At 69.2% G+C, this 40,977-nt stretch carries 38 protein-coding genes and 3 pseudogenes; 18 read left to right on the top strand and 23 right to left on the bottom strand.

Annotation, left to right across the window (positions count from 1 at the left end; translation table 11 throughout):
• The 13 genes from ACZ6B1_RS31355 to gap all read right to left on the bottom strand — a co-directional run.
• A partial coding sequence (locus ACZ6B1_RS31355) for a flavodoxin-dependent (E)-4-hydroxy-3-methylbut-2-enyl-diphosphate synthase (protein ID WP_468783901.1) occupies window positions 1-200 on the bottom strand: 200 nt, incomplete at its 3' end.
• Between the two features lie 149 nt (window positions 201-349).
• Window positions 350-2,137, bottom strand: a complete 1,788-nt coding sequence (locus ACZ6B1_RS31350) for a 1-deoxy-D-xylulose-5-phosphate synthase (protein ID WP_468783899.1) — start codon at window positions 2,135-2,137, stop codon at window positions 350-352.
• 29 nt (window positions 2,138-2,166) lie between these two features.
• Window positions 2,167-3,165 carry a 4-hydroxy-3-methylbut-2-enyl diphosphate reductase gene (ispH, locus tag ACZ6B1_RS31345; protein WP_468783897.1) on the bottom strand — a complete coding sequence of 333 codons (999 nt, stop codon included), beginning with the start codon at window positions 3,163-3,165 and terminating at the stop codon, window positions 2,167-2,169.
• Window positions 3,162-4,556, bottom strand: coding sequence for a pentalenene oxygenase (gene ptlI / locus ACZ6B1_RS31340; RefSeq protein WP_468783895.1), 1,395 nt, complete (start codon window positions 4,554-4,556; stop codon window positions 3,162-3,164). The genes ispH and ptlI overlap by 4 nt, the downstream gene beginning before the upstream one ends.
• Window positions 4,557-4,668: 112 nt before the next feature.
• The gene (gene ptlA / locus ACZ6B1_RS31335; protein WP_468783893.1) at window positions 4,669-5,682 is read right to left on the bottom strand and encodes a pentalenene synthase; all 1,014 of its coding nucleotides are present in this window, start codon (window positions 5,680-5,682) and stop codon (window positions 4,669-4,671) included.
• Between the two features lie 118 nt (window positions 5,683-5,800).
• Window positions 5,801-6,814, bottom strand: a complete 1,014-nt coding sequence (locus ACZ6B1_RS31330) for a polyprenyl synthetase family protein (RefSeq protein ID WP_468783891.1) — start codon at window positions 6,812-6,814, stop codon at window positions 5,801-5,803.
• Complete coding sequence (gene ptlD, locus ACZ6B1_RS31325; RefSeq protein WP_468783889.1) at window positions 6,811-7,710, bottom strand: neopentalenolactone/pentalenolactone F synthase; 900 nt, start codon at window positions 7,708-7,710, stop codon at window positions 6,811-6,813. The genes ACZ6B1_RS31330 and ptlD overlap by 4 nt, the downstream gene beginning before the upstream one ends.
• A 35-nt stretch (window positions 7,711-7,745) precedes the next feature.
• Complete coding sequence (gene ptlE / locus ACZ6B1_RS31320) at window positions 7,746-9,500, bottom strand: neopentalenolactone/pentalenolactone D synthase (RefSeq protein ID WP_468783887.1); 1,755 nt, start codon at window positions 9,498-9,500, stop codon at window positions 7,746-7,748.
• 17 nt (window positions 9,501-9,517) lie between these two features.
• Complete coding sequence (ptlF, locus tag ACZ6B1_RS31315) at window positions 9,518-10,345, bottom strand: 1-deoxy-11-beta-hydroxypentalenate dehydrogenase (protein WP_468783885.1); 828 nt, start codon at window positions 10,343-10,345, stop codon at window positions 9,518-9,520.
• A 100-nt stretch (window positions 10,346-10,445) separates the two neighbouring features.
• Window positions 10,446-11,900 (bottom strand): MFS transporter, encoded by a 1,455-nt coding sequence (locus ACZ6B1_RS31310; protein ID WP_468783883.1) that lies wholly within the window; start codon window positions 11,898-11,900, stop codon window positions 10,446-10,448.
• A 58-nt stretch (window positions 11,901-11,958) separates the two neighbouring features.
• A complete protein-coding gene (ptlH, locus tag ACZ6B1_RS31305; protein ID WP_468783881.1) occupies window positions 11,959-12,810 on the bottom strand; it encodes a 1-deoxypentalenic acid 11-beta-hydroxylase in 852 nt (283 codons plus the stop codon).
• Between the two features lie 139 nt (window positions 12,811-12,949).
• Window positions 12,950-14,146 (bottom strand): pentalenolactone synthase, encoded by a 1,197-nt coding sequence (gene penM / locus ACZ6B1_RS31300; RefSeq protein ID WP_468783879.1) that lies wholly within the window; start codon window positions 14,144-14,146, stop codon window positions 12,950-12,952.
• Window positions 14,147-14,324: 178 nt separating this feature from the next.
• Window positions 14,325-15,329 (bottom strand): type I glyceraldehyde-3-phosphate dehydrogenase, encoded by a 1,005-nt coding sequence (gap, locus tag ACZ6B1_RS31295; protein ID WP_468783877.1) that lies wholly within the window; start codon window positions 15,327-15,329, stop codon window positions 14,325-14,327.
• A gap of 138 nt (window positions 15,330-15,467) precedes the next feature.
• On the opposite strand from gap, the gene ACZ6B1_RS31290 reads away from it, so the two are divergent.
• Complete coding sequence (locus ACZ6B1_RS31290) at window positions 15,468-15,929, top strand: MarR family transcriptional regulator (protein ID WP_468783875.1); 462 nt, start codon at window positions 15,468-15,470, stop codon at window positions 15,927-15,929.
• A gap of 64 nt (window positions 15,930-15,993) precedes the next feature.
• Window positions 15,994-17,055, top strand: a complete 1,062-nt coding sequence (locus ACZ6B1_RS31285) for a serine hydrolase domain-containing protein (RefSeq protein ID WP_468783873.1) — start codon at window positions 15,994-15,996, stop codon at window positions 17,053-17,055.
• A 448-nt stretch (window positions 17,056-17,503) separates the two neighbouring features.
• Here ACZ6B1_RS31285 and ACZ6B1_RS31280 read toward each other — a convergent pair whose 3' ends face one another.
• Window positions 17,504-18,166, bottom strand: coding sequence for a Type 1 glutamine amidotransferase-like domain-containing protein (locus ACZ6B1_RS31280; protein WP_468783871.1), 663 nt, complete (start codon window positions 18,164-18,166; stop codon window positions 17,504-17,506).
• Between the two features lie 474 nt (window positions 18,167-18,640).
• On the opposite strand from ACZ6B1_RS31280, the gene ACZ6B1_RS31275 reads away from it, so the two are divergent.
• The 12 genes and pseudogenes from ACZ6B1_RS31275 to ACZ6B1_RS31220 all read left to right on the top strand — a co-directional run bounded on the left by ACZ6B1_RS31275 (window position 18,641) and on the right by ACZ6B1_RS31220 (window position 24,454).
• Window positions 18,641-19,021, top strand: coding sequence for a hypothetical protein (locus ACZ6B1_RS31275; RefSeq protein ID WP_468783868.1), 381 nt, complete (start codon window positions 18,641-18,643; stop codon window positions 19,019-19,021).
• Window positions 19,022-19,314: 293 nt separating this feature from the next.
• Window positions 19,315-19,479 (top strand): 50S ribosomal protein L33, encoded by a 165-nt coding sequence (rpmG, locus tag ACZ6B1_RS31270; protein ID WP_199213295.1) that lies wholly within the window; start codon window positions 19,315-19,317, stop codon window positions 19,477-19,479.
• 263 nt (window positions 19,480-19,742) lie between these two features.
• Complete coding sequence (gene ykgO, locus ACZ6B1_RS31265) at window positions 19,743-19,865, top strand: type B 50S ribosomal protein L36 (RefSeq protein ID WP_210926655.1); 123 nt, start codon at window positions 19,743-19,745, stop codon at window positions 19,863-19,865.
• Window positions 19,866-20,075: 210 nt separating this feature from the next.
• Window positions 20,076-20,321, top strand: a complete 246-nt coding sequence (locus tag ACZ6B1_RS31260; protein ID WP_468783865.1) for an amidohydrolase family protein — start codon at window positions 20,076-20,078, stop codon at window positions 20,319-20,321.
• Window positions 20,314-20,796 carry an amidohydrolase family protein gene (locus ACZ6B1_RS31255; protein ID WP_468783913.1) on the top strand — a complete coding sequence of 161 codons (483 nt, stop codon included), beginning with the start codon at window positions 20,314-20,316 and terminating at the stop codon, window positions 20,794-20,796. Before ACZ6B1_RS31260 ends, ACZ6B1_RS31255 begins: the two co-directional genes overlap by 8 nt.
• A gap of 128 nt (window positions 20,797-20,924) precedes the next feature.
• Window positions 20,925-21,554 carry a metal-sulfur cluster biosynthetic enzyme gene (locus ACZ6B1_RS31250; RefSeq protein ID WP_468783863.1) on the top strand — a complete coding sequence of 210 codons (630 nt, stop codon included), beginning with the start codon at window positions 20,925-20,927 and terminating at the stop codon, window positions 21,552-21,554.
• The gene (locus ACZ6B1_RS31245) at window positions 21,551-22,576 is read left to right on the top strand and encodes an NAD(P)-dependent alcohol dehydrogenase (protein WP_468783861.1); all 1,026 of its coding nucleotides are present in this window, start codon (window positions 21,551-21,553) and stop codon (window positions 22,574-22,576) included. Before ACZ6B1_RS31250 ends, ACZ6B1_RS31245 begins: the two co-directional genes overlap by 4 nt.
• Before the next feature lie 59 nt (window positions 22,577-22,635).
• Window positions 22,636-22,968, top strand: a complete 333-nt coding sequence (locus tag ACZ6B1_RS31240; RefSeq protein ID WP_468783859.1) for a putative quinol monooxygenase — start codon at window positions 22,636-22,638, stop codon at window positions 22,966-22,968.
• Between the two features lie 126 nt (window positions 22,969-23,094).
• Window positions 23,095-23,540 (top strand): annotated as a pseudogene (locus ACZ6B1_RS31235) (AMP-binding enzyme); the annotation flags it as partial.
• A gap of 8 nt (window positions 23,541-23,548) precedes the next feature.
• Window positions 23,549-23,686: pseudogene (locus tag ACZ6B1_RS31230) on the top strand (DoxX family protein); the annotation flags it as partial.
• Window positions 23,687-23,714: 28 nt separating this feature from the next.
• Window positions 23,715-23,867, top strand: a pseudogene (locus ACZ6B1_RS31225) (DoxX family protein); the annotation flags it as partial.
• Window positions 23,868-24,247: 380 nt separating this feature from the next.
• A complete protein-coding gene (locus ACZ6B1_RS31220; protein WP_468783857.1) occupies window positions 24,248-24,454 on the top strand; it encodes a cold-shock protein in 207 nt (68 codons plus the stop codon).
• Window positions 24,455-24,644: 190 nt separating this feature from the next.
• On the opposite strand, the gene ACZ6B1_RS31215 is transcribed toward ACZ6B1_RS31220, so the two are convergent.
• From ACZ6B1_RS31215 to ACZ6B1_RS31205, 3 genes are all read right to left on the bottom strand, one after another.
• Entirely contained in the window at window positions 24,645-25,994 is a 1,350-nt protein-coding gene (locus ACZ6B1_RS31215) for an outer membrane protein assembly factor BamB family protein (RefSeq protein ID WP_468783856.1), read from the bottom strand.
• Window positions 25,991-26,542, bottom strand: coding sequence for a SigE family RNA polymerase sigma factor (locus ACZ6B1_RS31210; RefSeq protein ID WP_468783854.1), 552 nt, complete (start codon window positions 26,540-26,542; stop codon window positions 25,991-25,993). The genes ACZ6B1_RS31215 and ACZ6B1_RS31210 overlap by 4 nt, the downstream gene beginning before the upstream one ends.
• A gap of 223 nt (window positions 26,543-26,765) precedes the next feature.
• Window positions 26,766-27,788 carry an NADP-dependent oxidoreductase gene (locus ACZ6B1_RS31205; RefSeq protein WP_468783852.1) on the bottom strand — a complete coding sequence of 341 codons (1,023 nt, stop codon included), beginning with the start codon at window positions 27,786-27,788 and terminating at the stop codon, window positions 26,766-26,768.
• A 100-nt stretch (window positions 27,789-27,888) separates the two neighbouring features.
• On the opposite strand from ACZ6B1_RS31205, the gene ACZ6B1_RS31200 reads away from it, so the two are divergent.
• Window positions 27,889-28,854: a LysR family transcriptional regulator gene (locus ACZ6B1_RS31200; protein WP_468783850.1), complete on the top strand. Its 966-nt coding sequence runs from the start codon at window positions 27,889-27,891 to the stop codon at window positions 28,852-28,854.
• A 58-nt stretch (window positions 28,855-28,912) separates the two neighbouring features.
• Here the strand turns inward: ACZ6B1_RS31200 and ACZ6B1_RS31195 are convergent, their stop codons facing one another.
• The gene (locus ACZ6B1_RS31195) at window positions 28,913-29,725 is read right to left on the bottom strand and encodes an alpha/beta fold hydrolase (protein ID WP_468783848.1); all 813 of its coding nucleotides are present in this window, start codon (window positions 29,723-29,725) and stop codon (window positions 28,913-28,915) included.
• 350 nt (window positions 29,726-30,075) lie between these two features.
• Between ACZ6B1_RS31195 and ACZ6B1_RS31190 the strand changes: the two genes are divergently transcribed.
• Entirely contained in the window at window positions 30,076-31,032 is a 957-nt protein-coding gene (locus tag ACZ6B1_RS31190) for a redoxin family protein (protein WP_468783846.1), read from the top strand.
• Between the two features lie 226 nt (window positions 31,033-31,258).
• Here ACZ6B1_RS31190 and ACZ6B1_RS31185 read toward each other — a convergent pair whose 3' ends face one another.
• Together ACZ6B1_RS31185 and ACZ6B1_RS31180 are read right to left on the bottom strand one after the other, a co-directional pair.
• Window positions 31,259-32,524, bottom strand: coding sequence for an FAD-dependent monooxygenase (locus ACZ6B1_RS31185; protein ID WP_468783844.1), 1,266 nt, complete (start codon window positions 32,522-32,524; stop codon window positions 31,259-31,261).
• An 18-nt stretch (window positions 32,525-32,542) separates the two neighbouring features.
• Window positions 32,543-33,400: an alpha/beta fold hydrolase gene (locus ACZ6B1_RS31180; RefSeq protein ID WP_468783842.1), complete on the bottom strand. Its 858-nt coding sequence runs from the start codon at window positions 33,398-33,400 to the stop codon at window positions 32,543-32,545.
• A gap of 76 nt (window positions 33,401-33,476) precedes the next feature.
• Here ACZ6B1_RS31180 and ACZ6B1_RS31175 point away from each other — a divergent pair, with 76 nt between their 5' ends.
• On the top strand, window positions 33,477-34,358 hold the full coding sequence (locus ACZ6B1_RS31175; protein ID WP_468783840.1) for a helix-turn-helix domain-containing protein: 882 nt from the start codon (window positions 33,477-33,479) through the stop codon (window positions 34,356-34,358).
• Between the two features lie 327 nt (window positions 34,359-34,685).
• On the opposite strand, the gene ACZ6B1_RS31170 is transcribed toward ACZ6B1_RS31175, so the two are convergent.
• Together ACZ6B1_RS31170 and ACZ6B1_RS31165 are read right to left on the bottom strand one after the other, a co-directional pair.
• Window positions 34,686-36,068 carry an erythromycin esterase family protein gene (locus ACZ6B1_RS31170; protein WP_468783838.1) on the bottom strand — a complete coding sequence of 461 codons (1,383 nt, stop codon included), beginning with the start codon at window positions 36,066-36,068 and terminating at the stop codon, window positions 34,686-34,688.
• Window positions 36,069-36,172: 104 nt separating this feature from the next.
• The gene (locus tag ACZ6B1_RS31165; protein WP_468783836.1) at window positions 36,173-37,012 is read right to left on the bottom strand and encodes a hypothetical protein; all 840 of its coding nucleotides are present in this window, start codon (window positions 37,010-37,012) and stop codon (window positions 36,173-36,175) included.
• Window positions 37,013-37,700: 688 nt separating this feature from the next.
• On the opposite strand from ACZ6B1_RS31165, the gene ACZ6B1_RS31160 reads away from it, so the two are divergent.
• A complete protein-coding gene (locus ACZ6B1_RS31160; protein ID WP_390057666.1) occupies window positions 37,701-37,943 on the top strand; it encodes a DUF6411 family protein in 243 nt (80 codons plus the stop codon).
• 179 nt (window positions 37,944-38,122) lie between these two features.
• On the opposite strand, the gene ACZ6B1_RS31155 is transcribed toward ACZ6B1_RS31160, so the two are convergent.
• The gene (locus tag ACZ6B1_RS31155) at window positions 38,123-40,597 is read right to left on the bottom strand and encodes a DUF6185 family protein (RefSeq protein ID WP_468783833.1); all 2,475 of its coding nucleotides are present in this window, start codon (window positions 40,595-40,597) and stop codon (window positions 38,123-38,125) included.
• Window positions 40,598-40,977 lie beyond the last annotated feature (380 nt).

Genomic DNA, 40,977 nt, shown 5'->3' with positions numbered 1-40,977 from the left:
ACGATCTGGCAGCCGGACGCGGTCAGCTCGGCGATCTGCTGGAGGGTCGCGCCCACGTCGGACGTACGGGTCGTGGTCATCGACTGGACCGAGACCGGGGCGTCCCCGCCCACGGCTACGGACCCTACGTGGATCTGACGGCTGGTACGTCGTGAGGCCAGCCTCGGCGGCACCGTCGGCACTCCGAGAGCGACAGGCATGACAGTTCCCCAAGATGGTCGGCCGGTCCAAGCGGACCGGGTTGTGGCTGATGACTGTGGGCCGTTGACGGCTTGGAGGCTGGAGAAGGACGCGGCGGCGAGGTCGCCAGGGTGCGATGGGCGCCGGCCACCCGCCGGGGTGGCCGGTGTCAGCCGACGGCGAGGGACGCGGTGGCTCCCCGCCGGCCCTGCCATCCCGGCGGCAGGGCCTCCAGCAGCGCGAGGGTGAGATGGCGAGGGGTGAGGCCGGAGGCCTCCAGGATCTCGGCCCGTGAGCCGTGGTCGAGGAAGCGCTGCGGGATACCGAAGACGTGCACCGCCAGGCCCGGCCTGGCGTCGCTCAGCGCCTGGGCGACGCGTGCCCCGACGCCGCCGACCCGGCCGCTGTCCTCGACCGTGGCGACCAGCAGGTGATCGAGGGCGAGCCCGGTCAGCCCGGGCGGCACAGGCTTGATCCAGCGCGGGTCCACGACGGTGACGCCGACGCCCCGCTCGGCCAGGCGTTCGGCGACCTCGACGCAGGTCGCGGCCATGGCGCCGACGGAGACCAGGAGAATGTCGGGACGCTCGCCGCGGTGCAGGACGTCCAGCTCGGCGCAGACGTCCACGGCCGGGATGTCCGCCCCGCTGGAGCCCTTGGGGAAGCGCAGGGCGGTTGGGCCGTCGTCGCAGGCCACGGCCTCCCGCAGGGCGCGGCGCAGGGTGGCGGCGTCGCGTGGGGCGGCCAGCCGGAGGCCGGGCACCAGATTCAGCAGCGACAGGTCCCACATGCCGTTGTGCGAGGGGCCGTCGTCACCGGTCACCCCGGCGCGGTCCAGGACGAAGGTGACCGGGGCGCGGTGCAGGGCCACGTCCATCAGGAGCTGGTCGAAGGCCCGGTTGAGGAAGGTGGAGTACAGCGCGACGACCGGGTGCAGCCCGCCCAGGGCCAGCCCCGCGGCTGCGGTCACGGCGTGCTGTTCGGCGATGCCGACGTCGATGACCCGCTCGGGGTGACGGCGGGCGAACTCGCCGAGCCCGGTCGGGTCGAGCATGGCCGCGGTGACGGCGACCACGTCCTGCCGTTCCGCGGCGAGGTCGGCCAGCTCGCTGCCGAACACGGACGTCCAGCTGGGTGCGCCCTCCGGGTTCCGGGCGGAGGCGGCGCGCACGGCGTGGAAGCGGTCCGTGTCGTCCTGTTCGGCGGGGAGGTGGCCGCGGCCCTTCTCGGTGACGCAGTGCACCACCACGGGCCTCCGCAGGTCGACGGCCTCGCGCAGCGCCGTCTCCACGGCCTCGATGTCATGGCCGTCGACCGGGCCGACGTAGGCGAGCCCCAGGTTCTCGAACAGGGCTTGCGGGGCATCGCCCGCGCGCAGGTCGGCGAGGTGCCCGGCGACGGCGCCGGCGGTGGGGGCGTAGGAGCGCCCGTTGTCGTTGAGGACCACGACGACGGGGCGTTCGGGGGCCGCCCCGATGTTGTTGAGCGCCTCCCAGGCCATGCCCCCGGTGAGCGCGCCGTCACCGAGCACGGCGACCACGGCGCGGTCGCTCCGCCCGAGCAGGGCGTTGGCGCGGGCGAGGCCGTCCGCCCAGGACAGGGAGGTCGAGGCGTGCGAGTTCTCGATGACGTCGTGCTCGGACTCGGTGCGGCAGGGGTAGCCCGACATGCCGCCGGTGCGGCGCAGCGTGGCGAGCGCTTCCGCGCGGCCGGTGAGGATCTTGTGCACGTAGGCCTGGTGGCCGGTGTCCCAGAGGATCTTGTCGCGGGGGGAGTCGAACACGCGGTGCAGGGCGATGGACAGTTCGACGACCCCGAGGTTGGGGCCGAGGTGGCCGCCGTTGGCGGTGCAGGTGTCCACCAGGAGCCGCCTGATCCGCGGTGCCAGTTCGCGGGCCGCCTGCGGGGACAGCGCGCGCAGGTCCTCCGGCCCCCGGATCCCCTCCAGGTCTGGCATGGCGCAACTCTCCTTCTCCGGGGGCGGATTCATCGCACCCCACCCGGCGTGGGCGAGACCTCGCCGGCCAGGGGTGTCCTCGGGACGCGGCCGGTGACCGGGTCGGCCAGCCGGCCGGGCATGGAGAACACGACGTCCTCGGCGATGCCCCGCTGGAGCTCGACCTCGTCGAAGCCGAGTTCGGCGAGCCGGGCGACGAGCCCGTCGACGAGGATCTCCGGGGCACTGGCCCCGGCACTGATCCCGACCGACGACACGTCCTTCAGCCAGGCCGCTTCGAGGTGCCGTTCGTCGGGCACCAGATGGGCCACGGCGCCGTGGTCGCGGGCCACCTCGACCATGCGCAGCGAGTTGCTGGAGTTGTCCGAGCCGACGATCAGGACCAGGTCGTTGTCGCGTGCGAGGTCCTTGACGGCGTTCTGCCGGTTCTGGCTGGCGTAGCAGATGTCGTCGCCGGGGGTGATCAGATCGGTGAAGCGGGCGCGCAGGGCCTCGACGACGCGCTCGGTCTCGTCGAACGAGAGGGTGGTCTGGGTGAGGACGGCGACCGGGGTGTCGTCGGGCAGGCCGAGGCGCGGTACGTCGTCCTCGGTCTCGATGACGACGATCCGGTCGGGTGCCTCGCCGAGGACCCCCTCGACCTCCTCGTGGCCCTCGTGCCCGACCAGGAGGATGGTGCGCCCGTCGCGGGCGAAGCGCACCGCTTCGCTGTGGACCTTGGAGACCAGCGGGCAGGTGGCGTCGATGACTTCGAGCTGCCGGCCGGCGGCGGCGGAGCGCACGCCGGGGGAGACGCCGTGAGCGGAGAACACGCAGACCGCCCCCTTCGGGACCTCCTCCTCGCTGTCCACGAAGACCGCGCCGCGCTTTTCCAGCTCCGAGACGATGTAGTGGTTGTGCACGATCTCCTTGCGCACGTACACCGGCGCCCCGTGCAGGTCCAGCGCCCGCTCGACGATGCCGATGGCGCGCCGTACGCCCGCGCAGAAGCCGCGCGGCTGGGCCAGGAGGACGTTCCCTTCGCTCATGCCGCGTCGCCCCCGGCCGGTGCGGGGACTGCGGAGGTCGTCCGGCGCGGGGTGCGCGCGTCCAGCCTCAGGCGCAACCGGCGCGGGTGGTAGACGGTGGCCAGCGGGACCGGGCGGATGTCCATGCCGGGCTCGCACGTGACCCGCCAGCGGCCGAGGATGGTGGCGAGCCCCAGGGTGGCCTCGGTGCGTGCGTAGAGGTCGCCGATGCACTTGCGGGCGCCGGTGCCGAACGGCACGTAGGCGTGGCGGGAGGCCGGCGCGACACGGTCCGGGAGCCAGCGGTCGGGATCGAACTTCTTGGGGTTGTCGAAGGCGTCCTCGTACTGGGCGACCGCGGCGGGGCTGAAGACGACGGTCGAGCCGGAGGGCAGCCGGCGGCCGGCGAGTTCGGCCGGGGCGGTGGTGAGACGGGTGAACAGCCAGGCCGGCGGGTGCAGTCGCAGCGTCTCGGAGATGATCCGGTCGGTCAGGGAGAGGTTCGGCAGGTCGTCCCACTCGGGGGCGCGGCCGTCGAGGACGGTGTCGATCTCGTCGTAGAGCGCGGCCTCGATCTCCGGGTGCTGGGAGAGGAGGTAGAAGACCCAGGTGAGAGTGCCGGCGACGGTCTCGGTGCCGGCCGCCATGACGGTGATGACCTGATCGTGGATCTCCGTGTCGCCGAGCCGGCCGCCGTCGTCGTCGCGGGAGGCGATCAGGGCGGCGAGCAGGTCGTCGTGCTCGGTGTCGGAGCTGCGGTAGTCGTCGATGAGCTGCTGGGTGGTCTCGTGCAGGAAGTCCAGGTTGCTCCGGTACCGGCGCTGGGAGGGCAGCGGCAGCCGGCGGATCGAGGCCGGCAGGAACATCTGCCGGAACAGACCGTTGAGCACGACGTCGAAGGAACGTTCCACCTGGGCCGCCAGCTCGGGACTGACGGGTGTGGAGTACAGGGTGCGGCCGACCGTGCGCAGGGCCATGCCGTACATCTCCTGGAAGGCGTCGACGACCATGCCGTCCTGCCAGCGCGACGCCGTGTCCTCGATCTCGGCGTGCATGGCCTCGGCGTACCGCTTGAGCTGACCGCGGGTGAACGCCGACTGCATCAGCCGGCGCTGGCGGCGGTGGTCGGCGAACGGGCAGGTGACCAGGCCGTTGCCGGCGATGTCACGGGCGCGGTCGTAGAAGACGCCGCCCTTGTCGAAGACGCGGTCGTTGGTCAGGACGTGCCGCAGCAGTTCCGGGTGGGTCGGGACGTAGGCCTTGGTGGGGCCGATCCTGATCTCGACCAGGTCGCCGTGGGCGGACAGCGAGGTCATGAAGTTCACGGGGTGACGCATCATCTGGAGGGCGTGTCCCACGACGGGGAGCGCCCCGGGCGCCGCACCCGCCGAGAAGGTGGTCTGCTCGCTCATTCGATTCTCAACTTCCCGTCTCTACTGATCTGTTGACAGCCGTTCCGGACCGCCCAGAGCCGTGCCGCCGCGACAGCCGGGCGCGGGCGCACGTTGCTGGTGGGCGGTGCTGCTAGCGGGCGGTGCTGCCGAGCTCCTCCAGGTAGCCCTGGGCGCCGGCGGCGAGCGCGAACTCGGCGTCGTAGCGGCCCGAGGAACGGTGCCAGTCGTAGGAACCGCGGATCACGGTGCGCACGGCGTTGTCGCGGTAGCGCTCCAGGGCCTCGCGCTCGGCGGCGTCGAGCCCGTATATGTCGCCGACCTGCGGCAGGCAGGACTCCAGCAGGAGGTACTGCTCCAGGCGGACCCGCACCTCGCTCTGGATGTGGGCGACGCTGCGGTCCTTGGACCAGCCGTGCTCCCGGCGCAGGATCATGACCATGTTGTTCTGCTCGCCGCGGGCCTCTTCCTTCTCCAGCGAGGCGATGTCGTTGAGCAGCAGATTGACGTCGACGGCGATCTGGAGCATCGCGGAGAGCACGGCGCTGTCGAAGACCCGGTGCGGCACCTCGAAGCGGCCCGCGCGCTCGGCGAGGTCGACCGTCGGCTGCACCCCGATGGTCTGCCGGCGCACGGCCAGGTACTGGGCGGCGGAGTCGTACGGCGTGTCCCAGAAGCGGCTCTCCGCCTCGTCGACGTAGCCGTCGAAGTAGCTGCGCCAGTGCCGGGCGCTGCGCGCGCACCAGGCGGGTGTCATGCCCTCGCTGGTACGCCGCCAGATGTCGGCGAAGCCGTGGGCGATGGGGGGCGCGGTGTCGGGGAGGGGACCGTCCAGCGCCGCCGCGACCGCGTCGGTGAGCTGTTTGGTCTCCTCCGGGTTCTCGCCGCGCGGTCCGTCGAAGAGGTCGTCGAAGAGGAAGAACCACGACATCAGGTCGACCCCCAGGTCCAGGTCGGCACCGGTGGCGTGGGGGTAGAAGCGGGAGGCCAGGTCGGCGTAGCCGCCGCGCAGATGGCGCTCGGCCGCCGCCTCGGACTTGATCAGCCCGAGCGAGCGCGGCCACTCGAGCTGTTCGGCGTCGGCGCGGGCGTGATCCGGGCTCTGCCGGCCCGGCAGGGGTATGTGGAAGTCGACGTCCTGGGGCATGGGGGGAATCCTTAGGAGTGGGTTCGGAGCAGCAGCGGGCGTGGTGGCGCCCTGGCGGGAGTTCTGCGCTGATCAGAAGGTCGGTCGGGGGGATGGAGGCACAGGGGCCGGCCCGGTCTCAGACCTCGCGGTCGACGACGAACCGCCCGAGCGCGAGGAGTTCGTCCCGCGCGCCGGCGTCCAGCTCGACACCGCGCAGCGCGTCCTCGGCCAGCGCCATCCGCCGGGCGGCCTCGGCCAGCGCCCAGTCCCGGCCGCCGGCGCCCTCGATCAGGCCCGCCACGCGCCGCAGTTCCTCCTCGTCCAGTTCGCCGGAGGTCGTGAGCCAGGCGGCCAGCTCGCCGCTGAGCGGGCCGTCCTGGTTCAGTGCGTGGCTCACCGGCAGGGACTTCTTGCGGGAGCGCAGATCGGAGTGGACCGGCTTGCCGGTGACGGCCGGGTCGCCCCAGATGCCGAGAACGTCGTCGACGAGCTGGAAGGCGATGCCGACCTGGTCGCCGTAGAGCGCCAGCGCCTCCACCGTCGCCTCCGGCGCCCCGGCGAGGACGGCGCCGATCGCGGCGCTCGCCGACAGCAGCGCGCCGGTCTTGCCGGCGGCCATGTCGACGCACTCCTCGACCGTGACGTGCGAGCGCTGTTCGAAGGACAGGTCCTGGACCTGGCCGCGGATCAGGTGCCGGGTGGTGCGCGCCAGCAGCCGGGCGGCGGGCGCCGCCGTCGGCAGCCCGGTGTCCAGCAGCACCTCCTGGGCGAGCGCCAGCATCGCGTCACCGGTCAGGATGGCGCTGGAGGGACCCCACAGCTTCCACACCGTGCGCCGGTGGCGGCGCTCCTCGTCGCCGTCCATCAGATCGTCGTGCACCAGGGAGAAGTTGTGCACGAGCTCCACGGCGACCGCGCCGGGCAGGGCGACCTCCGGCGGTGCGCCGACCGCCTCGGCCGACAGCAGCGCGAGCGCCGGCCGTACGGCCTTGCCGGCGTCGGCCGTGGTGGGCGCGCCGCCGGCGGTGGTCCAGCCGAAGTGGTAGGCCGCCTGGTGACGTGAACGGTGGTCGAGCCGGTCGACGGCGGCGCGCAGCGCCGGGGTGATCGTGACCCGGCTGTGGCTGAGGCAGGCGGGGGCGGTGCTCATGCGGCGACCTCCGCCCGCCAGGGCGCGGTCGGGTCGTCGAAGATACTGACGACCTGGCGCATGATGCGCCGTTCGGCCGGGGCGAAGGCCTGCTTGGCGTGGACGGTGCCGAGCTGGTCCCACATGACGATGTCCCCGGGCCGCCAGGTGTGGGCGTAGGTGTACTGGGGCTTGCCCGCGTGCGCCAGCAACTCGTCTAGCAGCTTGCGGCTGTCGTCGGGGGAGAGGTCCACGATCCGCTTGGTGTTCAGGGTGCTGATGTAGACCGACTGGCGGCCGGTGCGCGGATTGCGGGCGATGAGGGGGTGGATGGTGGAGGTGCCGTCCTCGGGCTGGATCTGTTCGGTGCCCTCGCCGAGGGACACCTCGCCCTGGAGCTCTTCCTCGATGGTCTCCTCGTACCCGGTGCGCAGGGCGTGGCGGACCCGGTAGGAGTGCAGGAGCCGGCGCTCCTCGGGCGGCAGCGACTCGTACAGGGCGTACATGTCGGTGAAGAGGGTCTCCCCGCCGCCGGAGGACGGCACTTCCACGGCCTCCAGGAACCCGATCTGGGAGACGCGGGGGCGGAAGGAGTAGTCGGTGTGCCAGCCCATCCAGTCGGCGTCGCCGACGCCGATCTTGCGGCCGTCCTCCACCAGGTTGGAGACGATCAGGATCTCGTTGTGGTCGGGGTGGGCGCCGCTGGTCAGACCGGTCTTCGGGATGTACCCGAAGCGGCGGCCGAAGGCCAGGAACTCCTCGTAGGAGGGGGTCTCGTGGCCGCGGAAGGCGAGGACGAGATGCGCGTCGAGCGCCGCCCAGATCTCCTCCACCTGGGTGTCGTCCATGTCGCCGCCGACCTGGGCGCCGTGCACGACGGCGCCCAGAGCGGCGCCGGGTATCGGCGTTATGTCCATGGGCGTTGCCTCCTTTCGCAGAAGGGTGGGGTTGGTCAGCGCAGTTCGAGGCCGGCGAGGTCGCCCGCCTCCCGCCAGCGCCTGAGGATGTTCACGAACTCCACCGAGCCGCCGCCGTAGCTGGAGTTGAGCAGGGGCAGTCCGCTCGGGTCGCCCTCGTTGTTGTAGAGACCGGGCGTGCAGTTCTCCAGGAAGTCGAGGTCGTTGCTGGCGAGCCGGAGGATCTCCTCGACCCATTCCTTCTCGCCGGCCTCGGAGGCCTCCACGACCCGGTGGCCGCGCTCCTCGACGCACTTGACGATGTGTGCGAGATGCCGGGTCTGCTCGCCCAGCATGTAGGCGATGTTGACGTGCCTGCCGGCCTGGACCTTCGACAGGATGAAGCAGTTGGGGAAACCGTTCACCTGGAGTCCGTGCAGGGTGTGCGCCCCGTCGGCCCACTTCTCCGACAGCTTCACACCGTCCCGGCCGACGATGTCGTACCCGGCGCGGTCCGTGTACGGGACGGCGAACTCGTGCTCGTAGCCGGTGGCGAAGACCAGGCAGTCGACCGGGTACTCCCGGCCGTTCGCGACCACACCGGCCGGGGTGAGCCGCTCCACGCCCTGCCCCTGGGTGTCGACCAGGGTCACGTTGGGCCGGTTGAAGGTCTGGAGGTAGCCGTCGTGGAAGCAGGGCCGCTTGCAGTACACGCGGTAGTACGGCTTGAGGGCGGCGGCGGTCGCGGGGTCCATGACGACGCTGTCGATGCGGGCGCGCAGCTCCTCCATCTTGAGGAAGTCCGCCCGCTCGGCCGCGAGCGCCCGCTCCTTCGGGTCGCCCCCGGTGTCGCCGGTGGGCAGGATCGCGGCGGCCAGCTTGGCCGTGGTCTGCGTCCAGCGGTCCTGGACCAGGTCCTCGTCCTGCGGGACACCGGAGGTCAGCGCGTGGAAGTTCTCCATCCGGCGCTGCTGCCAGCCCGCCTCGAGGCTGTCCGCCCAGTCGGCCGGGGTGGGCCGGTTGCCGCGCACGTCGACCGCGGCCGGGGTGCGCTGGAAGACGACGAGCTGCTCGGCCCACTCGGCGAGGTGCGGGGCGAGCTGGATGGTCGTCGAGCCGGTGCCGATGACGCCGACCTTCTTGTCCTTCAGCCTGGTCAGGCCGCCGGTGCTGTCACCGCCGGTGTAGTCGAAGTCCCAGCGGCTGGTGTGGAAGGAGTGCCCGGCGAACGTCTCCAGACCCGGCAGCCCGGGGAGTTTGGGGCGGTGCATCAGACCGATCGACATGGCCACGTACCGGGCCCGGATCAGATCGCCGCGGTCGGTGCTCACCAGCCACCTCCCGGCGGCCTCGTCCCAGCGCAGCTCGGTGACGGTGGTCTGGAAGAGGGCGTCGCGGTAGAGGTCGTACTTGTGGGCGATCTGCTGGAGGTGGGCGAAGATCTCGGGGCCGGTGGCGTACTTCTCGGTGGGTATCGTGCCGATCTCTTCGAGCAGCGGCATGTAGATGTAGCTCTCGACGTCGCACCGGACGCCGGGGAAGCGGTTCCAGTACCAGGTGCCGCCGACGTCGCCGGCCTCGTCGATCAGCCGGATGCGCTCCAGGCCGGTCTCCTTGCGTAAATGGGCGCCGGTGAGCAGGCCGCCGATGCCGGCGCCGACGACGGCTATGTCCACCTCGTCGGAGAGCGGTTCGCGCTCCCGCCGCTCGGTGTAGGGGTCCCGCGCGTAGCGGCTGAAGTCACCGCGCGCGAACTGGTAGGTGCGACCGACGCCGCGCTTGTCGCGTTCCTGCCGGTATTTCTCCCTCACCGCTTCCAGGTCGATGCTCAGTGATCCATCGCTACGGTCATCGCTTTCGGCGCGGGCCACAGCTCCTCCTCGGGGGAAGGGGGCGGAAGGGAAACATGACGCCATACGTCGTCGAACTGATCGCGCAGCCGCGACGGGGCGTCGGAGTTGCTGAACAGATAGAAGCGGTCGGAGCCGAGGGCCTCCCACACGACTGAGGCGACGTCCTCGGCGCTCACCGAGGTGTCACCGCCCGCGCCGCGCGGGGCTGTCAGGCCCTGGACCATGGGGGTGTCGACCCGGCCGGGACACAGCACCGACACCCGGATCCCGGTGCCCCGCAGATCGGCGCGCAGACTGCGGGCGACGGCGAGATCGGCGTGCTTGGAGGCGGCGTAGGCGGCGCTGCCCGCGCCCACGACGAAGGCGGACATCGAGGCGGTGTGGACGAGATGGGCGGGCCGGCCGCGCTCCAGCAGCCGGGGGACGAAGGCGCGGGCCACCAGGACGTGCGCCCAGTGGTTCGCCTCGAACACCTGCCGCATCCGCTCCAACGGCACCTCCCACAGAGGCTGTCCCACGGGGCCGAGGACCCCGGAGTTGTTGCACACCACGTCGACGTCGCCGAGCACGTCGAACGCCGTTTCCGCGAGCCGTTCGACGGCGTCCGGATCGGTCAGGTCCGCGGTCACGGCGGTGACCCGAGCGCCCTGTGCGGTGAGTTCGGCGGCCCTGCGGTGCAGCGCGTCGCCTTCGACGTCCGCCATGACCACGCCGGCACCGGACCGTGCGAAGCGGGCGCTGAGGGCGAGGCCGATACCGCTGGCCGCGCCCGTGACCACAACGGCCCTTGTCTGTAGCTGCACTTGGCTGTCTCCGCTTCTGCGCGCGGGAACGCCGAAGGACGGCGCGCCCTTGCCGACGAGAAGGTCTGGATCAGATCGCACCGTTCGACGGGCGCGAGGGTCACCTGGGGTCGGGGAGCTTCAGGCTGATCACGAGCACGGTCACCGCGAAGCAAACCAACAGGGCGACGACGAGCACGGCCGCCGACACCGTCGACAGCCAACCGGACAGCGAGACATAGAGGGTTCCGCCGACGGTCGCGCCCAACGCGGTCGCCATCTGCTGGCTGGTCACCAGCACACCGCTGCCCATGCCGGCCTGCGCGGGCGGCACGTCGGCGAGGATCATCCGGAACAGCGTCGGTCCGGTCAGTGCGGCGCCCACCCCGAAGAGGCCGATCCCGACGAGCACGAGCGCCAGGGAGGGATGCGGCCAGCCCAGCCCGATCACCAGCGCCAGCAGCAGCAGGCCCGCGCACTGGACGACGGCGCCCAGGGTGACGATCCGGCCGCCCAGGGCCGCCGCGATCCTCGGGGTGAACAGCGTCACCACGAAGAACGCCGCGGCGAACGGCACCAGCACTCCGCCGGAGGAGAGCCCGTCCAAGCCGAAGTGACCCTGCGCGACCAGCGCGTAGACGAACAGGAAGGCGCCGAAGCCGGCCGAGAACGGCACCATCGCCGCCAGCCCTCTGCGCATCCCCGGACGGGACAGCACCGACGGGGGCAGCAGCGGTGAGCCGCCCCGCGCCTCCAGCCCGCGTTCGACCCGCACCAGCGCCAGCGCACCCACCGCGGCGACCGCGAGCAGCGACCACAGCCACAGCGGCCAGCCCAGGTCGGGACCCGCAACGACCACGGCCAGGACACAGACCATGGTGACACCGAACAGCACGGTGCCCACCGGGTCGAAGCCCGGCTTCGCGTCGGCCCTGGACGCCGGGACGCGCCGGACGGCCAGCAGCGCGGCCACTCCGATCGGCACATTGATCGCGAAGACCGACCGCCAGCCGATCCCGGCGACGTCCAGCGAGACCAGCAGCCCGCCCAGGATCTGCCCGATGACCATGCCGAGGGCCGCGGTGGCGCCGTACATGCCGATCGCACGGGCGCGCGCCTGCCCCTTGGTGACCGCCTGGATCGTCGCCAGCACCTGCGGTACGAGCATGGCGGCGGCGGCGCCCTGCAGCAGCCGGGCCGTGACGAGGAACTCGATGGTCGGTGCGAGCCCGCACAGCGCCGAGGTGACGGTGAACGCAGCGAGCCCGCAGGCGTACAGGCGCCGTCTGCCGAAGGCGTCGCCGAGCCGTCCGCCCAGCACCAGGCCGAGGGCGTACGTGAGGCCGTAGCCGGACACCACCAGCTCCAGTGCGGCGGCGCCGCCGTGGAGGTCGTCACTGATCGAGGACAGCGCCACATTGACGATGGAGGCGTCCACGATGGACAGGGCGTATCCGGTGAGCACCACCACGAGGGCGATGCCACTGAGCCCCGCGGCGACCGGTTCCGTGCCGGCCGAGGGCTCCTGTGTCGCGTTGGGCCCCGTCAGAGGGGGGAGACCCTCGCGTTTCGTCATGCGCTGCCTACCCTGGCGCTTGTGGGGGGACGGTTGAGGCGGGTGCGAGGTGGTGACGTCACTCGGTGGTGGTGGGAGTGCCGGTGATCTTCGACATGATCCCCTTGGAGGCGTCCTTCGCGGACTCCGGCCAGGGGGTCAGGGCGTTGAACCCCCGGTGCGAGGAGGCGGGCTGGATGCGCGTGTCCATCGACATCCGCATGCCGGCCGGGTCCACCGAGACGTTCGGGATGGACTTGTGGCACATGAAGGCGTGGAAGAGGATCACGTCGCCCGGTTCCATGGGCGAGAACAGCAGCTGCTCGTCCGCGCCGAACTCCTCCGGCGGGATACCGCGCACGGCGTGGCCGAAGCGGCGGAAGTTCTCGGTGACGACGTGCTCGCGCGGGCCCTTCTTGTGGCTGCCGTCGGCGACGGCGACGCCGCCTATGCCGCGGGTCGTCGGGAGCAGCGGTATCCAGGCGGTGCGGAAGTCCTTGTTCGGGCCGATGTAGAAGCCGTCCTGGTGCAGCGGCGTCAGGAAGCTCGGCTCCGCGGACCCCGGGGCTGAGGGGTAGTAGCGGATCGTCGTCGACTTGAAGACGAAGACGGGCTCGCCGAAGACCTTCTCCCAGACCTTCAGGGTCGTGGGGTGGTTCCACAGGTCGTCGTACCTGACGTAGTCGTGCATCGCCACTTCGTCGACCGCCTCGTAGGACTCTATGGTGAGGGTGTCGAGCGTGGTGCCGGGGGCGGCGTGGCCGAGTGCGATCAGGCCCTCGAGCATCTGCTCGGCGGCGGTCGCCACGAGTTCACGGTCCAGGGCGCCGCGCAGATAGAGGTAGCCGTGCTCGTCGTAGAACCGGTCGAGGGCATCACGGTCGTCGAGAAGAGGCGTGCAGTCGACGTAGTCGCTGAAAGTGTCCGGCATGGTTCCTTGTCCTCGTGACGTCTGTGCGTGGGGGAAGGAGCGTCAAACATCCGGGCGTGCCGAGGGTTTCGAGCTTGCGGTATGTGCCGTCTATGACAATGAACGGTGGATGGCTGTGCTTTCGCTCGCGCGACGCCACTCAGAAGGTGACGGGAATTTCATCGAACCCGCCGGTGATCCGGTGCTCCTGCCAGTGCACCGACTCCTCGGGTACCGCGAGCCGCAGGTCGGGCAGTCTGCGGAACAGCCGCTCGAACACCGCGGTCAGCTCGATCCGGGCCAGCGTTCGGCCGATGCAGTGCCGGGCGCCGTGCCCGAACGCCAGGTGCGACTTGGGCTTGACCCGGGCCAGGTCGAACAGATCGCCGTCGGGGAACGCCCGGCCGTCGTAGTTGGCCGCGCCGATGGCCAGCATCACGGCCTCTCCGGTCCGGATCACCGTCTTGCCGACGGTGATGTCGCCGTGCGCGTAGCGGGGTATCAGCGCGTTGGATCCCTTGCCGCCGACGCCCAGGCGCAGGATCTCCTCGACCGCGGCCGGCGCGAGTTCGGGATTCTGGACCAGCAGGGCACGCTGGTCCGGATTGCGCAGCAGCAACAGGGTGCCCAGGTCGATACGCACGATGGTGGTCTCGTAGCCGAACAGCAGCACGGCATTGCCCAATTGGGCGATTTCCGCGTCGGACAGCGCACCGTCCGTCTCGGCTATCAGCTCGGACAGGATGTCGTCGCCCGGCTCGATCCGCTTGCGTGCCACCAGTTCCATCATGTAGTCGACGACCTGCTGAAAGGTGTTCGCAGAATGCTGGTTGTCGCTCTGGTCGAAGGTGCCTCTCGCCCACTGCCCGAACCGCTCCCGGTCGGCCAACGGGACGCCGAGCAGATCGCAGACCACCATGGTCGGCAGCGGAAACGACAGCGCGCGGTGCAGGTCGACCGGCGGGGCACTGGCGGCCAACTGGTCGAGCAGCTCGTCCACGTGGTGCTCGATCCGGGTCTTCATCAGGCGCATACGGCGCGTGGTGAACCGGGGCACGAGCAGCGAACGCATCTGCGCATGCCTGGCGGGCTCGGTCTCGTGGTCGTCCCCGGCCATCAGCGCGACCATGAAGGCCCTGGCCGCGCTCTTGGCCGGCCCCTCCGGGTCGGGATTGCTGAGACGGAGCCGGCGGTCGGCGAGAAGAGTCCTCACCTCGTCGTAGCGGGTGACCAGCCAGGCATCCTCACCAGGGGTCCGCACCCTGGTGATCGGCCCCTCCCGCTGCAGCGCCAGCATCTGGGGCGCGATGCCGATTATGTCTGGGTTGTCGAACGGTAACCTCGGAAGTTCCGTCATGGAGTCTGTCCTCGTGGCGTCGTGCGTGGGATTCGTCGGGCATCCGGGCACGCCGACGGCATCGGTGACGCCGGGTGCGCTGCGCGCCGGTTCACGGGCGCGCCGAAGCGGTGGCCGCCGCTTCGGCGGAACACCGTCACTGACGTGCGGGTGGTGCAGACGCCGGGTCGGCGAGAACCTACAGAGTCGACCCGATGAGAAGCGAGAGGTCGATGAGCCGGTTCGAGTAACCCCACTCGTTGTCGTACCAGCCGACGACCTTGACCTGCGGGCCGGACACCCGGGTGAGCCCGGCGTCGAAGACACAGGAGGCCGGGTCGCCCACGATGTCGGTGCTGACCAACGGGGCGTCCACGTAGGACAGCAGGCTCTTGTACGGTCCCGAGGCCGCCGCCGCGTACGCCTCCTTCACCTCGTCCACCGTGGTACCGCGGCGGGTCGTGACCGTGAGGTCGGTGACCGAGCCGGTGGGGACGGGCACCCGCAGGGCGAAGGCGTCCAGCCGGCCGGCGAGTTCCGGCAGGACGAGGCCGATGGCCTTGGCGGCGCCGCTGGAGGTGGGCACGATGTTCATGGCCGCGGCCCGGGCGCGGCGCAGGTCCTTGTGCGGGGCGTCCTGGAGGTTCTGGTCCTGCGTGTAGGCGTGGACCGTGGTCATCATGCCGCTGTCGATGCCGATGGCGTCGTGCAGCACCTTGGCCAGTACGCCGAGACAGTTGGTGGTGCAGGAGGCATTGGAGATGATGGTGTGGCGCTCGGGATCGTAGTCACCGTCGTTGACACCCATCACCAGCGTGATGTCCTCGCCGCTGGCCGGAGCGGCGATGATGACCTTCTTCGCTCCGCCCTCGACGTGTGAGCGCGCCTTCGCGGCGTCGGTGAAGATGCCGGTGGACTCGATCACGATGTCCACCCCCAGGTCACCCCAGGGCAGGGCGCCGGGGTCGCGCTCGGCGAGGACCTTGATCGTCCGGTCACCCACGCGGATCGCGCCCGGCTCGGCGGCGACCTCCTCGGGGAAGCGCCCCAGAATCGAGTCATAGGCGAGCAGATGGGCCATCGTGGGCACGTCGCCCAGGTCGTTGACGGCGACGATCTCCAGCTCCGAAGCCCGAGCGGCCGCAGCACGGAAAACGTTGCGACCGATGCGCCCGAAGCCGTTGATGCCGATTCGCACAGTCATTGGTGTGTTCCTCACCTAGCGCTCTACAGGTCCATTGACGCGCCGTTGCGCCGAGGTGCCATGCAAACCGTGCGCCTGGCCGAGGCGCCGGCACGCAATCGATCAGGAGCTTATATAAGTCTGCGATACATTTCCAGGGTGACTCCTACTCAGCGTGCCGACAGCAACACCGACTTGGATGTCGGAGACCTCACGAGAGCGATCGAGAACTTCAATCGCTACTACATCCGGCTTCCCGCGGTGCAGAAGCTGTCGTTCACGACACTGTCCGTACTGGACACACTGGCCGTCAGCGGTCCGAAGCGGCTGACCGAACTCGCGAAGACCGAGCAGATCAGCCAGCCGGGGCTCACCCAGCTGGTCACCCGGCTCGAGCGCGACGGCCTCGTGGAACGCCGCCCCGACCCGACGGACGGACGCGCCGTCCTTGTCCACATGACCGACAGCGGCCGGAAGATCGGCCAGTCCCGGCGGGAGGACCGGGGCCGCCACCTGACCCCGCTGATCGCCCAGCTCACGCCCGCGGAACGACAGGCGATCGCAGCGGCCCTGCCCGCCCTGACCCGGTTGGCGGAACTGGGGGCCGAAGCCGGACGGTAGGGGCCCACCCCTTCCTCGAACACGCCGGCCACGCCCACGGACGGAGGACGGGGACTACCGTCCCGTGCCCGTCTTCGCGCCGCGCGTGGAGGCGTGGACTGAGCCCACGGTCACCGACCTGCGTGCTCGGTTCGTGGACCGTCCGGACGAGTCGTCGGACACGTTCCTGGTCAAGCTGCGTCGACAGCTTGACGGTGCGCCGGATGAAAAGGTTGTGCTGGCCGCCGAGCTGCTGCACGTGAACATCGCCCCTCGGATGCCTGAGCCAACCGAGATGACCATCCGCGTTCAAGAAAGGCCCGTCGTGCGCCGCATTCCTACCTGCGTCCTGAGCAACGCCGCTCCACCCGCAGTCAGCGACGGTCATGCAGTGGACCGCTTTGTCGAAATCGGCTCGTTCACCAAGGTCATCACCGGCACCGCGCTGACCCGCATGGCCGAGGCCGGGAAGCTCACGCTCGACGATCCCCTGGAGCGGTGGCTTCCCGCTACTCCCGGAACCGGGATCACGCTGCTCCATCTGGCCCAGCACACGTCCGGCCTTCCGCGTCTGCCACCTCGCCTCTCGCGCCGGGACCCGTACGCGGCGTTCGACCGTCGTACCGTGCACGAGCTGCTGAACCGTATCGACACCATCGTCACCCGCACACCCGGCCGGCATGAGGAGTACTCCAACCTCGGTTACGCCATCCTCGGCGAAGCCCTGACCGCTGCGGCCGGCACCTCTTACGAGGAATTGGTGACCGAGTACGTCCTGCGTCCGCTGGACATCACCGAGGTGACCGCAACCCCGGACCCGGGCAGGCGCCTTCTGGCCCGAGGCCGCATGGGAATGGTCCGTCGGCCGTGGACGATGCACGGCGCGATCCTGCCCGCCGGCGGCCTGTGGGCCACCCCTCGCGCGGCCGCCGAACTGGTCGTACGACTCCTGGTGGAACGCAGGTTGGGGGATCCCGCGCCATCCTGGCAAACGACGGGTTCCCTGCGCTGGCACAACGGCGCGACGCGCGACGCCTCGCTGTTCGCCGGAGCAATGGACGACGGTCGCTGGGTCATGGTCCACCGCCTCGGCGGAACACCCGAGGAAACGGACCAGGCCGGGCTCGAGGTGCTGAGGCAGCCGTAAGGCCCTTTGGCGACACGGAACCCATCGGCGGTTCCCCGCACCTGCCAGAAGGCGTGCAGGTGCGTCAACCCAAGGCGCCGAACAGGCACGTGACTCCCGACCAGACCCGGCTCACGGAACTGCTCCCCCCGCTCTGCGGGCGCCTCCCCGACTCCGAACCGGTCACGTGGAACGTGAACGTCGCTCCACCGTCTGCCGATCCCATCAGAATGCCGCCGACCTTCGCCGCCCGTGCGGTCGCGGACGGCGAAGACTGTGCCGTCCTCGGCCGCATGCAAGCACGCACTCTGAGCCCCGCCACCGGCCGCTGAGGGAGCAGGCACCCGGCTCCGGCAGGATGGGTTCCCATGACGGGTGGAGGTGGAAGGGACCAGCACTTCCCCCACTCGGACCGCCGCGAGTCCCGAGCACCCGCGTCGATGGCACCGCGCTGTTCAAGAGGGAAGTGCTAAAACAGCTTCCAGTGGCCCTCGGAGACCACTTCGACGGCGCCGTCGGCCACCTTGATGGCGGTCTGCTCGTCAATCGCATACGCCGGACCCGTGATCCTGGCCGCCCATCGCTCTGCCGCGGCCATGGTGTTTTCCGGACAGTCCGGATGATCCAGGTGCGGGAAGATCGAAAAATCAACGACGCCCAGCGTGCTGTCGCCGCCGGTGGGCGCCCTCCAGCCCACGAATTCCTCCCCGATGCGGGGGGTCACCACCATGCTTCCGGCGCTCAGTCCCACGTAGACCGTGTCGGGCAGCGACGGAAGGAGATCAGCCAGCCCGGACTCCCGCATCCAATGGCACAGGTACAGCCCGTCACCGCCATTGACCAGCAAGACGTCGGCCTCCTGGACCCAGGAGACCCAGCGCGCTTCGTCGATGCTGGGCAGCGCGGTGAGCTCCAACACGCCCACCGACTTCCACCCCAGCCCCGTCATGGGGCTGGGAGACCGTCCGCTGATGAATCGCCATGGCCCGCCCGGATCGGCGTCGGGGGCCCCATACCCCGCGGTGGGGATGCAAAGAGCGCTGGACTCGGCGATCGGCTTACCCAGGAGGTCGACCAGCGCACCCTGGATGCTCGCGTTCTTGACGCCGGAGTCGGTGAGGAGAAGCTTCATCATGTCCTTCCCGAGGAATGTCGTCGAGGCGGTCAGGAGCGGCAGTTGGGTCTGGCTGAATGGGCCGCCCTTGGCGTGACCCGTGCGCCTTGCGGAGCCGGGACCGGCCTCTGCGGCTGAGCGGCGATCCCCGGCAGGGGCCGTACCCTGCGGATCGTAGAGGCGGGTGGACCTGGCCGGGCATCCCTGTGGAGCTTTCGGCTTCCCAAAGTATGTGCGGTGCCGCCACCTATTCGTGATACTCACGGGTCACACCGACATGGAGTGTCACCGGCCACGGGCATGCTGAGGGCTGACGACTAGCCGACCGGTGGGCACCACGGCGCCCGGTCGGGGCGCTCCCTAAGCATGTCGGCTGTCGGCGCTTAGAGTGCTGTCGCGAGGGTGTCCACGTCGTTCGTCACAAAACGATCTTGGACACCCTCGTTCTCGTCTCCGCAGGCACCCCTTGGACCACACCCCCAGGAGCAACCAGTGTCATACACGCAACTGCTCGAGAAGCTCGCCGACGCGAAGAAGCTGTTGAGCCTCCCGCGTATCGTCGTGATCTGCGGCTCCACCCGCTTCATGACCGAGATGAACGAGGCCGATCTGCGGGAGACCAAAGCCGGAAAGATCGTCGTCAAACCGGGCTGTGACATGAAGTCGCCGCACGAACTCTGGTCCGATCCTGTTGAGGCCGAGACGCTGAAGGTTCGACTCGACGATCTGCACCGGGCGAAGATCCGGCTCGCTGATGAGGTGCTCGTAGTCGGCGACTACATCGGAGACAGCACTCGAGCCGAACTCGCCTACGCCCGGTCGCTGGGCAAGCCCGTGCGGTTCACGCACCCCGAAGTCGACCCTGACGCCTGACCGCCCGCTGCCACCTCGACAACCAGGGCCGGCAGCCCGCCGCCTGGCCGTCTCGCGGTGGCTTCGGCAGCCGCCCACCCCACACCCTCCGCAGGCATCCCTTGGAATCGCCGGGGACGACCCTCACCTCGAGTTCGCCGCTTCCCGTGGCGCGCGTCTCCGTCGGTGAGGGCATGATCTTGTTGAGGGCGCTGAGCACCGGGAATGCGCTGCCGGGCGCTGTGGTTGACAGGGCTGTCTGGCATGGTCGAGTCAATCGACTCGGGGTGTGAGACCAGGGGAAGGAGGCCCTCATGGCACGCAGTACCGTGCGGCCCGTCGTCACGCTGAGGTCGACGGCCGGTACCGGAGCCGTCCACGTGACCCGCAAGAACCGTCTGAACGATCCCGACCGGCTGGTCCTGCGCAAGTACGACCCCGTGATCGGCAAGCACGTCCCGTTCCGCGAGGAGCGCTGACACCAGCCTCAGCGCCCGGCGACGGAGGTTCCCAAGGAGGGACATTCCATGAGGCCCGGCATCCGCCCGGTCTCCAGCCCCCGTCGTCTTCCGCGACCTACGTCGACGTCGTGATCTCGTCGGCGAGCCAACCGTTCTGCACCGGGCGTCGCGCGCGTCATGGACACATCGGGCCGCGTGCGGCGCTTCGAGTGGCGCTAAGGCCGTGCCACCGCGGCCCGCGTCTGACTGCGGGCCCGTTCGATCTTCGATAGGAGACCCTCATGAAGGTGCGCAAGTCCTTGCGCTCGCTGAAGACCAGGCCCGGCGCCCAAGTGGTGCGCCGACGGGGCGTGACCTTCGTCATCAACAAGAAGGACCCCCGCTTCAAGGCCCGCCAGGGCTGACATTCCGCCCCACCACCGCGAAGGCCCCTGGTCCCCGGCTCACCGCCGACGACCAGGGGCCGTGTCCTTCCACCGGGCCTCGACCGGGGCCGGCACGGGACCCGATGATCGGGGAATGGACCGTGACCTAGGAGATCGCCTTACTGCACTCGTAGGGGGCGTTCGCCGCTCCTCGCGCCCGGTCGCCTCTACTACGGCGGGCAGCGGCTGATGAAGGACCTCTTCGTCGACGGGTACGTGGACCACGCGATCTTCCAGCCCGCGCTGCTCAGCGCTTTCTACCGCAACGGCTTCGGGCAGACGGAGGAGGCTTTCGCGCTGGCCCAGCAGCATCCCGACAAGCTGACCTACAACCACTGCTGGGACCCCCGGTACGAGGAGCGGGGCCTGGACCAGCTACGTCGGGACGCCGACCGGTTCCAGCTCAAGGGGGCCAAGCTCTACACCGCTGAGTGACACGGCGACTCGCGCGGCTACAAGCTGGAAGCTGAACTTCGTCGTCGAGTACTGCGGGCTGCCCCGGCTGGAGGACTTCTGCTGGATCGCCACCCAGGAGCCCAACGTTCACGCGGGACTCGCGGTCGCCATGCCGTTCATCCACACCCGCCCGCGCTACTTCGCGCAGATCATCGGAGAGTTGCTGTACTGGCTGGACGAGAACCGCATCCAGTTCTCAAACGACTACGCGCTGTGGACGCCCCGGTGGCTGATCGAACGCTTCGTCGCCTTCCAGATCCCCGAGGACATGCAGGACGAGTACCCGCCGATCACGGTCGCGCAGAAGAAGAAGATCCTCGGCCTGAACGCGGCGGCCATGTACGGCATCCCGGTGCCCGCCGAGGTCGCGGACACCGCCCCGGGGCCGGCCGCGAGCGAGGCGTCGGGCCCGGCCGGGGCCGCCTCCGTCGCGGCGCAGCCCACGGAGACGTGACATGCCCACCGGAACGCTGGAGCAGCGGGCCAGGCAGGCGCTGGACGCGGTCCTCGACCCCGAGTTGGACGAACCCATCACCGATCTCGGCTTCGTCCGCTCCGTCGAGGCCGGCCCCGACCGCGGGCTTGACGGTTCACCTGCGGCTGCCGACCTGCTTCTGCTCCCCGAACTTCGCCTACCTCATGGCCTCCGACGCCAAGGACGTCCTGGCCGCCCTGCCGGACGCCGGCCCGGTCACGGTCCTGCTCGACGACCACCACGACTCCGACCTGATCAACCGCGGCCTGGCAGCCGACGCCGGGTACCGGGGCACGTTCGGCGCCGAGGCGGAGGAGAGCCTGGAAGAGCTGCGGCTCGTCTTCCGGCGCAAGGCCCACGCCGCGGCTATGGAGCGGGCCCTCACCGCGCTGCTGCGGCAGGACCCCGCGCTCACCGAAGAGAAGCTGCACGCCGTGGTGCCCGGCGATCTGCCCGACACCGCCGCGACCCGCGCGCTGCTGCGCCGCCGCGAGGCGCTCGGACTGGGCACGGCAGCCTCGGAGCCCGTCCTCGTCGACGATCACGGGCGCCCCTTCCCGCCGGGCGAGGTTCCGCTGCGGCTGCGGTACGCCCGCGCGATCCGCATCTCGATCGAGGGCAACGCCCACTTCTGCCGCGGCCTGCTGCGGACCCGCTACCCGGAGTCCGCGGCCGACCAGTCCCCCCGGGCCACGGATCCGCGGCCCGCCACGCTTCCCAGGGAGAAGGCCTCGTGAAAGCAGTCCAGGTCGTCGGCTACGGCCGCAATCCCGAGATGACCGACGTTCCGGAACCCTCGGTCACCGGTCCGTACGACGTGGTCGTCAGGATCGGCGGCGCCGGCGTGTGCCGGACCGACCTGCACATACTGAAAGGGCATTGGGCGGAGAAGTCCGGGGTGGCGCTGCCCTACACGATCGGGCACGAGAACGCCGGCTGGGTGCCCGCGGTCGGCAGCGCCGTCACCAATGTCGCCGAGGGCGACAAGGTCATCGTCCACCCGCTGATCACCTGCGGGCTGTGCCGGGCCTGTCGGTCCGGAGACGACGTCCACTGCGAGCAGAGCCGCTTCCCCGGCATCGACACGGACGGCGGCTACGCCGAGTACCTGAAGACCTCCGCCCGCAGCGTGGTCCGCATCGACGACTCCCTGGAGCCGGCCGATGTCGCGGCCCTGGCCGACGCCGGACTCACGGCGTATCACGCCGTGGCCAAGGCGGCCTGGAAGCTGAGGCCCGGCGACCGTTGCGTGGTCATCGGCGCCGGCGGGCTCGGGCACATCGGCGTGCAGGTACTCAAAGCCCTGACGGCCGCCGAGATCGTGGTAGTCGACCGCAACCCCGACGCGGTGAAACTGGCCGGCTCCATCGGCGCCGACCACGGCGTCGTCGCCGACGGGGGCCAAGTCGAGCAGGTGCTGGAGCTGACCGGCCGCGGGGGAGCGGAGGTGGTGATCGACTTCGTCGGCGCGGGCGGTGCCACCAAGGACGGGGTGCGCATGCGGCGCCGCGCGGGCGACTACCACGTGGTCGGGTACGGCGAGAACATCGACGTGCCGACCATCGACATCATCTCCAATGAGATCAACTTCATCGGCAACCTCGTCGGCTCCTACAACGACCTGTGCGAGCTGATGGTGCTCGCCGCCCAGGGGCGGGTCCGCCTGCACACCACCCCCTATCCGCTCGACCGCTTCCAGGACGCCCTCACCGACCTGGACGCAGGCCGGGTCCGGGGACGCGCGATCCTCGTCCCCTGAGCGGGAACACCGGCAGGGCCCGGACCACCGGGCCCACACACCGTCTGCGAGGAGCATCGATGATCTTCATTACCGCCAAGTTCCGAGTCCTGGCCGAGTACGCGGATGCCTGGCCCGACATCTCCGGGGAGTTCACCCGGGCGACCCGCGCCGAACCGGGCTGCCTGTGGTTCGAGTGGTCCCGTAGCGTCGACGATCCGACGGAGTATGTCCTGACCGAGGCGTTCCGCGACGACGAGGCCGGCGCAGCGCACGTCGGCTCCGACCACTTCCGGACGGCCTGCGAGACACTGCCGCGTCACCTCGCCGAGACGCCCCGCATCGTGAACGTGACCGTCCCCCAGGACGACTGGTCACGCCTCGGTGAGATGGCCGTGCCGCAGGAGAGCTGACAGGGATACGGCCATCAGACCGTCAGACCAGGAGCCTCCTCCGTGGACTACCGCTGGGACCACGGCGTCGGATACCTGGTGGAGCAGCAATACTCCTGGGACCGGATCCGTGGATGGCACCAGGAGGACCGCAACGGTGTCCGCCTGGGCAGCGCCGACATCCACGACATCGTCGAACGCCTCCCCGAGGTCACCGAGGCCCTCGTCATCGGCGCGGAGGGACTCGACGGCGGCTACTGGATGCCGCTGTTCGTCGTCCCCGCCCCGACGTCACCCTGGACGACTCCCTGCGCGACCGGATCCGCGACGCGATCCGCGCCGGCGCCTCACCCCGCCACGTCCCCGACGAGATCCTCGCCGTACCGGCCATCCCGCACACGAAGACCGGCAAGAAGCTCGAGGTCCCGGTCAAGCGCCTCCTTCAGGGTGCCCCCGCCGAGCACATCATCAATCCCTCGGCGGTCGACGACCCGGGCCTGATCGCCTACTTCGCGACTCTGGGCGCCGAACGCCGCCAGGCCCGTCACCCGCACACCGTCAAGGACGCCTCACGAGCCTCTTCGCCGCACTGACCTGCCTCATGGCATTGGTCTTCGCCCTGCTGGGCGTGGCCAAGATTGCGGCTCTGGGGCCGATGCGCGAGCTGGCCGCCCACGCCGGCTTCACCACCGCGGCCTACCGGGTCATCGGAGCGTCGGAGCTGGCAGGAGCCGTCGGCGTCGCCCTCGGCCCGGACGTACCGCTGGTGCGGAGTGCTGGCCGGTATCGGGCTGCTGGTTCTGCTCGCCGGTGCTGTGACCACCCATGTGCGCAAGGGCGACGGAGTGCCCAAGCTCGTCCCCGCGGTGGTGGGCGCGGCCCCGATCGGCGGGTACCTGCTACTCCTGGCAACTCAGTGATCACTGTCGACCCTGCTCGGCCAGGGCTTCGGCGCGGTCGAGTGGCGCCCCGTCCGTGCGGTGTCGGACGCTCTCCGATGCCCAGAACGAAGGACTCGTTCGAGTCCTGAGGTGGTCCGCATCACCGACCCACTGCCCTTCTGTCCCGATGGCCCGCCCCGGCTCGGCGGGCGGTCAGCCCGACGATGCCGCCGGAATTTGGCGGTACTGCTCTCCCGGCCCACCGCCCCAGCGGGCTCACGCCATGAGGCAGAGCCACTTTCTGCATCTCGTCTCTTGCCCACGTTGGGCGCGCCCGACGTGCGATGCGTGATCGGCCGGGCATGATCGGGGCGGCTGCGCAGGCGGCCCGCGTGGAACGTTGAGAAGGATCAGCACTGATGGCAACTGGCACCGTGAAGTGGTTCAACGCCGAGAAGGGGTTCGGCTTCATTCAGCAGGACGACGGCGGCCCGGACGTGTTCGTCCACTTCTCCGCCATTCAGACGAGCGGCTTCAGGGAGCTGGCCGAGGGCGCGGCGGTCGAGTACGAAGTCACTCAAGGGCCCAAGGGCCTCCAGGCGGAGAACGTGGTCCCGCTCCGCTGAAGGCGCCTCACACGAATCACCGTTACGGGAGTCCTCCGCCGGTCATCAGGCGGAGGCTCCCGCACGGACGTCAGGCTCCTCCTTCTGCGGACCGCGACAGGAGGCCCGCCGGAAGATGTCCGGCGGTGGTGGTAAGTCAGGCGCCGTTGGCCGGGGCGACGGTGTCGCCCCGGCCTGATCGCCTCTCGTGTCAGTCGCCGATCCGGGGCAGGAAGGAGACGATCTCGCTGCCGTTCCTGGCGATCAGCACATCTTCGTAGGCCAGGAGTTGAGGCGCGTCCGTGAAGCCTTGCTTCGGCTTGCCGGTGTCGATGTGACCGTGCCAGAGCTGCCTACCGGTGCGCAGGTCAAGCCCGGACAGGTCCCCGGCCGGGCCGAGGAAGTACACGATTGACTGCCTCGCCGACACCACGGGAGACGCGATGGACACCATCGTGTTCTTGTCGGGCATCGCCACGCCCACCGGGCCGGTCCACAGAGTCTGTCCGGTGGTCAGCGAGTAGGCGGCAGCCTTGCCATTCCAGGACATGGAGATCAGCCGGTCACCGGCGACGGTCCAGTTGGCCACTTGGCCCTTGACCTGACGGGGCAGTGAGGTCCGTTTCCCGGAGCCGCTGAAGGTGGTCAGCTGGAAGTTGTCGCCTGCCGTGTCCGCGGCTTGGGCCAGGACCATCCGGTCTCCCGAGGTCCCGACCAGCTGCTGCCTGCCGGAGAGGGTCGTGATCCTGTGGGCCTTTCCGGTGGCGGGATCGAGACGGAAGACGTCCGTGTCGTGTACTTCCTCGGTGTCCTGTGTGCACAGGAGGTACGGCACACCGCTCAGCACGGCCCGCTGACAGACGACGCCCTTGGCCCAGGTGTGGTGCCACTTCTCCGCACCGGTCCGCGGATCGAGGGCCGACATCGTACGCACGGACGGGGTATTCGCCCATACCGCGCCGTCGATGAGCATGGCGGCCTGGCCGGTGCGGTCGTCCTGCGGCATCTCGATGGCCCACAGCCGCTTGCCGGTGTCGGCGTCCACCGCCACCAGCTCGGTGCCGCCGGCGTAGTCCCCGTTCGGCTGGTTCTTCGCGGTGTGGTTGCGGTAGGCGTACACCACACCGTCGCGCACGGCGAACGGGTGATCGTTCCCATCACCTTCGCGATTCACCTTGACGGTCCACAGCCGCTCGCCGGTGTTGGCGTCGATCTTCGCAACGTCGTATGCGGACCCGCTGCAGTACAGTGCGGCACCGTCCACGAGACAGCCCCGCTCGCCGGCGCCCGCCACGCCGCTCCGCCACGGGTGCCAGCCATCCGGCGACGCCGCCGGCTGCACGGGCCGGCCCTGTTCGCCCACACCGCCGTCCCCAAGGCCCAGCATCGCCCCCGCAGCGATCGCGGCTACGGCCACCGCAGCCCCCGCGACCTGCGCGAAACGACGCCGACTGCGCCGCCGTACAACCTGCTGTGCCAGGTCTCCCGGCGCCCGCACCTGGTCCAGGGCAACCGCGCGCAGCGTCTCCCGGACCTTCTCCTCAACCTGCTCTGTCGTCATGCCTGGATCCCCTTCGACGTGAAGCTGAGCGGCGGTTGCTGTTCCGCGGGCCCTCCGGGTTCGAGCTCCGGTACGAGCGCCCTGAGCTTCGCGAGCGACCGGTGTGCCGTGCTGCGCACCGTGCCGACCGGGCATCCCAGCAGCGCCGCGACCTCCGCTTCCGGCAAATCCTCGAAGTAGCGCAGCACGACAACGGCGCGCTGGCGCTTCGACAGACGGCCGAGCGCCGCCCACAACGCGATCCGCAGCTCCGGGTCCGACCCGGCGCCCGCCTCCCCGCCGGACTCCGGCAGCACCGGCACGGTGGTCTCGGCGTGGTGTCGGCGCAGCCGCCAGCGGTTGACCTGCTGGCGGTACATGATCTGGCGGACATACGCCTCGGGCTGTTCGATGCGCGCCCAACGCCCGTAAGCCTTCATCAGCGCGATCTGCAGCAGATCCTCCGCAGCGTGCCTGTCCCCGCCGGTGAGCAGCACCGCGAGCCGCAGCAGCGCGGTGGAGCGCATCGCTACGAACTCCCGGTAGTCATCGTGACTCGAGGCCTCCATCGACCCTCCCCTTCTGTACGACCACCACGACGCGGTGAGCCACCCGTGGCTATCCCTCAGCGGGCGAGATTGTGTGTTCCTACCAAGTCGGCGACAGCCCCGCGCCACCGGCGGCCCCGCGGCACCGCCTCGTCGCAGCCACGAGATGAAGGGGGTCGCCGAGGACACGCTGGTGGCCTATGCCTTCGCCTGACGGGCCCACTGGAAGGCGACAACTCGAGTGTCAGCTGGGGGAGGGGACTCGCATGCGGTCCCGCACGACGATCTTGCCGGTGTTCCGGCCGCGCAGCATTCCCAGGAACGCGTCCACGATGTGCTCGAACCCGTCAACCACCGTCTCGTCCAACGCGAGCGCGCCGCTCTGCAGATGCGGCACCGCGAACTCGTACAACTCCTCCTGCACGTCGCGATAGTTGCTGACCAGGAACCCCTCCATGCGGACGCTCTTCTCCACGACGTCCGCGTGGTTGAAGCGCGGCGGCGGTGCGTCGGGGGTGTTGTACTGGCTGATCGTGCCGATGCGAACGATGCGCCCGAACGCACGCAGCGCTCCCACCGCCGCGGCCAGCTGCTCGCCCCCGACGTTGTCGACGAAAACATCTATGCCGGTCGGTGCGGCCTTGCCCAGCAGGTCGGCGGCGGGCCCGTCGTGGTAGTCGAAGACGGCGTCATAGCCGACCTCCCGCGTGAGGTGCTCGGCCTTCGCCGCCGAGCCCGCGCTGCCCACGAGCCGTCCGGCACCGAGCAGCCTGGCGAACCGCCCGGTCGCCGTGCCGACCCCGCCCGCGGCGGCCGACACGAACAGGTCCTCGCCCTCCTTCAGCCGGGCGATGCGGGTGAGGCCCACATAGGCGGTCAGGCCGGTGCCGCCGAGGATGCTCAAGTACGCGGTCAGGGGCACCCCGTCGAAGCGAGGCAGACGCCGGATCTCATCGGGCGTGACCACCGCGTGTGTGCGCCAGCCCTGCCGGTGGAACACGATCTCGCCCTCCGTCAGGCGAGGCGTGCGCGAGGCGACGACCCGCCCGATGGTCCGGCCTTCCAGCGGTGCGTCGAGCGCGAAGCCGCCGGGCACGTCGTCCATCATCTCGCGGTGATAGGGGTCGACGGACCAGTAGAGGTTTTTCACCAGCGCGCTGCCGGCTGCCGGGCTGGGAATGGGGGACTCGACGAAGGCGAAGTGCGCGGCGCTGGGAAAGCCATGAGGGCGGGCGGTCAGGTGCACGGTGAGCGCGGTCTCGGTCATGACCGGACCGTAGGGCGGGAATGCGCCTCGTGGGCAGCCGGTTGGGCTCATGCGACACACCGTTCCATGAGCAGTTCTCATACGTTGAGGTGAGCGCCCCGTGAACCGCACGATCGACTCCGATCTCGCCCCGCGCGAACTGCGCGTCCTCGTGGCGGTCGCGGACACGGGCGGCTTCTCGGCCGCGGCCGAGACACTCGGTCTGACTCAGTCCGCGGTGTCCCACTCGGTTCGCGGCAGCGAGCGCAAGATCGGTGCGGTGCTCTTCGAACGCGGCCGTACCGGCGCCCGCCCCACCCCCGCCGGGCACAGGGCCGTGGGGCACGCACGCCGCATCCTGCGTCTGCTGGGCCTGATGACCGCCGAGGCGCGCGGTGCGGCCCGGTCCGACGCGGTGGAGGGGCCGCTGCGGATCGCTGCCTTCCGCAGCGCCGCTCTCCACCTGCTGCCGCCCGTCCTCGAGCGGCTGAGCGCACGGCATCCCGGGATCGGGCCGCGGGTGCGGATCGTCCGCGATGTGGGGCGCGGCACCGCGGGCGAAGTGGCCGACGGGAAGGCCGACATAGCCATCGCCACGCTGGGCGGCTCCGTGCCGCTGCCACCGGGTCTCGTCGCGAACGGACTCTTCGAGGAGCCGTACGCCCTGGTGCACGCGGCGGGTCACGCCGCCCCGCGCTCGTTGCCGCTGGTCGACTGGGCCGAAAATTGTGGCTCGTACACCCGAGACTGGTGGGCCGCACAGGACTGGATCCCGGAGGCGACCGTCGAGGCCGAGGACGACGGAGCGGTCCTCTCCTTGGTGCGTGGAGGTCACGGAATGGCGATCATGCCCGCGCTCTCCTTGGCCGAAGCGCCGAGTTCGCTCAGGATCACTGATCTCGGCCCCACGCGCCCGACCCGCCAGATCGGCTATGTCACCACCTCAGAACTGGCCGGGTCCGCTGTCGTGCGCGCCTTGGTGCGGGAACTGCGGGCCACGGTCGCCCAGGGTATGAGCCTTCCCGGTCGCGAGCCTCCCCTCTGCGGTCCCAAGGCTCGCAGGAGTTCAGCGCCCGGGGGCGAGTAGACCAGCCGAAGTCGCGCGGGGATCCGACACCTCCACCACAGGCGGAGGCCTTCGCCTCTCAGCTCGCCGGGGCGTCGAGACCGGGGCCCGTGGCGCCCGCCCGCCGGATGGGCATCATCGTCTCCGCCGCATCCTGCCCGAGGTGATCGAGGATCAGCCGGTTCACGAGCGTCGGCTTCTCCAGCGGGGCGAGATGCGAGGCGCCCGGGACGACGGCAAGCTGCGAGCCGGAAACGGCCCTGTAGAGCGCGATCGTGTGCTCCAGCGTCACCATGTCGTCGTCGCCGACCATCACCAGCGTCGGTGCCGTGATCCGCCCCAGATCCCCGGGCGTCAGAGCCGGCTGGCTGCGCCACATGTCGAGGATCTTCATGGTGACGACCGGCCAGTGCTCGGCGCCGTCCGGACTCACCGGCTCGTACATCGCACGGAACATCTCCAGCTCGTCGCTGCCATGGGCCATCGCGTCGGGCATCGCCGGTTCGACGAACGCCTCACCGGCGGGACGGAAGTTGGCCCCGATCGCCACCACCTTGCGGACCAGGTCCGGCCGGGCGGCGGCCACGATCAGCGCCACGATGCCCCCGTCACTCCAGCCGACCAAATGGGCCGGGGCGCGTACGACCGCTTCCAGGAAGTCGACCGTGTCGTCGGCCATGTCCTCGTACGACAACTGCCCCGGGACATCCGGAGTGCGCCCGTGCGCACGACGTTCCGGAAGGAACACGCGGTATGCGGCGGCGAGGTCCGCCCGCTGGGCACCCCAGGTCTCGATGGTGCAGAACCCGCCGTGCAACAGGAGAAGGGGGTCGCCGCTTCCGTCGGTTTCGTACCAGGTCCTGACACCGGGAAGATCCACGTAATCGCCCATGGCTCAGCCCCTCTCCGGGCTGTCACCCGCTGGCCTCCACCGTCGTCGCACTCCCTCCAGGAAGTCTCCGCCGCGCGGCCCGACGGCGCAACGCGGAACCGGACGAGCCCAGCACCCCACTGGCCGCGGTGGCCCGGTGAGGCGGTATGACGATCCGAAGGCGACGCTCTGGCACGGGCCGCCGCCGAAGAGCATGCTGCCGTTGAGGCCGTGGCGGGCCTCATAGGCGCAGTGAGGGTGTCCGAACCAGATCCGGCGGCCGTCTTCGCCTGCGGTTCGTGCAGGCATCCCCGCGGAGCGCTTGACCTTGCCCTCAAGGGCAAGGTTTAACGTTCCTCGAGGTGAGAGGCATGCGGATAGGTGAGCTGGCACGGCGAGCGGGTGTGACGACCAAGGCGGTGCGCTACTACGAATCACTGGGGCTGCTCGCGCCGGTGCGACTGACCAACGGCTACCGGGACTACGACGAACACGACGTACGGCTCACGCAGGAGATCCGGGCACTGGGCCGCCTCGGTATCCCTGTCGAGGGGACACGGCCGTTTCTGGAATGCCTGGCCCTGGGGCACCGGCAGGTGGACGACTGCCCGGCCGCGCTGGCCGGGTACCGGGACGCCATCGACGAGCTCACGCAGCGGATCGAGGGCCTCACCGCCCGCCGAGCGGTGCTGGTGGCGCGCCTGCACGAGGCCGCCCACCGCGGCATCCGCCTCTCACCGAGTGCCGAAGGAGAAGAACCGATGACCGACTACACGAGCCTGCCTGCCGACCTGCCCGTTCCGGAGGACGACGGCGCCGCTGAACACCTGCCCGGCATGAGAATGCCGCATCTGCAACTCCGGGCCACGGACGGTGCGACGGTCAGTCTTGACGCGCTGGGCGCAGGTCGCACCGTGCTCTACATCTACCCGCTGACGGGCCGCCCCGACACCGATCTGCCCGAGGGCTGGGACTCCATCCCCGGCGCCCGTGGCTGCACCGCCGAGACGTGCGGCTTCCGCGACCACCACCAGAACCTGCTCGCGGCCGGTGCGGCTCAGGTGTACGGGCTCTCCAGCCAGGACAGCGACTACCAGCGTGAGCTCATCGAGCGGCTCCATCTGCCGTTCCAGATGCTGTCCGACCGCGCACGGATCCTGGCCAGGGCACTGGAACTGCCCACGTTCACCACCGGCGGCATGACGCTCTACCGGCGGCTCACGCTGATCATCAGGGACAACTTGATCGAGCACGTCTTCTACCCGGTCTTCCCGCCGGACAAGCACGCCGACCAGGTCCTGGCCTGGCTCAGCGACAACCCCCTGTGAAGCCGCTCGACGTGCGCCTGCGCCAGTGTCACCGGGGAAGAAGGGCTGGTGACTCGACCAGCGGCTGCACAGCGCAGAGGCGTGGCGTGAGACGCCGTTCCACACCTACGCGGAGCCCGCGGCACTGACGCGAGGCCGAGGTCGCGCCTCGGCCTCACCGGCAAGGGCCGAGCACGGGAGCCGGCCAGGCGCCAGGGGGACAGGGCGACAGGGCGGCGAGTTCTCCTTACGTCCTTTCGAGGCCGCCGCCGGGGCTGCCCGCGGGGTCGCCCTGACCTCCTGATGCGGCGGGCGGCGGCGGGTAGTCGTCGACGGTCACCGAGTCGTAGAGGCGTGCGCTCCTGGTGGTGAGGCGAACGAGGGTGCGGCCGGGGCCCGCGGGCAGGGCGGAGATCAGGCGGGCGCCCTGAGCCAGTCCCCACACACCGAGGCGGGACGTGGGGATCAGTGTCTTCGCCGCGCTCAGCGCGACCGCGCGGCTGCCGCGCACCTGCTCCGCCATCACGCGCTCGTAGGCGGGGAAGGCGCGCTCATGGTCGCCGCCCGCCCGTGCCAGCTCTCCGGCGAGGACGTATGCGCCGACGACGGCCAGGGTGGTGCTGCCGCCGACGACCGGACCGGCACAGTAGCCCGCGTCACCGACGAGCGTCACCCTTCCCTGCGACCAGGAGTCCCTGCGGAGCTGGGTGATGGAGTCGAAATAGAACGCCGGGGTACCGTCGAGCTCGTCCAGCCAGCGGTCAACGTGGGCGTGCATGCCGGTGAAAGCATCGCGCAGCAGTTCCTTCTGCATGCGTATGTCGCGGTGGTCGTAATCGAGTTCGCGCGCACTCCGGAACAGGAACAAGGCCCGGGCGTCGCCAAGGTGCCGCGCGCCGTACATGCCGGCGGTGCGGCCGACGCCGACGTGGATGACGAGCTCTCGGTCGAGGTCGGAGACCTGCGGCAGGGTCAGCACCCCGAAATAGGCCCCGATGAAGACGTTGAAGCGGGACTCGTCATCGAATACGAGGCGGCGCACATTGGAATGCAGGCCGTCCGCGCCGACGACGAGGTCGAAGCGGCGCGGCGCGGCGTGTTCGAACCGCACCTCGCCGTCGGGCGAAATCGCGGTGATCGAGTCGCCGAAAATGTACTCGACGTCGTCGCGTGCGGCGTCGTAGTAGATCTCGCTCAGGTCGTCGCGCATGATCTCGACGTGCCGGTCGTAGGCGGCGCTGAAGATCTTGGAGAGATCCGCCCGGACGGGACCCTGTGAGCCCTCCCGATAAACGGTCATCCGGTTCGTGCCGGTGGCCCGCTCCTCGACTCGCGGGAGCACGCCCATCTTCTCCGAGATGTTCATCGCGGGCCTAAACAGGTCGACCGCGTGCCCGCCGGTCCTACGCAGAGCCGACGCGCGCTCGACGACGGTCACGGAGAAGCCGTGCCTGCTGAGCCAGTAGGCCAGCACCGGACCGGCGACGCTGGCGCCGGAGATGAGAACACGCATCGCACCTCTCCTGTTCATTCAGTCGCCCCGGGCGGCGTGGATCGCGGTGAAAGCCAGGAGGGGGGTGGCGGTGCGCGGCGGATCCTCGAGCAGGGGCGAGTGGCCGAGGCCAGGCAGGAACTCCACCTTCGCGCCCGGAACGGCGCGGTAATCGCAGGCGGACGAGGATCGCCATCTGCGGTCGTCCTCCCCGAAGATCACCAGTAGCGGCTTGCCGAGGACCCGCAGCCGATCCGGCAGCGCCCGCTGCTCCAGGTAGGAACGGGTGGCCCGCATCGTCGTGGTGAACGTGTGGTGGGTCATACCGCGCACGTCGTCCAGGAGCTCTTCCGGGATCCGATATCCGGCGCGACTGACGCCCGTGTCCGCGAAGCGCCTGAGCTGGTCGTCGGTCGGCGGCCACTGCGAGGGGCCGGTTGCGGCGGAGGCCGGTGCGATGAGGGCGTCAAGGCTGGGTCCGGTGTTGACCAGCGCGAGCGCGGTCACCAGGTCGGGCCGATGTTCGGCGAGCGCGGTGGCGACCGCGCCGCCGCTGGAATGACCGACGACCACGGCGCGCTCGACGCCGAGGTGGTCCAACGCCAGGCCGGCCCGACGTGCCTGGTCCAGTAGCGCGTAGCCGCGGCCGGCCGGTTTGGCCGACCGGCCGTGTCCGAGCAGGTCGATCCGGATGACTCGGTGAGATCCGGTCAGCAGCGGGACCATCGGGTCCCACGAGCGTGACGAGGAAGCGGACCCGTGGACGAGCAGGAGTGCGGGGGCGTCGCGCGGGCCGTCCTGACATACGAAGATGTCGCAGCCGTCCAGCGACAGTGTTGAACACCCGGTGGCGTCGGCGCCGCCGTTCACGTACGTACCGCCGTCAGAAACAGTCATGAGCCCACTGTCTCCGTCGGCACACGCAGGTGGATTGGACGAATGTTCCCTCGGCCGGCTCACGTAGCATGGGGGGGTGCGAACCTTCGTTCACGGGGCGGCGCTGTGGGACGTCGAGTGCCCGCGACAGCCCAGTCGGGTGGCCGGTGTCACCATGGCCGGGTTCCGTGTCCGTGACCTGGAGGCGCTCCGGATAGTCCCGCACCCGGCCGTGACACTGCTTCTGGAGTTCGGCGCCGGTTCGCCCGTCCTTGACTGTGCGGCAGGAGGGCAGCAGCGGGGAAGCCTCGTCGCCGGGCCCGGGCTCGGGTCCGCGGGCGCGGTCCGGGCGCAGGGAGAGAACGTCGAGTGCGTGCAGGTACGCCTGTCCCCGGTGATCGCAGGCGCGATTCTGGGCGCCTCGCCCGCCGACCTCGCCGGGGCTGTCGTGTCACTGGGCGACCTGTGGGGTCGGGAGGCGTCACGGATCCGCGAGCAACTCGGCGATGTCTCCTCATGGCAGGACCGCTTCGCGTTGACGGACGCGCTGCTCGCCCGCCGACATGGGGCGCGGCCGCCTGTGCACCCGGAGGTGGCCTGGGCCTGGCGCCGGATCGTCGTCAGCCGTGGCCTGACCCGAGTCGACGAACTCGCCGCCGAGGTCGGGTGGAGCCGTAAGCGGCTCTGGTCCCGGTTCCGGTCTCAGCTCGGTGTACCGCCCAAGCGCGCCGTGAAGCTGGTCCGCTTCGACCATGCCGCCCACCGCCTGGTGGCGGGTGAAGCTGCGGCCCAAGTCGCCGCCGACACTGGCTATGCCGACCAGTCCCACCTGCATCGGGACGTCATGGCGTTCACGGGGGCGACCCCCATGGCCGTGGCCGACGAGCCGTTCCTCGCCGTTGACGACATCGCTTGGCCCGGCCGCGGAACAACCGCATTCCTCACCTCTTCAGGGAGCTCCGGCTCGGTTGCCGGATAGGGGCGCAGCCCCACCGCATGGTCCTCGACGAACTCGGTGCCCGCGGCCGACGGCGGCACAAGCCCGGCAAGCTCCATGGCGACAAGAGGTACGGCTACAACCACCCGCGTCGGGGGGTACGCGTCCGCGGGGCGACACTCCAGGTCGCCCGCGGGCGCCACACTCCGGGTCGCCCGCGGGCGCCACACTCCGGGTCGCCCGCGGGCGCCACACTCCGGGTCGCCCGCGGGCGCCACACTCCGGGTCGCCCGCGAAGGAAGAGGCTCCAGCCGGCGTCACCGCTGGGCATCCTCATCTGCCGGCCCCAGCGCGCACAATGAGGCTGGCCTACCCCGTAACGTCCGCACTGAGCGTCGTGCGCCGAACGCAGACCACAGCGTCATGGGCGTCCAGTGCCGACACAGGCAGGAAGCCGTCGTCCATGCGGAGCCGAGTAGGCTCCGGCAGGTTGTGCTGTCGTGCATGTGAACGCAGGGCTCGGGTGTCGACCATGGCGGAGGTTGCTTGCACGCCTGCGAACAGCGCCTCCACACTGTCGGCAGTTGCCGCGGGGGCGTCAGTCGCGCACTGGCGCATTCCGGCGGGGTGCGCTGGATCAGGCACGTTCTGCACAGTCCGACCACCGCCGCTGGTCATCGCCACTGAAACGTAGTTCGCTCCCAACTGCCGGGCGAGGGAGTGCCCCATCGGGACGCGAGGCAGGGGAGTACCCACAGGGTTGGCCGTGCGCTGGATGTGGGCATTGTGGGCGGCGATCACGATGCGGGTGTCGGGGGCGGACCGGTCGAGCAACCCCAGGAGACTGTCGGCGAGGTAGCGGTCGCGGGCGGAGAGGTCGGCGGCATCGGGCTTCCCGCTGAACAGCCCGGCCATCGCACGCTGCATCTGGTCTGTGCGCCAGGCCGCCCAGACGTCCGAGAGCACGTCCTCGTACACGGTGGGTCCCGCGGAGTCGATGTAGATCTCGCGCATCACCGTGATCCGGTTGAGCAGTTGACTCAGCGCGCTCGAAAGCTGGTCCTGAACCGCAGGGTCCAGGTCGAGACGGGCCCGGGCCGCAACGAGGCCCGACCCTCCCGCAAGTGGCTCTGAAAGTTCAAGAGCGGTCCGGGCGTAGCGGACTGCGCGGGGGTCGATGTCGGCCAGATACCGGGCTACTGGTTCAAGGACGGGTGCCAGCGAGCCACCGGCCGCAGGTATGTCGAGTCCGGCGAAACGTACTGGGCGCGTCGTTCCGGCGTTATGAGCGCGCAGCCACCGCAGAGTATCGCGGCCTTCCGCCGACTGGCCCGGGTAACCGCCGGCATGGGGAGTGAGAAGGGCATCGAGATCTCCGTCACCGCCCCGCGTCCACGCATCTACAGCCCGGCCTGAGGTGGTCCCGAGTTCCACTGCGTAGACAGTGAACCCGTGCTCCTGGACCAAGTAGCGCAGTATGCGGTCACGTAAAAGCCCGTACTCGCGTATCTGATGGGAGCTTTCGCCCAGCGCCACAACGCGTGCGGCGCCGATGAGACGACCCAACGGCGCCAGATCGTCATTCGGGGCACCGGCGCGGGAGGTGTCCAGCGACGCGGCGTTGGAAGTCGTCCACTCGGCAAGGGGGATTGGAGGCGCAAGATCCATGATCGCGACCCTAGCAATCGAGGCGTACACACCATGTGGGTCACGGCCGAATGAGATGACCGGACAGCGGTCGAGCAGCACCACCAGGGTGCTCGTACCGGCCGGGCCGGCGGCGAATGGACGACGCCCCGTGTCGGGTTCGGGCCGGACGGGGCGAGCGCTCTGGCCGCGGTCCGGCGGGCACTCCGTCAGGGAGTGCCCTCCTGGGTCACACCGATGTGGGTCCAGTCTCCGAATTGTCCGGCCGGAAAGTGTTTCAGGTGGACGTAGTTGCCGTCGGCGTCGAGTTCGCCCGATGCGGCGGCCCGTGTGTCCCTGTTGTAGAAGAATAGCCTGCGGCGGGTCGGCACGATGTGGGTCCAGCTCCCGAACTGTCCGGCCGGGAAGCTCTTCAGGTGGACGTAGTTGCCGTCGGCGTCGAGCTTGCCCGATCCGGCAGCCCGTGTGTCCCTGCTGTAGAAGAAGAGCTTGGAGGCACCTTCGTCGAAGGCGATGTGCGTCCAGTTTCCGAATTGTCCGGCCGGGAAGTCCTTCAAGTTGACGTAGCCGCCGCCGTCGTCGAGTTCGCCCGATCCGGCAGCCCGCGTGTCCCTGCTGTAGAAGAAGAAGCGGGCGAAGAAGTCGCCGCCGACCCAGAGGATGTGGGTCCAGTCCCCGAACTGTCCGGCGGGGAAGTGCTTCCGGTGGACGTAGTCGCCTCCCGCGGTGAGCTCGCCCGAAGCGGCGGCTCGTGTGTCCCTGCTGTAGAAGAAGACCTGGACGCCGTCGGGCACGATGTGCGTCCAGTCCCCGAACTGTCCGGCCGGAAAGTCTCTCAGGTTGGCGTAGTCACCCCCGGCACTGAGCTTGCCCGTCCCGGCGGCTCGCGTGTTCCTGCTGTAGAAGAAGAGCTGGCCGCCACCGGGCACGACGTGCGTCCACGTGCCGAACTGTCCGGCCGGGAAGTCCTTCAGGTTGACGTACTCACCGTCGGCGTCGAGCTTGCCCGTCCCGGCAGCTCCCGTGTGCTTGTCGTAGAAGAAGAACATGGCGCCGCCTCCTGCTTTCCCTACCGTCGTGCCATCCGTGCCGGCGCGGACGCACCGACCGGGCGACCGGACATGTCGTCCAAAGCCCTACAGGCCATCTTGCGCATGACGTGTACCTCCATGACCCGCGAGTAGGGCCATACGGGTGACAGGCGCCCGGTGGGGGCCCGGAGGTTACCGTCCGGGCCCTTCAACCCCGTACGTGATGCCGGCGGAGACCGTTCTCCGGCGGCTGAGTGATCCCTGGGTTGACGCGCGACGGCCTTCTCCCGCTACGACATGGAAGAGCTGCACATGCTGCTGCACGCCGACGCGACCCTGTGCCTCCCGCCGTACGCCACAGCCGCCATGAGTGGTCACCGGCCGCTGGATGACCGCCCCGCCGTAGTCTGCACGTCGGCTGCCGCGAGCACGGTGTCAGCCAGTTCTGCGGCGGACTGTCCGCCACAGCGCAAGCGAGGCGAAGTCCGCGGAGGGTCACGGCAGTCCGGACTTCACGGGGCCAACGGCGAAATTCGGGGCCAACCGGCACCGAGGCTCGGAGCGGAAGGGTGTTGACGCCGGCCCTGCATGACGGAGGCACGCGACCGCACGCCCCAGCGTGAGCGGTGTGGCCAACGGTTGACGGGGCAGTCGGTTGAGCGAAAGCGCAGTGGACCTGCACGCCGCAGAGTATTTGGAGACTGAGATGGTCATCGGCATCGTGATCGCAGCTTGTGTAGTCCTGGCCGTGCTGGCCTTCCTGCTGCCGCGTCTGTCGCGGCACCCGCAAAACGGAGCCCAGCGCGGCCTCGGAGCCGGCTCACGTGCCGGATCGAAGGCGCCCGGCATCCTGGGCCGCCTGCTGAGCAAGTCGTTCAGCTCCAGCTCGCGGGCGGTGGGCCGCAGCGGTACCGCCGGACGTCAGGCCCGTGGCCGTATGCCGTTCTGAGCCCTGACATCACGCGGGCGAAAGCTATCGGGCCCGGGAGGCTGGACAACGGCATCGCCGGCTATCGCATCCTCCAGCGGGTGACGCTCTTCCGCGGCAACATCGTGCCGTGTCTGCAACTGACCGGGCACGGCCTTGGCGGGCATACACATGCATATCCACCGCCTCCGCCCCCAGGTTCACCGTGTCCCGGAAGAACCGTCTATCGGTGAGGCGGTGCCGCAGGGCCGCCTTCCCGGAGCCTTCCAGATCGTGGCAATAGCCACCAGTTGCGCGAGGATGAACGCCACCGAGGCAATACGCATCCGATAGATGTACATAATCAGGCTAAAACTGGTAGGCCAGTATCGGCGGTCGCTCTGAAAAGTCTGCACGTCCATGATCATGCCACTGAGTGTCATCACGGACGTGAAGCTCGAAATAACGGCGATCTCCCCCTGAACGCTCTGGCCGATGAGCTCGGAGAACAGCCAGTGAAAACAGCTGGGAATCGCGAAGAGGATGGCGACATAAAATGCTTTAGCCGGTCCGTGGCGCCCGGGAAGGGTGCGCCACAGTGCGCCGAGGAAGAACCCACCGGTGATCCATGTCAGATGCCAGCCCAAGATGTCCAGCACGACTGCAAGAAATCCGCTTGAGTAGTGCGTGTTCTGCACCCAGGCGCCATCTCTGACCATGTTGATCCAATACATCAGACCGGTCGCAGGGAGGCCGACAACGCAGGCGATGGCAGCGCACCGGCAGGCATTTCCCCACCATGTGGTCATGGGGCCACACGCAAAGGCCACATCTACAGGTCTCACCCCGTCGGGCAGACACCGTTCCATCTGGTCGATTTCCCGCTCAATCGAGTCGCGAGCCGCGGCGGACTCGGCGGAGCTTCCGGAGCTGGGCTGGCGAAGTCGATCCTGGAGCTCGCGGTGATGCCGCACCATGCGCAACAACTCGGATCGGTCGATCTGCGAGACTACTTGACCCAGGAGAAGGTTGCCTGTCGAAGGCTGCTGCAGTACGGCCTTGGCCCCTGCGATAGAGAGCAACACCCAAGCGGAGGATAGGCAGAGAATCAAAGTAGGAAGGTAACCCGAGATGCCGAAGTAGTGATCGGAAACCGGTAGCACAACCAGTGCGAAGGACACCACGAGGAGAAATTTTTCCGCCTCGGTGGGCGTGAACGAAATCTCCTCTTCTCGTTCGGTGCGGAAGGCCCGCAGGGCACCGAACAACACCAGCGCGGTCAAGGCGGTGGAGGTCAAATTGGATAGGAGTGGAAGCAATTCTGCCGGGGCGCTCCACCACCAGTTGTCGTATGCGTCATGCAGGTCATTTTTATAGGTCGACCATCTGGTGTCAGCAAGCCAACTGATTCGGTCCCAGTCGCGCCAAAAAGCGAGGAAAGTCCAGAGGATGGTGAGCACCGCAAAACCGGCGGAAATGGCGACCATCAGCCTGGACGGCAGCCTTCCCTCGTCCATCAGCAGGACTCGCCGCCCCGCCGAGATTCCGCCCATACAGACCACGAAGACCGCCGCTGTGTATGCGATCAACACAAGCCAGGATCCGGTAGAGGAAAGCAGAACGTCACTTACGGGCAGAAGCGCATCCTCTGATACTTCGGCTGCGACGGAGGTGCCGGCAATAGCGAAGCCCAGTGCGCACGCAGCGATAAGCAGCGGCTTCTGCAATCTCCCGAAGAGACATAACAAGAGCCCGAACGAAATGAGCGAAAACAGATGCAGGATCGTCGAATAGTCATGGACCGGAGAGCGGCCTCTCATGAGCCCGTAGATATTGTCGCCCATATAGACGAGCACCCCGAGGCACGTCTGCAGGAGCGCCCATGAACGCATTGTCGTGAGCGCCTTTGCTTCATCATCGGTCGGATTCTGCCCAACGCCCTGCCGGAGCTTTCTGACCGAGACGAGCAGGAGAACACCTGTCGTGACGTAAACTAATACCCACGATCCACTGTTCATCCCCAAGGCTTCCCAGGCCTGCTCCCCTGACATCGTGATCGCATCCCACTGCTGGGCCGCAGGCGGACGAAAGCTGACCTCGAAGCCAGTCGGTTTCTGGTTGTGCCAACTCAGCAGCGTGCCGTCCTGCCCGGTGGCGGACGGAGGAGTGACCGACACCGCCCTGGGGCCGCCCGTACGGACCTTCACCTCCTCCCATGCCGCCCTGGAAAGGCTCTCCGGAGGTGCCAGTTGGATGTCCCAGACCTCATCGCCTGCCACCAGTGTCCACGGGCCGACCTGATAACTGCCGAGCGCCTGCACCCACGTGACAGCCTCGTAGTGGACCACCACCTTTTTCTCATCTACATTCACCGTGAGTGGCTTGAATCGCCATTCGTTCAAGTCCCAGAAGTTTTCTTTCGAACCTTTCCCCAAAAGGCAGCGCAGCACTTGACGATAACGAGACGTGTGAGTATCCAGGAGCAGATCGGAGGCCCGTTTCCACTCTGCCGGGATCTTGATCTCCATAACGCTGGTGACCGCGCTGTAATCTAGGCCGCGTTGCTCGAATGCTACGGAAGCAGCGACCTTGACACCGCGAATCTTCTCAACACCGCAGGTGTCGGCCCGGGGGGTTCCGAACGCGCATGCAAAACCCGCACTCGTCAACACGAAGCATGCAGTCAACAGGAGCACGGAAAGCAGGGTCGACGCGGGGACTCTGCGACGGGTCACTACCCCATGATCTTCCATCGGAGTCATCAGACTTTGGGGTGGCACGGCGGCCTCGTGCAAGTCCACTCCGACAGCCGATGCCGCCGACCCGGCGGTGACCGGAAGACGCACACCCCTGGGCATCGCTCCCAGGTACGCGCAGCCACGCCGGAACGGTGGGCGTACTCGGACATTCCTCAGATTCGGCACCGGGCGCGGGCGGGTTCGCGATCGGGCCCGACGCCTGGTCAAGCCCGAGAGTCGGTTCCGGCGGCGTGACCGGCGGCAGAAGTGGTTCACTTGCTGCCGGTTGCCGTGCCGCAGTTGCCTCCCCGTATACCGAAGGAAGTCGTTCAGATGGC

The organism is Streptomyces sp. NPDC041129 (assembly GCF_055592265.1).
This window is presented reverse-complemented; position numbering and strand designations above follow the sequence as displayed.

Excerpts from the sequence above, each read along its gene's own strand:
- ACZ6B1_RS31350 (WP_468783899.1), bottom strand. The coding sequence starts at position 2,137 with ATGCCAGACCTGGAGGGGATCCGGGGGCCGGAGGACCTGCGCGCGCTG.
- ispH (WP_468783897.1), bottom strand. The coding sequence starts at position 3,165 with ATGAGCGAAGGGAACGTCCTCCTGGCCCAGCCGCGCGGCTTCTGCGCG.
- ptlI (WP_468783895.1), bottom strand. The coding sequence starts at position 4,556 with ATGAGCGAGCAGACCACCTTCTCGGCGGGTGCGGCGCCCGGGGCGCTC.
- ptlA (WP_468783893.1), bottom strand. The coding sequence starts at position 5,682 with ATGCCCCAGGACGTCGACTTCCACATACCCCTGCCGGGCCGGCAGAGC.
- ACZ6B1_RS31330 (WP_468783891.1), bottom strand. The coding sequence starts at position 6,814 with ATGAGCACCGCCCCCGCCTGCCTCAGCCACAGCCGGGTCACGATCACC.
- ptlD (WP_468783889.1), bottom strand. The coding sequence starts at position 7,710 with ATGGACATAACGCCGATACCCGGCGCCGCTCTGGGCGCCGTCGTGCAC.
- ACZ6B1_RS31310 (WP_468783883.1), bottom strand. The coding sequence starts at position 11,900 with ATGACGAAACGCGAGGGTCTCCCCCCTCTGACGGGGCCCAACGCGACA.
- ptlH (WP_468783881.1), bottom strand. The coding sequence starts at position 12,810 with ATGCCGGACACTTTCAGCGACTACGTCGACTGCACGCCTCTTCTCGAC.
- penM (WP_468783879.1), bottom strand. The coding sequence starts at position 14,146 with ATGACGGAACTTCCGAGGTTACCGTTCGACAACCCAGACATAATCGGC.
- gap (WP_468783877.1), bottom strand. The coding sequence starts at position 15,329 with ATGACTGTGCGAATCGGCATCAACGGCTTCGGGCGCATCGGTCGCAAC.
- ACZ6B1_RS31280 (WP_468783871.1), bottom strand. The coding sequence starts at position 18,166 with ATGAAGCTTCTCCTCACCGACTCCGGCGTCAAGAACGCGAGCATCCAG.
- rpmG (WP_199213295.1), top strand. The coding sequence starts at position 19,315 with ATGGCACGCAGTACCGTGCGGCCCGTCGTCACGCTGAGGTCGACGGCC.
- ykgO (WP_210926655.1), top strand. The coding sequence starts at position 19,743 with ATGAAGGTGCGCAAGTCCTTGCGCTCGCTGAAGACCAGGCCCGGCGCC.
- ACZ6B1_RS31260 (WP_468783865.1), top strand. The coding sequence starts at position 20,076 with ATGAAGGACCTCTTCGTCGACGGGTACGTGGACCACGCGATCTTCCAG.
- ACZ6B1_RS31240 (WP_468783859.1), top strand. The coding sequence starts at position 22,636 with ATGATCTTCATTACCGCCAAGTTCCGAGTCCTGGCCGAGTACGCGGAT.
- ACZ6B1_RS31220 (WP_468783857.1), top strand. The coding sequence starts at position 24,248 with ATGGCAACTGGCACCGTGAAGTGGTTCAACGCCGAGAAGGGGTTCGGC.
- ACZ6B1_RS31215 (WP_468783856.1), bottom strand. The coding sequence starts at position 25,994 with ATGACGACAGAGCAGGTTGAGGAGAAGGTCCGGGAGACGCTGCGCGCG.
- ACZ6B1_RS31210 (WP_468783854.1), bottom strand. The coding sequence starts at position 26,542 with ATGGAGGCCTCGAGTCACGATGACTACCGGGAGTTCGTAGCGATGCGC.
- ACZ6B1_RS31205 (WP_468783852.1), bottom strand. The coding sequence starts at position 27,788 with ATGACCGAGACCGCGCTCACCGTGCACCTGACCGCCCGCCCTCATGGC.
- ACZ6B1_RS31195 (WP_468783848.1), bottom strand. The coding sequence starts at position 29,725 with ATGGGCGATTACGTGGATCTTCCCGGTGTCAGGACCTGGTACGAAACC.
- ACZ6B1_RS31190 (WP_468783846.1), top strand. The coding sequence starts at position 30,076 with ATGCGGATAGGTGAGCTGGCACGGCGAGCGGGTGTGACGACCAAGGCG.
- ACZ6B1_RS31185 (WP_468783844.1), bottom strand. The coding sequence starts at position 32,524 with ATGCGTGTTCTCATCTCCGGCGCCAGCGTCGCCGGTCCGGTGCTGGCC.
- ACZ6B1_RS31180 (WP_468783842.1), bottom strand. The coding sequence starts at position 33,400 with ATGACTGTTTCTGACGGCGGTACGTACGTGAACGGCGGCGCCGACGCC.
- ACZ6B1_RS31165 (WP_468783836.1), bottom strand. The coding sequence starts at position 37,012 with ATGTTCTTCTTCTACGACAAGCACACGGGAGCTGCCGGGACGGGCAAG.
- ACZ6B1_RS31160 (WP_390057666.1), top strand. The coding sequence starts at position 37,701 with ATGGTCATCGGCATCGTGATCGCAGCTTGTGTAGTCCTGGCCGTGCTG.